This is a genomic window from Candidatus Villigracilis saccharophilus (genome assembly GCF_016711665.1).
Map to the genome: position 1 here is coordinate 1 of NZ_JADJSO010000030.1, position 57,097 is coordinate 57,097.

Annotated in this window: 59 protein-coding genes, 2 pseudogenes and 1 riboswitch (1 of these 62 cut by a window edge); of the genes and pseudogenes, 36 read left to right on the forward strand and 25 right to left on the reverse strand. The window is 50.5% G+C overall.

The window, feature by feature from the left end; all coding sequences use genetic code 11:
* Positions 1-321, forward strand: a 321-nt coding sequence (locus IPL17_RS10985) for an energy-coupling factor ABC transporter permease (RefSeq protein ID WP_345307130.1), incomplete at its 5' end; no start/stop codon positions are given.
* Positions 322-532: 211 nt separating this feature from the next.
* Here the strand turns inward: IPL17_RS10985 and IPL17_RS10990 are convergent.
* The gene (locus IPL17_RS10990; protein ID WP_345307131.1) at positions 533-748 is read right to left on the reverse strand and encodes a hypothetical protein; all 216 of its coding nucleotides are present in this window, start codon (positions 746-748) and stop codon (positions 533-535) included.
* 249 nt (positions 749-997) lie between these two features.
* Here IPL17_RS10990 and IPL17_RS10995 point away from each other — a divergent pair, with 249 nt between their 5' ends.
* From IPL17_RS10995 to IPL17_RS11015, 5 genes are read left to right on the forward strand one after another with little or no spacing between them, the layout of a single operon-like run.
* Positions 998-1,216: a hypothetical protein gene (locus IPL17_RS10995; protein ID WP_345307132.1), complete on the forward strand. Its 219-nt coding sequence runs from the start codon at positions 998-1,000 to the stop codon at positions 1,214-1,216.
* Positions 1,213-1,893 carry an energy-coupling factor transporter transmembrane component T gene (locus tag IPL17_RS11000; RefSeq protein WP_345307133.1) on the forward strand — a complete coding sequence of 227 codons (681 nt, stop codon included), beginning with the start codon at positions 1,213-1,215 and terminating at the stop codon, positions 1,891-1,893. Before IPL17_RS10995 ends, IPL17_RS11000 begins: the two co-directional genes overlap by 4 nt.
* A complete protein-coding gene (locus tag IPL17_RS11005; RefSeq protein ID WP_345307134.1) occupies positions 1,860-1,961 on the forward strand; it encodes an ATP-binding cassette domain-containing protein in 102 nt (33 codons plus the stop codon). Before IPL17_RS11000 ends, IPL17_RS11005 begins: the two co-directional genes overlap by 34 nt.
* Positions 1,958-2,326, forward strand: coding sequence for a hypothetical protein (locus IPL17_RS11010; RefSeq protein ID WP_345307210.1), 369 nt, complete (start codon positions 1,958-1,960; stop codon positions 2,324-2,326). Before IPL17_RS11005 ends, IPL17_RS11010 begins: the two co-directional genes overlap by 4 nt.
* Positions 2,208-2,459: an energy-coupling factor ABC transporter ATP-binding protein gene (locus IPL17_RS11015; RefSeq protein ID WP_345307135.1), complete on the forward strand. Its 252-nt coding sequence runs from the start codon at positions 2,208-2,210 to the stop codon at positions 2,457-2,459. The genes IPL17_RS11010 and IPL17_RS11015 overlap by 119 nt, the downstream gene beginning before the upstream one ends.
* A gap of 85 nt (positions 2,460-2,544) precedes the next feature.
* Here the strand turns inward: IPL17_RS11015 and IPL17_RS11020 are convergent, their stop codons facing one another.
* Positions 2,545-5,154, reverse strand: a complete 2,610-nt coding sequence (locus IPL17_RS11020; protein WP_345307136.1) for a tetratricopeptide repeat protein — start codon at positions 5,152-5,154, stop codon at positions 2,545-2,547.
* 129 nt (positions 5,155-5,283) lie between these two features.
* Between IPL17_RS11020 and IPL17_RS11025 the strand changes: the two genes are divergently transcribed.
* From IPL17_RS11025 to IPL17_RS11040, 4 genes are all read left to right on the forward strand, one after another.
* Positions 5,284-5,559 carry a hypothetical protein gene (locus IPL17_RS11025; protein WP_345307137.1) on the forward strand — a complete coding sequence of 92 codons (276 nt, stop codon included), beginning with the start codon at positions 5,284-5,286 and terminating at the stop codon, positions 5,557-5,559.
* A 97-nt stretch (positions 5,560-5,656) separates the two neighbouring features.
* On the forward strand, positions 5,657-6,181 hold the full coding sequence (locus tag IPL17_RS11030) for a c-type cytochrome (RefSeq protein WP_345307138.1): 525 nt from the start codon (positions 5,657-5,659) through the stop codon (positions 6,179-6,181).
* Positions 6,182-6,241: 60 nt separating this feature from the next.
* Positions 6,242-7,765, forward strand: coding sequence for a choice-of-anchor Q domain-containing protein (locus IPL17_RS11035; RefSeq protein ID WP_345307139.1), 1,524 nt, complete (start codon positions 6,242-6,244; stop codon positions 7,763-7,765).
* A gap of 158 nt (positions 7,766-7,923) precedes the next feature.
* A complete protein-coding gene (locus tag IPL17_RS11040; RefSeq protein ID WP_345307140.1) occupies positions 7,924-8,337 on the forward strand; it encodes a hypothetical protein in 414 nt (137 codons plus the stop codon).
* 40 nt (positions 8,338-8,377) lie between these two features.
* On the opposite strand, the gene IPL17_RS11045 is transcribed toward IPL17_RS11040, so the two are convergent.
* On the reverse strand, positions 8,378-9,688 hold the full coding sequence (locus IPL17_RS11045) for a tetratricopeptide repeat protein (protein ID WP_345307141.1): 1,311 nt from the start codon (positions 9,686-9,688) through the stop codon (positions 8,378-8,380).
* A gap of 2 nt (positions 9,689-9,690) precedes the next feature.
* Positions 9,691-10,917, reverse strand: a complete 1,227-nt coding sequence (locus IPL17_RS11050) for a helix-turn-helix domain-containing protein (protein WP_345307142.1) — start codon at positions 10,915-10,917, stop codon at positions 9,691-9,693.
* 219 nt (positions 10,918-11,136) lie between these two features.
* On the opposite strand from IPL17_RS11050, the gene IPL17_RS11055 reads away from it, so the two are divergent.
* The 8 genes from IPL17_RS11055 to IPL17_RS11090 all read left to right on the forward strand — a co-directional run bounded on the left by IPL17_RS11055 (position 11,137) and on the right by IPL17_RS11090 (position 23,795).
* Positions 11,137-11,355, forward strand: a complete 219-nt coding sequence (locus tag IPL17_RS11055) for a hypothetical protein (protein ID WP_345307143.1) — start codon at positions 11,137-11,139, stop codon at positions 11,353-11,355.
* Between the two features lie 151 nt (positions 11,356-11,506).
* Positions 11,507-12,340: a hypothetical protein gene (locus tag IPL17_RS11060; RefSeq protein ID WP_345307144.1), complete on the forward strand. Its 834-nt coding sequence runs from the start codon at positions 11,507-11,509 to the stop codon at positions 12,338-12,340.
* The gene (locus IPL17_RS11065; protein ID WP_345307145.1) at positions 12,243-14,216 is read left to right on the forward strand and encodes a choice-of-anchor Q domain-containing protein; all 1,974 of its coding nucleotides are present in this window, start codon (positions 12,243-12,245) and stop codon (positions 14,214-14,216) included. Before IPL17_RS11060 ends, IPL17_RS11065 begins: the two co-directional genes overlap by 98 nt.
* A gap of 389 nt (positions 14,217-14,605) precedes the next feature.
* Complete coding sequence (locus tag IPL17_RS11070) at positions 14,606-17,185, forward strand: choice-of-anchor Q domain-containing protein (protein ID WP_345307146.1); 2,580 nt, start codon at positions 14,606-14,608, stop codon at positions 17,183-17,185.
* Between the two features lie 236 nt (positions 17,186-17,421).
* On the forward strand, positions 17,422-18,906 hold the full coding sequence (locus tag IPL17_RS11075) for an ice-binding family protein (protein ID WP_345307147.1): 1,485 nt from the start codon (positions 17,422-17,424) through the stop codon (positions 18,904-18,906).
* 438 nt (positions 18,907-19,344) lie between these two features.
* Positions 19,345-21,825, forward strand: a complete 2,481-nt coding sequence (locus tag IPL17_RS11080; protein WP_345307148.1) for a hypothetical protein — start codon at positions 19,345-19,347, stop codon at positions 21,823-21,825.
* 57 nt (positions 21,826-21,882) lie between these two features.
* A complete protein-coding gene (locus tag IPL17_RS11085) occupies positions 21,883-22,050 on the forward strand; it encodes a hypothetical protein (protein ID WP_345307149.1) in 168 nt (55 codons plus the stop codon).
* A gap of 50 nt (positions 22,051-22,100) precedes the next feature.
* Positions 22,101-23,795 carry a hypothetical protein gene (locus IPL17_RS11090; protein ID WP_345307150.1) on the forward strand — a complete coding sequence of 565 codons (1,695 nt, stop codon included), beginning with the start codon at positions 22,101-22,103 and terminating at the stop codon, positions 23,793-23,795.
* 116 nt (positions 23,796-23,911) lie between these two features.
* Here IPL17_RS11090 and metK read toward each other — a convergent pair whose 3' ends face one another.
* The 4 genes and pseudogenes from metK to IPL17_RS11110 all read right to left on the reverse strand — a co-directional run bounded on the left by metK (position 23,912) and on the right by IPL17_RS11110 (position 27,594).
* Positions 23,912-25,123, reverse strand: coding sequence for a methionine adenosyltransferase (metK, locus tag IPL17_RS11095; protein WP_345307151.1), 1,212 nt, complete (start codon positions 25,121-25,123; stop codon positions 23,912-23,914).
* A 71-nt stretch (positions 25,124-25,194) separates the two neighbouring features.
* Positions 25,195-25,302: riboswitch (SAM riboswitch) on the reverse strand.
* Positions 25,303-25,430: 128 nt separating this feature from the next.
* Positions 25,431-25,913, reverse strand: coding sequence for an SUMF1/EgtB/PvdO family nonheme iron enzyme (locus tag IPL17_RS11100; protein ID WP_345307152.1), 483 nt, complete (start codon positions 25,911-25,913; stop codon positions 25,431-25,433).
* 101 nt (positions 25,914-26,014) lie between these two features.
* A pseudogene (locus IPL17_RS11105) lies at positions 26,015-26,365 on the reverse strand (SUMF1/EgtB/PvdO family nonheme iron enzyme); the annotation flags it as partial.
* Positions 26,366-26,376: 11 nt separating this feature from the next.
* Positions 26,377-27,594 carry a C39 family peptidase gene (locus tag IPL17_RS11110; RefSeq protein WP_345307153.1) on the reverse strand — a complete coding sequence of 406 codons (1,218 nt, stop codon included), beginning with the start codon at positions 27,592-27,594 and terminating at the stop codon, positions 26,377-26,379.
* A gap of 135 nt (positions 27,595-27,729) precedes the next feature.
* On the opposite strand from IPL17_RS11110, the gene IPL17_RS11115 reads away from it, so the two are divergent.
* Genes IPL17_RS11115 through IPL17_RS11130 form a run of 4 tightly spaced genes read left to right on the forward strand, consistent with a single transcriptional unit; the run spans position 27,730 to position 30,697 of the window.
* Entirely contained in the window at positions 27,730-28,215 is a 486-nt protein-coding gene (locus tag IPL17_RS11115; RefSeq protein WP_345307154.1) for a flavin reductase family protein, read from the forward strand.
* Positions 28,216-28,270: 55 nt separating this feature from the next.
* The gene (gene amrA / locus IPL17_RS11120; protein ID WP_345307155.1) at positions 28,271-28,849 is read left to right on the forward strand and encodes an AmmeMemoRadiSam system protein A; all 579 of its coding nucleotides are present in this window, start codon (positions 28,271-28,273) and stop codon (positions 28,847-28,849) included.
* A 29-nt stretch (positions 28,850-28,878) separates the two neighbouring features.
* Positions 28,879-30,078 carry a tetratricopeptide repeat protein gene (locus IPL17_RS11125; RefSeq protein WP_345307156.1) on the forward strand — a complete coding sequence of 400 codons (1,200 nt, stop codon included), beginning with the start codon at positions 28,879-28,881 and terminating at the stop codon, positions 30,076-30,078.
* The gene (locus IPL17_RS11130; protein ID WP_345307157.1) at positions 29,981-30,697 is read left to right on the forward strand and encodes a tetratricopeptide repeat protein; all 717 of its coding nucleotides are present in this window, start codon (positions 29,981-29,983) and stop codon (positions 30,695-30,697) included. Before IPL17_RS11125 ends, IPL17_RS11130 begins: the two co-directional genes overlap by 98 nt.
* Before the next feature lie 73 nt (positions 30,698-30,770).
* On the opposite strand, the gene IPL17_RS11135 is transcribed toward IPL17_RS11130, so the two are convergent.
* The 4 genes from IPL17_RS11135 to rplI all read right to left on the reverse strand — a co-directional run bounded on the left by IPL17_RS11135 (position 30,771) and on the right by rplI (position 34,763).
* The gene (locus IPL17_RS11135; RefSeq protein WP_345307158.1) at positions 30,771-31,121 is read right to left on the reverse strand and encodes a DUF971 domain-containing protein; all 351 of its coding nucleotides are present in this window, start codon (positions 31,119-31,121) and stop codon (positions 30,771-30,773) included.
* A gap of 35 nt (positions 31,122-31,156) precedes the next feature.
* Positions 31,157-32,503, reverse strand: a complete 1,347-nt coding sequence (rimO, locus tag IPL17_RS11140) for a 30S ribosomal protein S12 methylthiotransferase RimO (RefSeq protein ID WP_345307159.1) — start codon at positions 32,501-32,503, stop codon at positions 31,157-31,159.
* 75 nt (positions 32,504-32,578) lie between these two features.
* Positions 32,579-34,156 carry a RodZ domain-containing protein gene (locus IPL17_RS11145; RefSeq protein WP_345307160.1) on the reverse strand — a complete coding sequence of 526 codons (1,578 nt, stop codon included), beginning with the start codon at positions 34,154-34,156 and terminating at the stop codon, positions 32,579-32,581.
* 52 nt (positions 34,157-34,208) lie between these two features.
* Entirely contained in the window at positions 34,209-34,763 is a 555-nt protein-coding gene (gene rplI / locus IPL17_RS11150; RefSeq protein WP_345307161.1) for a 50S ribosomal protein L9, read from the reverse strand.
* Positions 34,764-34,883: 120 nt separating this feature from the next.
* Here rplI and IPL17_RS11155 point away from each other — a divergent pair, with 120 nt between their 5' ends.
* From IPL17_RS11155 to IPL17_RS11190, 8 genes are all read left to right on the forward strand, one after another.
* Positions 34,884-35,261 carry a hypothetical protein gene (locus IPL17_RS11155; RefSeq protein WP_345307162.1) on the forward strand — a complete coding sequence of 126 codons (378 nt, stop codon included), beginning with the start codon at positions 34,884-34,886 and terminating at the stop codon, positions 35,259-35,261.
* A gap of 52 nt (positions 35,262-35,313) precedes the next feature.
* Positions 35,314-36,636 (forward strand): diaminopimelate decarboxylase, encoded by a 1,323-nt coding sequence (gene lysA / locus IPL17_RS11160; protein WP_345307163.1) that lies wholly within the window; start codon positions 35,314-35,316, stop codon positions 36,634-36,636.
* A 115-nt stretch (positions 36,637-36,751) separates the two neighbouring features.
* Entirely contained in the window at positions 36,752-37,465 is a 714-nt protein-coding gene (locus IPL17_RS11165) for a hypothetical protein (protein ID WP_345307164.1), read from the forward strand.
* Positions 37,411-38,886 carry a hypothetical protein gene (locus IPL17_RS11170; protein ID WP_345307165.1) on the forward strand — a complete coding sequence of 492 codons (1,476 nt, stop codon included), beginning with the start codon at positions 37,411-37,413 and terminating at the stop codon, positions 38,884-38,886. Before IPL17_RS11165 ends, IPL17_RS11170 begins: the two co-directional genes overlap by 55 nt.
* Positions 38,883-39,779, forward strand: a complete 897-nt coding sequence (locus IPL17_RS11175) for an SUMF1/EgtB/PvdO family nonheme iron enzyme (protein WP_345307166.1) — start codon at positions 38,883-38,885, stop codon at positions 39,777-39,779. The genes IPL17_RS11170 and IPL17_RS11175 overlap by 4 nt, the downstream gene beginning before the upstream one ends.
* Positions 39,780-39,856: 77 nt before the next feature.
* Positions 39,857-40,735, forward strand: a complete 879-nt coding sequence (gene cyoE / locus IPL17_RS11180) for a heme o synthase (RefSeq protein WP_345307167.1) — start codon at positions 39,857-39,859, stop codon at positions 40,733-40,735.
* An 8-nt stretch (positions 40,736-40,743) separates the two neighbouring features.
* On the forward strand, positions 40,744-41,343 hold the full coding sequence (locus IPL17_RS11185; protein ID WP_345307168.1) for a hypothetical protein: 600 nt from the start codon (positions 40,744-40,746) through the stop codon (positions 41,341-41,343).
* Between the two features lie 58 nt (positions 41,344-41,401).
* A complete protein-coding gene (locus IPL17_RS11190; RefSeq protein WP_345307169.1) occupies positions 41,402-42,079 on the forward strand; it encodes a hypothetical protein in 678 nt (225 codons plus the stop codon).
* Positions 42,080-42,151: 72 nt separating this feature from the next.
* Here the strand turns inward: IPL17_RS11190 and IPL17_RS11195 are convergent, their stop codons facing one another.
* From IPL17_RS11195 to recG, 3 genes are read right to left on the reverse strand one after another with little or no spacing between them, the layout of a single operon-like run.
* Complete coding sequence (locus IPL17_RS11195) at positions 42,152-42,640, reverse strand: hypothetical protein (protein ID WP_345307170.1); 489 nt, start codon at positions 42,638-42,640, stop codon at positions 42,152-42,154.
* Positions 42,641-42,698: 58 nt separating this feature from the next.
* Entirely contained in the window at positions 42,699-43,214 is a 516-nt protein-coding gene (gene coaD / locus IPL17_RS11200) for a pantetheine-phosphate adenylyltransferase (RefSeq protein ID WP_345307171.1), read from the reverse strand.
* 57 nt (positions 43,215-43,271) lie between these two features.
* Entirely contained in the window at positions 43,272-45,818 is a 2,547-nt protein-coding gene (recG, locus tag IPL17_RS11205) for an ATP-dependent DNA helicase RecG (protein ID WP_345307172.1), read from the reverse strand.
* 86 nt (positions 45,819-45,904) lie between these two features.
* Here recG and IPL17_RS11210 point away from each other — a divergent pair, with 86 nt between their 5' ends.
* Positions 45,905-46,852 (forward strand): type II CAAX endopeptidase family protein, encoded by a 948-nt coding sequence (locus tag IPL17_RS11210; RefSeq protein WP_345307173.1) that lies wholly within the window; start codon positions 45,905-45,907, stop codon positions 46,850-46,852.
* Between the two features lie 25 nt (positions 46,853-46,877).
* On the opposite strand, the pseudogene IPL17_RS11215 reads toward IPL17_RS11210, so the two are convergent.
* Positions 46,878-47,712 (reverse strand): annotated as a pseudogene (locus IPL17_RS11215) (DegV family protein).
* A 195-nt stretch (positions 47,713-47,907) separates the two neighbouring features.
* Here IPL17_RS11215 and IPL17_RS11220 point away from each other — a divergent pair.
* Positions 47,908-48,237, forward strand: a complete 330-nt coding sequence (locus IPL17_RS11220; RefSeq protein ID WP_345307174.1) for a PadR family transcriptional regulator — start codon at positions 47,908-47,910, stop codon at positions 48,235-48,237.
* A gap of 14 nt (positions 48,238-48,251) precedes the next feature.
* On the forward strand, positions 48,252-49,271 hold the full coding sequence (locus IPL17_RS11225; RefSeq protein ID WP_345307175.1) for a hypothetical protein: 1,020 nt from the start codon (positions 48,252-48,254) through the stop codon (positions 49,269-49,271).
* Between the two features lie 149 nt (positions 49,272-49,420).
* Here the strand turns inward: IPL17_RS11225 and IPL17_RS11230 are convergent, their stop codons facing one another.
* From IPL17_RS11230 to IPL17_RS11240, 3 genes are read right to left on the reverse strand one after another with little or no spacing between them, the layout of a single operon-like run.
* Positions 49,421-50,797, reverse strand: coding sequence for a DAK2 domain-containing protein (locus tag IPL17_RS11230; RefSeq protein ID WP_345307176.1), 1,377 nt, complete (start codon positions 50,795-50,797; stop codon positions 49,421-49,423).
* Positions 50,697-51,080 carry a DAK2 domain-containing protein gene (locus IPL17_RS11235; RefSeq protein ID WP_345307177.1) on the reverse strand — a complete coding sequence of 128 codons (384 nt, stop codon included), beginning with the start codon at positions 51,078-51,080 and terminating at the stop codon, positions 50,697-50,699. Before IPL17_RS11235 ends, IPL17_RS11230 begins: the two co-directional genes overlap by 101 nt.
* 14 nt (positions 51,081-51,094) lie before the next feature.
* The gene (locus tag IPL17_RS11240) at positions 51,095-51,451 is read right to left on the reverse strand and encodes an Asp23/Gls24 family envelope stress response protein (protein ID WP_345307178.1); all 357 of its coding nucleotides are present in this window, start codon (positions 51,449-51,451) and stop codon (positions 51,095-51,097) included.
* 171 nt (positions 51,452-51,622) lie between these two features.
* Here IPL17_RS11240 and rpmB point away from each other — a divergent pair, with 171 nt between their 5' ends.
* Positions 51,623-51,808, forward strand: a complete 186-nt coding sequence (rpmB, locus tag IPL17_RS11245; protein WP_345307179.1) for a 50S ribosomal protein L28 — start codon at positions 51,623-51,625, stop codon at positions 51,806-51,808.
* Positions 51,809-51,939: 131 nt separating this feature from the next.
* Here the strand turns inward: rpmB and rpe are convergent, their stop codons facing one another.
* The 6 genes from rpe to IPL17_RS11275 form a co-directional block, all read right to left on the reverse strand.
* Positions 51,940-52,617: a ribulose-phosphate 3-epimerase gene (gene rpe / locus IPL17_RS11250; protein WP_345307180.1), complete on the reverse strand. Its 678-nt coding sequence runs from the start codon at positions 52,615-52,617 to the stop codon at positions 51,940-51,942.
* 56 nt (positions 52,618-52,673) lie between these two features.
* Positions 52,674-53,765: a protein kinase gene (locus IPL17_RS11255; RefSeq protein ID WP_345307181.1), complete on the reverse strand. Its 1,092-nt coding sequence runs from the start codon at positions 53,763-53,765 to the stop codon at positions 52,674-52,676.
* A gap of 292 nt (positions 53,766-54,057) precedes the next feature.
* On the reverse strand, positions 54,058-54,255 hold the full coding sequence (locus IPL17_RS11260; RefSeq protein WP_345307182.1) for a hypothetical protein: 198 nt from the start codon (positions 54,253-54,255) through the stop codon (positions 54,058-54,060).
* A gap of 13 nt (positions 54,256-54,268) precedes the next feature.
* The gene (locus IPL17_RS11265; RefSeq protein ID WP_345307183.1) at positions 54,269-54,889 is read right to left on the reverse strand and encodes a hypothetical protein; all 621 of its coding nucleotides are present in this window, start codon (positions 54,887-54,889) and stop codon (positions 54,269-54,271) included.
* A gap of 217 nt (positions 54,890-55,106) precedes the next feature.
* Entirely contained in the window at positions 55,107-55,439 is a 333-nt protein-coding gene (locus IPL17_RS11270) for a DUF86 domain-containing protein (RefSeq protein ID WP_345307184.1), read from the reverse strand.
* Positions 55,436-55,726, reverse strand: a complete 291-nt coding sequence (locus IPL17_RS11275; RefSeq protein ID WP_345307185.1) for a nucleotidyltransferase family protein — start codon at positions 55,724-55,726, stop codon at positions 55,436-55,438. The genes IPL17_RS11270 and IPL17_RS11275 overlap by 4 nt, the downstream gene beginning before the upstream one ends.
* 154 nt (positions 55,727-55,880) lie before the next feature.
* On the opposite strand from IPL17_RS11275, the gene IPL17_RS11280 reads away from it, so the two are divergent.
* Both IPL17_RS11280 and IPL17_RS11285 read left to right on the forward strand, forming a co-directional pair.
* Complete coding sequence (locus IPL17_RS11280; protein ID WP_345307186.1) at positions 55,881-56,825, forward strand: diacylglycerol kinase family protein; 945 nt, start codon at positions 55,881-55,883, stop codon at positions 56,823-56,825.
* 4 nt (positions 56,826-56,829) lie between these two features.
* A protein-coding gene (locus tag IPL17_RS11285; RefSeq protein WP_345307187.1) for a hypothetical protein crosses the window boundary here: on the forward strand, positions 56,830-57,097 show its 5' portion. Its footprint extends 53 nt past the window's final position; 268 of the gene's 321 nt are visible here — the first part of the coding sequence; it begins with the start codon at positions 56,830-56,832; its stop codon lies off the right edge, out of view.

Genomic DNA, 57,097 nt, shown 5'->3' on the forward strand with positions numbered 1-57,097 from the left:
AACTTTCTGAGCATCGCCGTTTCGCTGATCTGCTGGGCCATCACGGCTGTGACTCTTGGGATCGCCATCTCACGTACGAATAAATCACTTGGTGAAAAACAAGTCCCTTTGATGGGAGTCATGGCCGCGTTCATCTTTGCGGCGCAGATGATCAACTTCCCGGTCCTCGGCGGTACTTCGACATTTGCTCGGCGGGCGTGCTGGCGGCCATTACGCCTCGGCCCGCGGGCTGGCATGTTGGTGATGACTGCTGTTATCGCGGTGCAGGGACCGCTCTTTCAGGACGGCGGATTGATCGTGATGGGTGCGAACATCCTTTAACATGGGCATCCTGACCTGCGCGGTTGGCTGCGGTTTGTACCGTTCTGGTACTTGAAGTAATCGCACGGTCAAACACGCGGTGATCGGCGCGGCGGCCTGGTTGTCTGTGATGGCTGGTGCGCTATCCACTGCCTGCAAATTTGTTTAAGCGGAAACGCGGAAGTTCAGATCATTGTCCCCGCCATGTTGTTCGTTCATGCCTTTATTGGGCTTAAGCGGAAGCATTGATCACCGTCGCGGCTATAGTTTTCATCTTGCGGTCCCGCCCCGATCTTTTTGGGCGAGGGATCAGAATCTGCTCGGTGCAGCAAAGGCTGATATTGACCGCGTCTTGGATCACGCTGGCAGTTGTCCTGCTTTCACCATTTGCATCTGCCAGCCCTGATGGACTTGAACGTGTCGCCGAAGATCTCGGTTTTATCAACATCGCTCAATCGGCGCCGCGAAGTCATTCCCGATTATCGATCCCATTTCTGGGAACCACACCATCTCTACCATGTCGCGGGTGTGATCGGTGCTCATGCTGTTCTGGCAATCGTTTTTATTGTTGGACGTTCCATGCAATCCAAAATCAAAATCATAAATCATAAATCGCCATGCATTCAGACGCTTCGACCGTTATCATCATCACGACAGCGCGCTCCATCGCCTTGATCCACGCATTAAAGTGGTGGTGGTGATCGCTTTCATTCTTTCAAACGCATTGCTGCCCGATGGCGCATGGTCTGCTTTTGGGTTGGCCTGGCTTTTCCTGATCCTTGGCAATGCGCTGTCTGACCTTGGACTGGGATACACCTTCCAACGTTCCTTTATTTGCATTGCCCTTGCGTTGGTGGCGGTGACGGTTTTTATTTTCTGTTCCCTGGCAAATCGATCTTTCAATTTCATTTTATGATGTCTGACTTTACGATCACGGATGCCGGGTTGCTGCGCTTTGTCAGCATTGTCATTCGTTCATGGTTATCGGTGCAGGCGGCGATACTGCTGGTGGCAGTAACTCGCTTTCCAGACCTCATTCATGCATTCGAGCATTTACGCGTACCTGCCATTCTCACGACCATTATCGCGTTTTTATATCGCTACCTTTTCGTGCTGACGGATGAAGTGATGCGATTGCTGCGGGCGAGACAATCTCGTTCGGCGGCGAGAGCAGGTCAAAGGTCGGGCGGAGGCGTGCTGTGGCGCGCGCGAGTGTCTGGTCACATGGCCGGTCAACTCTTTCTGCGAAGCTATGAGCGCAGTGATCGCATCTATAATGCGATGCTGGCGCGCGGCTATGCCGGTCAACTGCGGACCTTGAATGCGCATGAACTTCACCGTCGTGATTGGGCGTATGGCGCGGCCGCTTTTCTATTTATTCTTGCCGCAACCTGTGGGACGGTTCTAATGCCAATTACACATGCTTCGAAAAATTTTCATATCCCGAATGTGAAGGCGATGCGCCGCAAGTGCGCGATTTACATTTCTCTTATCCCGATGGACATTCTGCGTTGCATGGTGTTTCATTTAAATTGTGCGAGGGCGATAAGGTTGCGCTGGTGGGTCCGAACGGTGCGGGCAAGTCCACGTTGATGCTGCACCTGAATGGGATCCTCGAAGGAAGGGGCGAGATCGAATTGAGCGGTTTGCGCCACTCGTGACAACTGCCTTGTCATCCGTTCAATGGTCGGACTCCGTGTTCCAGAACCCCGACGACCAACTCTTCTCACCGACCGTGTTCGAGGATGTGGCATTTGGTCCGCTGCACATGGGGCTGCCCGAAGCGGAAGTGCGCGCACGCGTGGACTCTGCGCTCGAAGCGGTGCGCATGACCTCCTATAAAGACCGACCGTCACATCATTTAAGTGTCGGCGAGAAAACGCATTGCCATTGCGACAGTGTTGTCGATGAATCCAAGCGTTTTGATTTTGGACGAACCGTCCGCTGGACTCGATCCGCGAGCGCGCAGGACATTGATCAACTTGTTGCGCGAACTGCCGATCACAATGCTGGTCTCGACGCATGATATGAAATTGGTGCAGGAATTATTTCCGCGCACGATCGTGATGGATGAAGGTCAAGTGGTGGCCGATGGGCTGACGATGGATATACTGGAGAACGAAGAGTTGTTGACCGCGCATGGGTTGGAGAAGCCGTAGAGAATTGATAAGATAGATTGAAGATAATAATTAGTAGCGTGAATTGAGACTTCAACTGAGGGAAGACAGGCAAATTATTGAAAATTTATAGATCTTGATTCTCAAGTGCAAATGCAATTGCTTCTTTCAAAGGCAATGCTCTGCCTCTAGCTTGTAGTATCGTAAATGTTTCAACGCCAAGTTGATCACGTGCCATTTGGATATGCCGTTCAAACTCAGTTTGGTCGAATGGTAAATAGCGTTTTCCTGTCGTATCCGGTATTGCCTGCGCTGCACCGAATAATATTGAAGCACGTTCAGGTTGGTTTGTTCCTGCTGCTACAGCCGCCAACCCGATAAAAAAGTGAGACGCCTTTTTTTCTCCATGTACCGTTCGGGCTGTTTCAAAAAAATCAATAAAGTAACGCAATGCCTCTGGATAATTGTCTTGTTGTAAAGCCAGCAATCCCAAATCATATAAATTAACTACAACATCGGCCTTCATGCCATACTCACGACTTATCGTCAGGCTTTTTTTATAGTATTGTTCCGCTTGAGCGTAATCGCCTTGAATGCGGTGTAAATCACCCAAATTAGCCAGGGCAACTGAAACTCCATCCATAAAACGAATTTTCTCATCATTAAGCAGGTGTTGATTGAAATAAAAAAGAGCTTTTTTATAATTCTCTTGTCGAAAATACAGTTCACCCAAAAACTGAGACACACGGCCTATTCCCCATAGATCCCCTAATTCCTGTAATAGCTCCAGACTTTGCTGCAAAAGAGAAAAAGCTGTCTCATTCTCAGCGCGGCCAATGGCCACACCTCCTAAAAGAAATAAATTCCAGGCTGTGCCCCATGTTTTCTTACGGATTTGGTATATAGCAAGACTCCGATTGAAATAAGATTCTGCAACATCAAGATCTGAATCTCCCCAGCGCGCCAGCAAGCCCATCCGATTCAGGGCCTCTGCCTGCCCCAAATCTTCATCGGCTCCAAGTTTCTGCCATATTGCAAGGCTTTCCTCTAAAACAGAATACGCTTCCCCATAATTTCCTGTACGCCATTCACGGAGACCAGCGCCATTAAGAACGCGCGCATAATTTTTAGGATACTCGCCAACATTCGGCATGGCGCGTAACTTATAAAACCAATTGCGCGCCTCACTCGGAAGCCAGCGCACATTCCACGTCCACGCTAAGGCTGCAAATAACTGCAAACCATATTGAGTTTGCCCTGAAGATAAGCACCAATTAAGAGCTGCGCGCAAATTATCAAGCTCATTTTCCAGAAGATCCATCCATTTGATTTGGTCTGGGCCATGAGTTTCTTTATCCGCTTGCTCTGTCAAATCAAGGAAATAGGCGAGATGCTTATTTCGCATCTCACTTTCCCCGTTAACTTGGCGCAGACGATCAAACGCGAACTTTTGAATGGTCACCAGCATGGTAAAACGCGTCTCACCTTGAGGATCCAACGTTCGCTGTAAAAGGCTTTTGTCTGAAAGCAAAGCAATCAGTTCAGGGATGGTTTTTTCTGCATGGTTGTCAAAAAAAATCGTCTCAACTGCATTCAGTGTAAAGCCCCCAGAAAAAATTGAAAGATTGGCAAACAAGATTTTTTCTGCTTCGGTAAGCGAGTTATAACTCCAGCCGATGGCATTGTTAAGCGTTTTTTGCCGTACTGTTTCTGGGCGCATTCCATCTGCAGATAATACAAACTGATCGTTCAAACGCTCCAGCAAAAGCTGGGGTGACATTAAACGAATGCGAGTTGCGATCAATTCAATCGCTAATGGCAGCCCGTCTAATTGTGTGCAAATAGAAGCGATGGTTTGAATGTTATCAGCACGAAGTGAAAAATCTGAACGCACTGCGCGGGCGCGCTCGGTAAACAGCTTTAAAGCTGGGAAATCCGAAGCTGCTTCCATATCAATCATTGCATCTTCTTTGGGAATCTGTAGCGTTGGGACGGAATAAAGCCATTCGCCTGGGATGCGTAAAGATTCACGGCTGGTGACCATGATCTTTAATTTGGAGCAGGCCGAAAGGAGTTTTGAGACGAGCGGCGCAGCGCCATCCATGAGATGCTCAAAATTATCCAGCACAAGCAGCATTTGTTTATCCCCAACCCCATCAATGATCTGTTCGATCACATATTTGTTTTTTGTTTCCACGTAACCGAGCGCTTGAAAGATGAAAGGCGCAACAAGGGACGGATCTTCAATCGTAGCCAGAGGGATAAAAAAAACTCCATCTGAAAAAGCCAGGGGCGATTGTTGCGCGGAAGCAATGCTCAAACGCGTTTTGCCGATGCCCGGAGGGCCGATCAGGGTGACGAGGCGAATATTTTCTTTGTTCAAATATTCGCAGACATCTGCGATGTCTTGTTCGCGCCCGATCAATGAAGTTGACGGGGTGGGGATGTTGGATCGACGGGATGATGGGCCGCGCCAGGGAGCCTCCTCATTAAGAAGTGCCGATGCAGACTGCCAATCGCCGCGTGCAAATTTCAGAAACGCAGAGCGTTCATTTGATGGAATCTTGAAGGCTTGCGTGAATAGTTCTGCAGTTTGTATTGAGGCGCGGCGTTGGCCTGCTTCGATCTTGCGTAATGCGCTCATTGAGCAGCTGACCTGCAATGCGAGTTGTTCCTGAGTCCACCCCAACACTTTACGCTGGCGCTTAAGCCACCCGCCAAACGATATATCAACCAACTTGTTCCCTCCAGAAACTGTGTCACTTTTGTGTCAACCATTCAAGATCAATAGCGGGTAAATTTGTATTTATAAAAGAAAGTATATCATTTGATAGTTGGCATAAGTTTCCAAAAAGGAGAACGTTATATGAAAAAAATATTTAAGTGGATCGGGATCGTATTAGGCTCACTGATCGGCCTGATCTTCATGCTGGCAGCCATCCTCTACTTCAAAGGCAGTGCGCGGCTCAACAAGATCTATGAGATTCCCGCGGACAACATCTCTATCCCAACTGATACTGCCAGCCTTGCAGCAGGCAGGCACCTTGTCGAAACATTGTGCGCCCACTGTCATACAAATGATTTGAGTGGAAAAACCTGGTTTAGCTTTCCACCTGCCGCACGGTTGATTCTGCGAACCTGACTTCGGGCGAAGGCGGGATCGGAGCGAATTCACCACAGACGAAGATTATGTACGCGCCGTCCGCCACGGGGTGAACCCCGAAGGGAAACCTATATTTATGCCGTCCGTTGTGGCATTCCAGGATATTAGCGATGAAGAACTTGGCGCACTGATAGCTTATCTGAAAACAATCCCCCCTGTGGATCACAAAACGAACGGACAGCAATTCACTCCTCTGGCAAAGATCATGGTTGGCGCGGGTATTATCAAATTGCCTGTTGAAATCGTAAATCACAAATCGCATGTGACTGCGCCCGCAGCTGGTGTGACAAACGAGTATGGTCAGTATCTGGTTACTATCAGCGGCTGTTTCGATTGTCATGCGGAAAATTTGGCGGGCGGACCCTATCCCCAACCGGGTGTCTCACTCCTCGTTCCCAACATCACACCTGGAGGTGAGCCTGGTTCATGGACGGAAGATCAATTCTTCACCACAATTCGCACGGGTATTACTCCTGATGGCCATCAAATGAATCCAGAATATATGCCTTGGCCGCAAATACGACTCTCGACTAATGATGAACTCAAAGCGATCTGGATGTACTTGCAATCTGTTCCAGCTAATGAGCAAAGCGGTAAATAGAGTCTGCGTACTTTTGCTGGACAATGGAATTATTTAATAGCTTTAGACCCAAGGAAAAAAATGAAACACACACTTATTCACCTAGTCATAATCTTTCTGATCTTGATGACACTGACTTTTAACACAGTTGGCGTCACGCCTGTCAAAGCCGACGCACTGCCTGCTCCGCTTAGTTTTATCGACTATACCTTTAATGTTAATAGCACTCTTGACCTGCCAGATGATCTGACCCAGCCCGGCACTTGTCATACGGCGGCGAATACATGCACCTTACGTGCGGCGATCATGCAGGCCAATAGAGCCGGTTTTATAGTTAGTAGTGTAACTATCAACGTGCCATCAGGCCACTATGTTCTGACTCCTCCGGCTTCGCCAGCAGATGGCGACGAAAGCGGAGACCTGAATCTGACAACCTCTACGACTTATCATATTATTGGCGCTGGTGCTGCCACAACTATCATTGACGCGAATTCCTATGCACGTGTGCTGCATGTGCATTCCGGTCGCATCGTGGATATTTCAGGAGTAACCATTCAAAATGGCTACCTGGTAACAGGCAACATTAATGGTTGTGGAATCTTTAACGAAGGTTTTTTAAGTTTGAGGGATGTGGTAATTACGAATAATCATTGCGCTGGCTATGGGGGTGGAATATTCAATGCAAATCAGTTAGGGATAAGTGACAGCACGATTAATCTAAATACCTCATCCTTGGGCGGCGGTGGTATTAACGAAAGCGGCAGTTTTCTTAGCATAATGAATAGCACAATCTCCGGGAATTCCAGCACCGGCGGCAATGGCGGCGGCATTCAGAGCGGCGGGACGGAAATAAAGGTCAGCAATAGTACGATAAGCAATAACAGCGCGTATGGCTCCGGCGGCGGGATTTACAATTCTTCTCAAAACCTGGTCTTGATCAATAGCACACTGACTGGAAATCTGGCAAATTTTAATGGCGGCGCGATCCTTAATAAGAGTACAGGACAGGTCAATGTTTACAATAGCACCATTGCCTTCAACGGTGCTGATTGGGATGCAGATATCAATGGTGGGCAGGCGGGGGGCGTGTATAACACTGGCGCTTTCAACATGCGCAATACGCTGTTAGCAGGCAATAGCGTCAGCGGCGCTCCAGTCTATGATGATTGCGGCGGGACGATCAGTTCATACGGACGGAACTTGATCGGGGCTCCTTATAACGATACGAGTGGTAGCTGTACGGTCATAACCGGCACCGGCACTTGGGCACAACTCAATGATCTCAATCTGCTTGGCATCTTGCAGGACAACGGCGGCCCAACAAAAACAATTGCACTGCTGGCAGGCAGTAATGCAATTGATGGCGCTGATCCTGTGCTTGGCTGTATAAACTCTTCTAACGTTGTCCTCCCTGCTGATCAGCGCGAAGTTGCACGTCCGCAGGGCGCGCGTTGTGATATTGGAGCATATGAGCTCCGTCCTGATGGTAACGATACAGCAGGAGTATTTCGCCCGAGTAACGGACTTTTGTACCTAAAAAATGCCAACACAACAGGTTTTGCGGATGTAGCGATCAATTATGGATTGGGGGAGATTATCCAATAGCGGGTGATTGGGATGGTAATGGCACCGCCACCATCGGCATCTACCGCAACGGTTCCTTCTACCTGCGCAACTCCAATACTGTTGGGTTTGCTGATCTTGTCATTCCATTCGGCACACTGGGCGATCAGCCGGTTGTCGGAGACTGGAATGGAGATGGGGTGGACACCATCGGGGTTTACAGCAACGGACAATTCCTGCTGCGCAACAGCAACTCTGCGGGAACGGCTGATATGAGCTTCTACCTTGGAAACCCTGGTGATGTGGGCATCGCGGGAGATTGGAATGGCGATGGCTTGGATACCACAGGCGTTTTCCGCCCGAGTAACGGGGTGATCTTCCTGAAGAACCTCAATACCACAGGCTTTGCAGACATCAATATCAATTATGGTCTATCCGGCGACATGCCTGTGATTGGCGACTGGAACAATGACGGGATAGACACGATCGGTGTCTATCGCAATGCCCAGTTCCTGCTGCGCAACAGCAACACGATCGGCTTTGCGGATATTGTCTTTGCGCTGGGGAACCCTGGTGACATGCCGATCGCGGGCAATTGGGATGGGATCCCGTAGATGATAAGAATTGTGTTTTGTGAGGGTTGAGAAAACATGGCTATGTTCCCAAAGCTCCTGCCGCTCGTTTATTGGGTTGGTGGGTTAGCCGCTGATTTAAAGCGTTTTGAAAAAGTTGATTCCTGGCTTGCTCCGCAGGAGATAAAATGCGGTTGATTTTTTCTCGCAAGGAAACAGAATCTGAAAATAGTTTGGCGGCATGTTCTGTGCCGCTGCGGGTTTTATCTTCTGTAAGTGCTATCCAGGCAAGTACATGGAGAACGTTTGAAATTCCATGTTCATCTTTCGGTTCTTGATAATGATGTAATACTTCTGCGCAGAACTGTTTCGCCTGTGAAAGATCGCCTTGTTCAATGGCGATCTGCGCCAGAATTAACTGAGCCTCAGGCAGGTAGAGCAGGTCTCCCAATTCTGTAAACAATTGCAGGCTTTGCTGCGCTAATTTTTCAGCTTGTTTGAGGTTACCCTGCCAAAATAATATTTGCGCGAGATTGACGGCAATAAAAGCTGTTTCCCAGGGGTCTTCAGTTGAGTTTACTGTTTCGAAGGCGCGCTCCAGCCAGCTTTGAGCCAGATCCAAATTATTCATTTCGCCAGCGGTAATTCCAATGTTGGCAAGGTTCATCACGATCTCATTTCGATCGCTTGTTCCCTGTATTATTGTCAATGATTCTTCCAATAATTGAATGGCTTGCTCATACTCGCCCTGACAGCGCGCCACCATTGCCATGTTATGTAGTACAGTGGCGATGCCGATCTGATCTTCCAGTTCGTGCCGCAATGCCAATCCTTCTTTGTGCCATGCCATGGCAGAGGGATAATCACATTGTTCACACGCCATGGAACCTGCGCCGTTGAGCGCAATGGCGCGTTTTCTTTTTTGTGTTTCTGTCAGTGCGGATTTTACTGGGCGATGTAAACTTGCTTCCAGCCATTGCTTTCCTTCCAATAAAAAACCTTGACGATACCAAAACCACCATAACCCGCCTGCGATCGTGACGGCAATATCTGCATCATCCTGTTCCAGCGCAAAGCGAAGCGCGGATCTGAAATTATCATGATCGAGTCGGGTTTGCGCCAGCCAGTGTGCCTGTTGCTCGCCCTGTACTTCTTTAAATATCTTTTCTGCATATTCGGCAAAGTAGACAGCGTGGGTGCGCTGGAGTGAATATAAAAGATTGGCGCTGATAAGCTGCTCCAGGGCGAAGGAACGCAAGGTCTCCAGCATCGTTACTCGCCCCTCGGGTGATTCAATTTCAAGGCGGATGAGGCTGGCCGCAGCCAATGTTTGCAGGGTGGCAAGATCTGTACCGCAAATGGCTTTCGCGGTTTGGATTGTACAGCCTCCCACAATTACTCCCAGTCGCATGAATACTGCCTGTTGGGCGGAGTCAGCAGGTGATAACTCCAGGCAACTGCATCATGAAGAGTTCGATGGCGCTCCGCAACGTTGCGCTTGGTCTGCTGCAATAATGTTGACGAAAGTTGTGAGCGGCTGCGGGCGCTGACGATCTGACGCAATAATTCATTCGGGACCATTTCATGCATACGTGCGGCTGCCAATTCCAAAGCCAGGGGCAAACCGTCCAGAGCTACACATAAAGTGGCGATGGCGATGGCGTTATCCATATTCAGCAGGAAGGCGGGATAGGTGGTACGTATTCGCGCAACAATTAATTGAATGGCTGCGATTTTATTTAATTCATCCAGGGCAGGTAAATGCGCCAGGTCGGGTAAAGCCAGCGGAGATAATTCCCATTCGTGCTCACCGTAAAGGTCAAGTGCCATGCGGCTGGTGCAGAGTAGTTTTAATTTGGGAGCGGCTGCGAGCCACTCGCCAAAAAGGTTACTCGCTTCCAATACATGTTCACAGTTATCAAGAACCAGAAGAATTTCACCGCCTGCAAGGTGTGTGCGGATCGCGGCTTCAATGGTTTGATCTGCGGTTTGGGTAATCCCTAATGCGGCAGCAATAGCACCTGGCACATCCTTTGCGCTTTGCGCTGAATCCAGCGCGGCAAAGCATACTACTTGGGCGAAGTGGGTTTTTAAAGTGTGCGCAACTTCCAGTGCCAGCCGCGTTTTACCAATGCCTGGGGTGCCGATCAGAGTTACAAGGCGCGCCTCGCTCAGCAAAAGATTGCAAATTGAATCTGTTTCAACACTGCGCCCGATCAAAGGGAAGAGCGGCGATGGAAGTGTGTAGGGAGATGAGGATTCTTGACTGACGATTTCCAGCACCCTGCGAGTTTTTGTCTGGGTGGTTCGTGTGACGGTAATCCGTTGATGCCCACTGGACGCGTTGCGCATCTGTCCGGCTAATTCAAGCAGCTGTTGAATGAGTTTAGGTTGGTGTTGAATATCCAAAGCAGGCACAAAGAGCGCTGCCACAACTGCCAGATCCGGCAGGCGGCTGCCGTTTTCAAGGCGGGCGATCTGTTCACGGCTATAGCCTACTGAACGGCCCAGTTCATCCTGTGTTAAATGGGCGCGTTTCCGTAAATACCTGAGCGCCTCACTAAATGATTTTGGAAAAAGATGGTCTGCCAATGATTGCGCGTTGGTTGATTGAACTTTCATTAGGACATCATAGCATAGTAGGAGAAGTGGAGGTAGGTTTTTTTATTTGAAACTTTCTGGATGGGGAAATTAATTGGATCGCTTCGTCGAGTTGTATATGCCTTTCGGATGGTGACAGTTTTCAGAGTCGTGTGATGCGCAGCTGGGCCATACATCCCACTGTTTTCACTTGTCACAAAATGTCACTTTTGGTCACGGCCTTGCTTGTAAGATGGGCATATGAAACATGGCACTTTCCATCGCTTGTTTATGATCAAGATGACTGAAGTGATCGAGGTGACAGAAACCATCACGGTTTTGATCGAGAATGATCTTTCAAATGGGATCAAAAATGATGTCTGTCCTGACCTTAACTTTGCCTGCCTGCCTTGTGCTGTTTACCGGCTTTGGCGACAGCAGTGTGATGCCCAAAGTGACCGAAGCTGCGGAGGTGATTAAAGCATTGCATTTTTTTATAAGCGTATACCATCCTGATGAATAAACTTAATCCACTATCACAGAGGAGCGAACCTTCTCAAGGAGAATAATAATGAAAAGAAAATTCCTATCTTTAATTTTTAGCTTGATCCTATTGGTAACATTCGTGGGCGTGCGCCCAGTTCTAGCGGATAGCGCGGTGGTGGGCACAGGCTCGCCCGTCAGCTGCACAGAGGCCGCGCTTGATGCCGCCCTCGTGGAGCTTTACCCCGGCGCAACCGCACCCGGCGGGGTTTTGAGCTTCAACTGCGGCCCCAATCCCCATACGATTGTGGTCACTAGCGAAAAATTCCTGAACGATGGTACGGTGATTGACGGCGGCGGCCTGATCACGCTCTCGGGCGGCAACAGCACGCGCATTTTCTTCGTCAGCCAGCAGGCGCGGGTTGAACTGCGTCACATACAGCTGATCAATGGCTACGCGGCGGGCGGCGGCGCGATCTACATGGAACCGAATCTCAACGGCGACTACACCTATCTGACGCTCAATGATGTCACGCTCCGTGATAATAATTCCACCAGCTTTGGCGGGGCGATTGACGCACGACATGCTTCCCTGAGCGTCACCAACAGCCATTTGACCGGAAACAGTTCAGACAGTGACGGCGGGGCGATCAGTCTCAATGAAGGCGTGTTGACCATGATCAACAGCGAGGTGCTGAACAATCGAACCATATCGCCTGGTGCCAATGGTGGTGGGCTGAATGTTTTGAGTGCCACGCTGGATATCCAAACCACCACGTTCCGAAACAATCAGTCGCAGCTATCGGCAGGCGGTGCCATCACTCTGAGATTATGCAACGGAACCATCGCCAACAGCCTGATGGATCAAAACACCGCCGCAAATATTGGCGGGGGCATTTACCAGCAAGCCCGGGAATGTGACATTAAGCCAGGTGACATTCACCAACAACACGGCTCCCAGCGGCGGCGGCATTGCCAATGACAACGGCGCGCTTGTACTCAATGGCGCGACGACCATGTCGGGTAATACGGCCACTAATAATGGTGGGGGCATTTTTAACTTCAATGGTCAATTGGCGGCGCAAAATGTCCAACTGCTGAATAACCAGGCGGCTTATGGCGGCGGGCTCTACAACTCCCTGAACGGTACGCTTACACTGGCCGATGTCACGTTGTCTGGAAATTCGGCGACATCGGGCGGCGGCGGGGTCTATAACACCGGCCAGTCTATCTTGACTCGCGTGACGCTGGCACTCAATACTGCGGGCGACGGCGGTGCGGCTTTCAACACTGATACGGCGAACCTAACCTTGACCAACTCCACCCTTTCGGAGAATCAGGCCAATTTCGGCGGTGGCGTGTTCAACAATGGAACGCTGTCCTTGACCAATATCACCATTGCGAAGAATTTGGCGGGTGGCGGCGGCGGAGGCCTGCTGCACAATTCCGGCGCAGCCAGTCATTTAGCCATGACCAACACTCTGTTTTCCGCCAATACAGCCTTTGACCCAATCAGCAATCAATGCCTGTTATATGAGGCTCCCGAAAGCCAGCTTTTTAGCCTGTGGCAGGGAGTGAGCTGCGGTTCCAGCACAGCGAATGGCAATCAGCCTAACACCGATGTTTTGTTAGCTCCTCTTGGCTTTTCGAGTGTGGTTTTGCCAACCGAGCTGACCATGACACACGCGTTCCTGCCGCTCAGCCCGGCCAAGGATGCTGGAACTTGCGGCAACGCCGCGCCAACGACAGATCAGCGCGGCGTTGCACGTCCGCAGGGGGCAGGCTGTGATATTGGTTCGTATGAAAGTGATGCTACTGTCCCCGTGGTTTCTTCGAGTGTAAGAGGAAGTATCAACCCAACCAGCGCGGCCAGCGTCAACTTCACAGTCACGTTTTCAGAATCTGTAACGGGGGTCGATATCGTTGCGCCATTCAATGATTTTACATTGACGAAAACTGGAAGCGTATCTGGTGCGTCTGTAACTGGTGTTAGCGGAGCAGGCACCATCTACACGGTTACAGTCAATACCGGTTTGGGCAACGGCACGCTCCGTCTGAATGTGGCCGACAACAATTCCATCATAGACGTTGATTCAAATCCCCTGGGCGGGGTCGCGGTGGGAGATGGGAATTTCACCAGCGGAGAAACCTATTCGATAAACAAAGGCGGAGATACAACGGGAGTATTCCGTCCGGGTAACGGGCTTTTATACCTGAAGAATGCCAACACGAGCGGCTTTGCGGATGTAGCGATCAATTATGGATTGGGCGGGGATTATCCTGTAGCAGGTGACTGGGATGGCAACGGCACCGCCACCATCGGCATCTACCGCAATGGTGTCTTCTATCTGCGGAACTCCAACACACTGGGCTATGCTGATCTTGTCGTTCCATTCGGCACGCCCGGCGATCAGCCGGTTGTCGGCGACTGGAATGGAGACGGAGTGGACACCATCGGTGTCTACAGCAACGGACAATTCCTGCTGCGCAACACCAACACGGCCGGCACGGCTGATATGAGCTTCTACCTTGGAAATCCCGGTGATGTGGGCATCGCGGGAGATTGGAACGGCGATGGCTCGGATACGACGGGCGTTTTCCGCCCGAGTAACGGGGTGATCTTCCTGAAGAACCTCAACACCTCAGGTTTCGCGGACATTGCGATCAACTATGGCCTATCCGGCGACATGCCTGTAACGGGTGACTGGAACAATGACGGGATCGACACGATCGGTGTCTATCGCAATGCCCAGTTCCTTCTGAGGAACAGCAACACGATCGGCTTTGCGGATTTGACATTCGCATTGGGCAATCCTGGCGACATGCCCATCTCGGGCAATTGGGATGGGATCCCGTAAATAAAAATTGATTGCGTTTGAAAAAAGAAGATATGGCTATGCTGTTGGAGAGCATAGCCATATCTTCTTTTTAAGTTTGGTTTTGCAGTAAAAACTTTGTTGCTGATTTAATTTCATTGGCAGAGCGATTTGCCGACCACGATGCATGATATGCGACGGTGCAAGAATTACTTCTGCGCACGATTGTGATGGATGAAGGTCAAGTGGTGGACGATGGGTTGGGGAAGCCGTAAAAATAAAACTGGAAAAGGTTGTAACAACAGGAGCCACGAGAGAAAACTCTAGGCACTTAAAAAAACAAATGACATTTGTCCCTTGATTCCATGTTTTACAGGGTATAGACTTGTCTCAAGTTAATAACTGAATCAATAGCCAAAAAAGGAGCGGTCATGGATACTAAAAAATCATATTCCCGAATGTGCTCTGTTTTATTCATTATTGCAATGCTTGTCGGCGTTTTAGCTTTTCCCTATTCCGCGCGTGCGGCAGGAATTCTCTATGTAACACCAAGCGGGGCTGGCAACTGTGCCAGTTGGGCTGCTGCGTGCGGATTGCAAACCGCGCTGACAACTGCAGTTATCGGTGACGAGATCTGGGTCGCGGCTGGAACGTACAAGCCGACAACAAATACAGACCGCACTGTTTCTTTCGTGCTCAAGAATGGTGTGGCGGTTTATGGCGGTTTTGCCGGTACCGAGACGTTACGCACTCAACGTAACTTCACTGCGAATGTCACTATTTTGAGCGGCGATATTGATAATAATGACAGCCAGACACCGATCATTACCAACCTCACGACTGTGACCGGTAATGCAACCAATAGCTATAATCTAGTAACTGGCAGCGGGACGAATAATACTGCCATCTTGGATGGCTGCACAATAACGGGCGGGAACGCCAATGCCTTGCCCAGGGAGCGGGGCGGCGGGATGTATAACAACAGCGGCAGCCCCGCATTGGCGAATGTTATCTTTATCGGTAACAACGCGTCCCAAGAAGGCGGCGGGATATATAACTATCATAGCACCCCATTATTGGCGAATGTGACCATCAACGGTAACGCAGCTGGTAATAGCGGCGGAGGAATGTACAGTGATGGTAGCAGCACGCTTTTAATAAATAGTACTTTCAGTAATAATACCGCTGGAATTAGTGGTGGAGCGATGCTTAATAATCTCGGAAGCAGCCCAACTCTGACTAATGTTACTTTCAGCGGGAACTCAGCCCCTCACGGCGGCGGGATACATAACAGATATGCGAGTAACCCGACCTTGACACACGTCACGTTTAGCGCCAATATCGCTTCTCTATATGGTGGTGGCATGTACAACTATCAAAGCAGCCCTATTTTGACAGACGTGGCTTATAGCAATAATACTGCTACAAGCATATTTGGCGGAGGGATGTACAACGAGTATGGCAGCAGCCCGAATCTGACAAATGTGACTTTCACTGGCAACTCAGCTTTCAGGGGCGGTGGAATATATAATCATCAAGATAGCAATCCACAATTAATGAACGTGACTTTTAACGGGAACAACGCGCTCAATGAGGGAGGTGGAATATTCAACTCATCAAGTATCTTGATGATCACTAACAGCTTTTTCGATCAAAATCATGCTGTCACAGATGGAGGTGCGATCTATAACGCTATCGGTGATGTGACCATATTAAATAGCACATTTTCCAGAAATTGGGCACTCAATGAAGGCGGCAGTATTTTTAACTCAACTACGTTCATTGGAAAAATGACTGTGACAAACAGCACGTTTTTTGGAAATGACGCCTCCACTAATGGCGGTGGCATTCTAAATCTGGGTCCAATGACGATCACCAACAGTACTCTGTCAGAAAATACAGCCGGTATTAATGGGGGCGGTCTTAATAATGCTGATGGTACTGTGACGATATTAAATAGCACGTTTTCTGGAAATAGTGCAATTATGGCGGGAGGTGGTATTCGAAATGATGGGACTATGTCGTATACAAACACGATCGTAGCCAATTCCACCTCTGGGGGCGACTGCTCCAATTTTTGGACAATATCGAAAAATACCAATAATCTGGTGGAAGATGGAAGTTGTAGTGCACCGCTCAACGGTGACCCAAAACTCGGGCAGCTAGGGAACAATGGCGGCTCTACCCAAACCATGGCTCTCAGCACGGAAAGTCCTGCTGTCAATGCTGGTACGGACACCGGTTGCCCTGCCACCGATCAGCGCGGCGTGACACGTCCGCAGAGCAGTCATTGTGACATCGGCGCATACGAATCCAAAGGCGGAGATACAGCAGGAGTATTTCGCCCGAGTAACGGACTTTTGTACCTAAAAAATGCCAACACAACAGGTTTTGCCGATGTAGCGATCAATTATGGATTGGGGGGAGATTACCCAATAGCGGGTGATTGGGATGGCAACGGTACAGCCACCATTGGTATCTACCGCAACGGGTCCTTCTACCTGCGCAACTCCAACACACTGGGCTATGCTGATCTTGTCGTTCCATTCGGCACGCCTGGCGATCAGCCGGTTGTCGGGGACTGGAATGGGGACGGTGTGGACACCATCGGTGTCTACAGCAACGGACAATTCCTGCTGCGCAACACCAACACGGCCGGCACGGCTGATATGAGCTTCTACCTTGGAAATCCCGGTGATGTGGGCATCGCGGGAGATTGGAACGGAGACGGGTTGGATACGACGGGCGTTTTTCGCCCGAGTAACGGGGTGATCTTCCTGAAGAACCTCAACACCTCAGGTTTCGCGGACATTGCGATCAACTATGGTCTATCCGGCGACATGCCTGTGATTGGTGACTGGAACAATGATGGGGTCGACACGATCGGTGTATACCGCAATGCCCAGTTCCTGCTAAGGAACAGCAACACGATTGGCTTTGCAGATATTGTCTTTGCGTTGGGGAACCCTGGTGACATGCCCATCGCGGGCAATTGGGATGGGCTCCCGTAAATAAAAATTGATTGCGTTTGCAAAAAAGAAGATATGGCTATGCTGTTGGGGAGCATAGCCATGTTTTATTAACATCATATTGTTCTCCTCCCCCAAGTGGCGTAGACAAGCACTCCCCAATCGATGGATGTGGACGGGGGTTGCTTGTTGTATGATGAATTAATGAATGAAGCTGTGACTTGATTCATTAATTCGTGCGCCAATTATGGCGCGCAATTAATTAAGGAGAATGCATTATGAAGAATTCGAAATATGGTCCGCTCAGCAATACTATCCGCCTTTTGTTACTGGCGACGTTAGTTATGGGACTCACTTTGGGTACAGGGCAAAAGGCGCGTGCTTTTGCAAGCCCTGCGCCAGTGGATCTTGGCGCTGCCGCGCCTTTTGTGATCTTATCAAAAACGGGGGTAACGAATGTGCCTGTTTCCAACATTACTGGAAACATCGGAACGAGTCCAATTGACTCGACTGCCATTACCGGATTTTCATTGGTGACTCACAGTACGAATACATATTCCACTTCAGCGCAGGTTACCGGGAAAATTTACGCGGCTAACAATGCGAGCCCTACTCCTGCCAACCTTACTACTGCCGTGAGTAATATGGAAACTGCCTTTGCAAACGCCGCCGGTCGTTCACTGCCAGATGCCACTGAACTGTATTCAGGAAATCTAAGCGGCCAGACCATTGCTCCGGGGCTTTATAAATGGAGCACTGATGTTTTAATAACAACGAACGTAACGCTCGCTGGGCCGGCGGATGCTGTCTGGATATTCCAGATAGCGGGAGATCTCATTATGGGCTCAGGCGCGCAAGTTTTATTGAGCGGCGGCGCACAAGCTGGGACGATTTTCTGGCAGGTTGGCGGTGGCACTGGCGTCGAGATCGGTACCACGGCGCATGTTGAGGGAACCATCCTGGCTGCAAAGGCGATCCACTTGCGAACCGGTGCTTCGTTGAACGGCAGGGCTTTGTCGCAAACTGCGGTTACTTTGGATAAAAATGTGCTTGTGATCCCGTCTGCAAATGGCGGCGATACGGTTGGCGTATTTCGTCCGGGCAGCGGGCTTATCTACCTGAAGAATACGAACACAGCTGGTTTTGCAGATATAGCGATAAACTATGGAAATCCGGGAGATTATCCACTGGCGGGTGACTGGGATGGCAATGGAACAGACACTATCGGAGTAGTTCGAAATGGTGTTTTCTATCTTCGAAACTCCAATACGGCTGGATTCGCTGACATCATGTTCACTTTCGGCCTGCCAGGCGATCAGCCCATCGCCGGGGACTGGAATGGAGATGGTATTGTCACAGTTGGTGTTTATCGTAATGGTGTATTTTTACTGCGCAACAGCAACTCTGCTGGAGCCCCTGACGTAACCTTCTCCATGGGGAATCCTGGCGATGTGGGAATTTCAGGCGATTGGAACGGGGACGGTCTGGATACGACTGGTGTCTTTCGACCGAGTAATGGAGCGCTCTATCTTAAGAATTCCAATACAAGCGGCTTTGCCGACATCGCAGTTAATTATGGGCTGGCGGGCGATAAACCTGTGACTGGTGATTGGGATAATGATGGGATAGACACCATCGGCGTCTATCGCAACGCCCAGTTTTTGCTGCGCAACAGCAACACGGTCGGCTTTGCGGATATTGTCTTCGCATTCGGTAATCCTGGTGACATGCCGATCGCGGGTAATTGGGATGGTCTTCCGTAAAATGGAGACAAGCTCATGAAGTTGTGATCTTTGGATCATAAAATATATTTTATAAAGATGGAGCCACAAGAGTAATCTTGTGGCTCCATCTTTATTTAACAATCTTCTTAAGATGTTACAACCGGTATTAATGTGAAAATTTTTGTAAGTTAGCCCGCATCCGCTTTCTTAGTAATTATTAATGTTATCAGAAATGAAAGGCAATTTCATCCATTTTGTTTGTGCCGCAGATATTCGTATGATAGCCTATATGTAGTGATGTGACATTTGTCCATTATGAACACTGACATCGTATTCGAAAAAGCACATCTGTCCAAGGACAGGCTGCAAAACCAAGGAGCCCAAGTAGTTCATTTGCCATCATCGCCAGGCCGCTGAAAACATCACATAAAACTGCCTGGCATCGTCGGGCAGTTTTATTATTAGAAGGAGATAGTTGTGAACAAAAAATTCTACCAATTAATGAGTGTCTTCGTGGCGTTTATTCTGATGGTTGCAAGCACGAATAACGCAGGCGCGCTCTCTATAGTTGGCGCTTCCATGCCGCAGAGTCAGGTTTTGGCGCCTCTGGCGTTTCCTGGAGCGGAGGGGTTTGGAGCGAATACAATTGGCGGGCGGGGCGGAGTCATATATGAAGTTACGAATCTGAATGACACAGGCACGGGAAGTCTTAGGGCATGTGTTGAAGCCAGCGGAGCGCGGACCTGCGTTTTTCGCACTGGCGGACTGATCGTATTGCAATCAGCGCTTAGGATCGTTAATCCATATATCACCATCGCGGGTCAAACAGCACCCGGTGGCGGAATTACCCTTAAAAAAGCATCCGGTGGAGATGTGTTCTTAACACAGACCCATGATGTGATCATCCGATACATCACCAGCAGGCCCGGTCCTGGTGGAGAAAACCATGCCAACCAGATCGCAAAAAATGGGACCGAGCTGTATAACATAATCATCGATCATAACTCCCTGAGTTGGGGTGTTGATTCGAACATTGAGACCTGGTACAGGGTTCGCGATGCTTCGATTCAATGGTCACTGATCTCTGAAGCATTAAATAATAGCACGCACTCAAAAGGCGCTCACAGCAAAGGGCTGATGATCGGCGGATATCAGGGCAGTGAATCTGGCGGCAAGGGATCGGAAAACATATCTGTCCTCAATAACCTGATGGCTCATAACGCTGAACGTAATCCGCTTATGCAGTTATGCGGTATCGCGCAAGTCATTAATAACACCACTTACAATCCGCAATGGACATTTTCACATCAACAGCTCAATTGTATTGCGGGTGAAAGCTATGTTAACTGGATCAATAATTACCATAAGAAGGGTCCGTCCAGTACATCCAACAGTGACCTGAAAATTATTCCGGCCGACGATGGTACCTGGTCGCCTGGAAAAGCTTATTTGCAGGGGAACATCGGCCCCGGCAGACCCAATGATAGTTTGTCCGAATCCAGTTGGGTTACGGTCAAGTCTGGTGCCCCAGCCGGCGTGGTGGTGACATCTCCGGCGCCGGCGCCCGCCGTGTATTCGACCAATGCCATGCAGGCATACAATAGTGTGGTTGCAGATGGCGGTGTTGGAAATAGCCGCGGCCTTAATTGCGATGGAAGCTGGGTTAACCGTAGAGATTCGATCGATGTGAGGGTGATTAATGAAGTAAAGACCGGTACTGGCAAGATCATTGACGATCCTTCACAAGTGGGTGGATGGATCATCCCCGCCGCCGGAGTCCCCTGCGTAGACAGTGACCATGATGGGATGCCGAATGTATGGGAGCAGATGTATAGTTTTAATCCAAATATTGCCGATGGTTCTGGAGATAAGGATGGAGATGGATACACAAACGTTGAAGAATATTTCAACGGTACCGATACCCAGGCAACGGTCTTTCCAGTCGTAACAGGTATTACTTCGATTTCCAATTCTGCAACCAGCGTGAACTTTACCGTGGCATTTTCCGCGAATGTTACAGGAGTGGATATCAATGATTTTAGCCTGACAACGACTGGCGGCGTTTCAGGCGCAGCCGTGAGCGGGGTCAGCGGCTCGGGCAGCAGCTACACTGTCGCAGTCAACACGGGCAGTGGCAGCGGTACGATCCGATTGAATGTCATCGATAATAATTCGATCCTGGATGCGGCATCCAATCCGCTGGGGGGCGCTGCTGTGGGGGATGGCAACTTCACAACAGGGGAAATTTATACAATAGATTCGTTAGGCGGCGATAAAACGGGCGTCTTTCGCCCGAGTAATGGGCTTCTTTATCTGAAGAACTCAAATACAAGCGGCTTCGCAAATGTAGCGATCAACTACGGTGCTGCGGGAGATTATCCTGTGGCAGGTGATTGGGACGGCAACGGTACGGATACGATCGGTGTCTATCGCAGCGGCGTTTTTTACCTGCGGAACTCAAATACAGTTGGCTTTGCCGATCTTGTCTTCGCGTTTGGCGCGCCGGGTGATCAACCAGTGGCTGGGGACTGGAATGGAGACGGCATTGACACGATCGGTGTCTATCGCAACGGCCTGTTTTTACTGCGCAACAGCAATTCCGCTGGCACGGTTGATACGAGTTTTTCCCTCGGCAATCCCGGCGATATAGGCATCGCAGGCGATTGGAACGGCGATACCCTTGACACCACGGGTGTCTTCCGCCCCGGGAATGGCGTGATCTTCTTGAAGAACGCGAATACAAGCGGATTTGCCGATATTGCGCTTAACTATGGTCTTTCAGGCGATTTGCCGGTGACCGGTGATTGGAATAATGATGGGATCGATACGATCGGGGTCTATCGTAATTCACAATTCATGCTTAGGAACAGCAATACGATCGGCTTCGCGGATATCGTGTTTGCCTTGGGCATCTCCGGCGATATACCGATCGCTGGGAATTGGAATGGGATTCCGTAGACAGTATTGATGATGTTTTTTTAAGCATTACGACCATGGCCATGTTGTATGTTTTACATGACCATGGTTTTTTCTTATATGGTCGTGATGGAAGATGGTATTTTGAAACAAGGTGATGCTTTGCCTTCATTTATGGCAGAAATACTTCAGCCGCAAGGATTGTGGAAAACCTCGCGGCATCTTGTTGTCTTTAAGTTCAAAACCGTAAAGTTTTCAGGAAAATAATCCCTGCTTTTTATGTAAGCATTGGGTGCACGTGGATTAAAATTCAATGTATGAAAAATAAACGGATGCGTCATAACATTTCTCTTGGATTGGCATTGGGCTTGATCTTGTTTACTTCTGTAAACGCCGCTCACATGAGTGGCGTGGATCGAAATTCGAAACATATAAAAATATTCCCCTCATTTATTCGGACTGCCGCTCCTGTGGTTGGGGGCTGCCAGATCTTCCCGCAAAATAATTTCTGGAATACGCCGGTGAACGCTTTGCCGGTCCATAGCTTGTCTTCAGCATGGATTAATTCCATTGGCGCAACCCAGGGGTTCCACATGGATTTTGGATCGGGCACCTGGAATGGAGGTCCGATCGGAATTCCGTTTAATGTTATTTCAGGCTCGCAAACGCCTAAATATGTTGTGGATTTTTATTATCCTGGAGAATCAGATGCCGGCCCTTACCCCATTCCGCTCAACCCTGCAATTGAATATGGCTCCGATCATCATATTCTCAGTATTGATACCGATGACTGCAAACTTTATGAAATTTACGATGCCTGGCAGAGTTCCGGTAATTGGTTCGGAGGCTCAGGCGCAATTTGGGATCTGAATTCCAATGCGTTACGTCCGGATGGCTGGACCTCGGCGGATGCGGCCGGTCTTCCGATCTTCCCCGGCCTTGTAAGATATGAAGAAATCGCTGCGGGGGAAATTACTCACGCGCTGCGATTTACCACGAATTGCACCGCCAATTATTACCTTTGGCCGGCAAGGCATGTGGCACAATCTGGAAGCTGTGCCAGCCCTGTCCCGTTTGGTGCGCGCTTTCGTCTAAAGGCTGATTACAATATCAGCGGATTCTCCCCGCAAGCGCGGATTATTTTGCAGGCCATGAAAACTTATGGGATCGTCCTGGCAGATAATGGCTCTCCCTGGTATGTAAGCGGCGCGCCAAGCGAAAGCTGGAACAATGATATGCTGCACGAGTTGGATGTGGTCACTGGGAATAATTTTGAAGCGGTGGACACAGCAGGGCTGGTGACAAGCGAGGGGCCTCTCATGCGGGATACGACCGGGGTCTTCCGCCCGGGTAACGGACTCTTGTATTTGAAGAATTCAAACACGACAGGGTTTGCAGATGTCGCCATCAACTATGGACTGGGTGGGGATTACCCCGTCACTGGTGATTGGAACGGCGATGGCATAGATACGATCGGTATCTATCGCAACGGCTCCTTCTACCTGCGGAATTCCAATACCCTCGGCTTTGCCGATATCGTGTTCGCTTTCGGGCAGCCTGGGGATCAGCCGGTCGCCGGAGACTGGGATGGAAATGGGGTGGACACCATCGGTGTTTATCGCAATGGTTTGTTCCTGCTGCGCAATAGTAATTCCGCGGGAGCAGAGGATATTAGTTTTTACCTTGGAAATCCTGGCGATGTGGGCATTGCAGGAGATTGGAATGGCGACGGCGCAGACACCACCGGGGTATTCCGTCCAAGCAATGGCGTGATCTTCCTGAAGAACCTCAATACCTCAGGCTTTGCAGACATCAATATCAACTATGGCTTGTCTGGCGATATGCCGGTCACCGGTGATTGGAATAATGATGGGATCGATACGATCGGCGTCTATCGTAACGCGCAGTTCCTGCTGCGCAACAGCAACACGATCGGCTTCGCGGATATTGTCTTCGCATTGGGGAATCCCGGTGATATGCCCATCGCGGGCAATTGGGATGCGCTTCCATGATGAATGTCGGGCGTGTTTATGATGGTAAGTTTTAAACAGGTACCTTAAGTTGAATTAGATCAAAAAGCGTCTCTGATTTCTCGGAGACGCTTTTTATATCCATGTTTGTTACAAAATTACAACCCTGCGGCTTTTCTTAACACTTCAGCCTTGTCCGTCTTTTCCCAGGGGAATTCAATATCGTCGCGGCCAAAGTGACCATAAGCGGCGGTCTTGCGATAGATCGGTCGGCGCAGGTCAAGGTCGCGGATGATCGCGCCGGGGCGCAAATCGAAATATTCACTGACGAGTGCTGAGATCTTTTCGTCTGCGATCCTGGCTGTGCCAAAAGTCTCAACATTAACTGAAAGCGGGTGAGCTACGCCGATCGCGTAAGCCACCTGTACTTCCACGCGGTCGGCAAGACCGGCGGCGACAATGTTCTTGGCTACATAGCGCGCAGCATACGCGGCAGAGCGGTCCACCTTCGTGGGATCTTTTCCGGAGAATGCGCCGCCGCCATGACGCCCCATGCCGCCATAAGTATCCACAATGATCTTGCGTCCTGTCACACCGGCGTCCCCCATGGGTCCGCCGATGACGAAACGCCCGGTAGGATTTACGAATATCTTCAAATTCTTGTCAACCAAACCTTCCGGCAGGGTTGGGTAAATGATATGCTCGCTTACCATTTCAACGATCTCGGCGTGAGAGATTTCAGGCGCGTGTTGTGTTGAGATAAGAACAGTATCAATGCGCTTTGGTTTGCCCTGGGAATATTCCACAGTGACCTGACTCTTGCCATCGGGGCGCAGCCAGGGGAGTGTGCCGTCTTTGCGGAGTTCGCTCAGGCGGCGGGATAATTTGTGCGCCATATAGATGGGCATGGGCATGAGGGTGCTTGTCTCATTGCATGCGAAACCGAACATCATACCCTGGTCGCCTGCGCCGACATGTTCAATGCCAACATCTTTCATTTCGCCGCTTTTATCTTCCATTGCGTGGTCAACACCCAGCGCAATATCCGCGCTCTGGCTCGCCACGGCTGAAAGAACCGCGCAGGTGTTGCCGTCAAAACCTTTGTCGCTGCTGTCGTAGCCGATCTCGTTTACAACTTTGCGAACAAGTTCGTCGAAATTAACATACGCATTGGTTGTGATCTCGCCCAATAATGCCACGAAACCTGTCTTGACTGCTGTCTCGCAAGCAACGCGGGACATGTTGTCCTGTTCGAGGCAGGCATCCAAAACGGCATCCGAGATCTGATCGCAGATCTTGTCAGGATGCCCTTCCGTCACCGATTCTGATGTGAACATCAGGCTGGGTGAAGACATAAAAGTATTGCTCATTTTTTGTTCTCCTTATAAATAGAATTGCCCTTTCAACGTGAAAGGGCAATTGATCAAGAAATGTGTATACCCTCTCATCTCCCAGAAAACTATCTGTCGGATTTGGCACCATATTCAACTTTCGCTGACTGGTTGTCGAGACATCGCAGGGCCGTTCCCTCCGTCTCTCTGGATAAGAGCGCCGTATTAGGGCTATTGATTTGTGTTGGGATAATACCATAGCTAAGTTATTGAGTAAAGTTAAACAGGGAAAAAATCAAGATGATTAAATGTTTCGCTTCACTCCTTAACAGTTGGTTGCCCCCGCTCAATGAGCATCCGCGCATCTGAATCCGATCTTCGCCGAACTGCGGCCGTAATAGGTTTCATTCGGAGGTAATGCGAATGGATCTGGCCCCACTTCATAGCCACGGTTTGAGAGGCGTAAATTTAAGTGCGTATCCTGGAACGCTCCGCCGCGGATCACGCGGAAATTAGTGCCAGAGGTATTCTCTGGTCCAACGGGATTTGCACTCGGCGACACTTCGTAATATGTGGGTTTGTAATAATCTGCGACCCACTCCCAAACATTGCCAGCCATATCCAGCGCGCCGAAGGGGCTCGCCCCATCGGCATAGGAACCTACACGGGTGGTATCTCCAACTGAATTCTCTGAATTGGTTAAATTTGCATTTGGGGGCTCATCGCCCCACGGATATGTCCGCATATCATCGCCGCGCGCGGCCCGTTCCCATTCCGCTTCGGTGGGGAGATGCCGCTCCGCCCATTGACAATATAAATTTGCATCCATCCAGCTGATGTGCACAACTGGGTAATCTCGAAATTCAGGATTGCCAAAATAATCGAGGCGATTGTCCGAGCTGTTTTTGACTGGCGGTCTGCAATCGCCCGCCTCACACACAGGTTATACATGCCGTTGGTCACTTCCACTTGATCGATCCAGTACGCGTCGATCATTACCTCGTGGGCTGGGATTTCATCACTGTCACGTAAAACATCCAGTCCGCCCATGTAAACCGTCCCAGTTGGGATAAAGATCTGTGTCATGCCATCCATGGATGATATCTTCACCGTTTCAGATGTGGCTGCAGGCTGTGGTGTTTGTGTTGAGACTGGCGTGGCTGTTATGGGAACTTCAGTTGGAATCAATGTTTCTGGAAGTGTAATTGTTGCAACAGGCTCGTTTGCACTCTGACAAGCCGCCAGCATAAAAACGGAAAGAGCAAGGATCATTTTTTTCATATTTTATTGGATCAAATTGATGGCGTTTTTAGCCTGATCTTCAAAAAATTGGGGTTGATGCTGTCTGCTTTTTGCCACGCTTTGAGCGCGCCGGCATTATCCCCCTTGCGATAGAGTCCATAGCCGTACCATAGCCAGGTCTCCTCGGACATTTCAGTAACACCGCGCGCATAATCTGTCAGCACCAGCAGATCATCGTTTCTGCCCGAATGGAAGTATGCCAGAAATGGGCCGAATTGATAACGGAACATTCGCAATGGGACACCGATCTCACGCGCCTGGTCGTAAGCCAGCGCGGCTTCCTCGTAACGGTCAAAATAAACAAGATTACTGCCGACGTTGAACCAGGCGAATGCATCGGTTGGGTTTTTGGCTGAGTCTGCCTGGGAGGCGGCTAATGTGTTTTTCCGATTCAGGTTTGGGTCCCAGTTGGATGCGAGCAGGGCCTTCATCTCCTCTTCAAATTCTGGGAAATACATCACCAGATATAAATTATTGAACGGCTTCCATTCCTCTTCGAGTTGGGAGTATGTGATCTTCAGATCTGCGCCATGATATGAATCTTGAATGGTAAAAGATTGAGCGCTGTCGTCATAACCTGTCAGCAAAAGGTAATGCGCCGCCCACAGGTCATCGGTGGGACCAAGCGCGTCGTTGGGGTCAAGAGAGGTGACACTTTCCACAATGACCGGATAATTTGCGGCGATCAAACGCTTGAGCGTCTCGATATTTCCGCCCACGCGATATTCAAGATTCAACCAACCTGCCTGGGTGCGGACATAATAGCGCAGTTCTTCGGGGTTGACATTGCGGTCGCCTGTGACTGGTTTGATGAAAGCGGCAATATCCGCCTGCGTTCCCTCCCAACCGTACATGTGCAGCGCCATCGAGAGTGTGGCGGGACCGCAATTATTGGGAGTTTGCTTTTCATATTCAGGCGATGGGATGGATGCCTGCTCAGGCAGGGGCGGGAGTGTTGCGGTTGCAGTCGCTGAAATATCTGCAACGACGGTTGATGTGGGGATCGTTAATGATGCTGTCGGCTGCGGGGTGACAGGCAGCGCAGTTGGTACAGGACCAGGCGGGTTGATGGTGTTCTTTGCGTAGAGTGAAAATTTTTCAATGCGCCACACGATGGCTTCATTCACTCTGGGGATCTGATAGATCCCAAAGGCGAGAACAAGCATCCCTGTCAGCGCAATGATGATGGTTTTGGTGCGTTTTGACATGTTTAAGAGTCTACCATGCGATTATGAAATGGATTTAAGACTGCAAAAAATATTTACACACCTCTTACGCATTTTTGACTTGACGCTTGCCATTCTGACAATTATCATGAATTCATTATGGAGAACCAATTGGTTATGACCCTTGATCCTGAAAACTTACGCGCGGCCATGCGTGCCTGGTCTGCCGGCGTTACTATTGTGACCGCTGTACACGAAGGCGTTCGGCACGGAATGACCGTGAACTCATTCACATCCATTTCACTTGACCCGGCTCTGGTCACGATCTCTTTGCAAAAAACAGCTCGCACGCATGAATTTATCAGCAGTTCGCGCGCGTTCGGGTTGACTATGCTTTCTACCGAGCAAGCTAAAATTTCCGATCTATTTGCGGGGCGCATGGAAATCGAAGACCGGTTTGCGGGGCTTCAGACCGAAACTCTGGTCACAGGATCGCCCCTGATCGTTGGCGGGGCGGCGTGGCTGGATTGCCGTGTCGTTGATACATTTGACGCGGGTATGAATACGCTCTTCATCGCAGAAGTGCTCGCGGCTCGCGGTTACGACCATGCATTGCCGTTGATATATCACAACCGAAAATATTGGGGATTGTCTGAGTTATAGTTTATAAGAGCCTAAAGGTTTTCAAAACCTTTAGGCTCTACTTTTGGAGGACGTCATGACTGACCCATTGACTGATCAGGAAAAAAATATCCTTTTACGTCTCGCACGCGAAGCGATGGAAGTTCGGGTCAAGGGAAAAAAACTTCCTGCATTGGATAACAATTCGCTCACCCCGCAATTGCATGAGAATGGCGCGTCCTTTGTGACGCTTACCATCAACGCTGAACTACGCGGATGCATCGGCGCGCTCGAAGCCTACCAGCCGCTGGCGGAGGATGTGCGTGAACATGCCATCGCCGCCGCGCTGCAGGATCCGCGCTTCCCACCCGTGGATAAAAGCGAATTGGGCAGGATCAGGCTTGAGGTGTCGCGTCTGACCGCTCCGTGTTTGTTGGAATATTCAACAGGTGAAGAACTGCTGGTTAAGTTGAATCCGCATGTGGATGGCGTCATCCTCAAAGATGGTTTTCGCCGCGCGACATTCCTGCCTCAGGTCTGGTCGCAGATCCCCAACCCGGTAGATTTTCTCGATCACCTGTGTGCCAAGATGGGCGCGCGCAAAAATTTATGGCGGGATACAAAATTGCAGGTGTTCGTTTATCAGGTAGAGGAATTCCACGAACCCAACAACTAAATTACTGCGACAAGCGGTAAAATAAAAATATGGCTGATGCTTCACCTGACGATAAGAATACCGACGCAATCTTCCAGGATGCCGTTGAGGCTTTGCGGCGCGGGGAAAAAGCGCGCGCAAAAGAACTGTTGACCCTGCTGCTGAAGACCGATCAGAATAATTCCACCTATTGGGTCTGGCTCAGCGCGGCGGTGGATAACGCCAAGGAGCGCATTTACTGCCTGCAGACAGCGCTCAAACTTAATCCTGAAAATAGTACGGCAAAACGCGGCTTGATCCTGCTCGGAGCATTGCCCCCCGACCCGAATGTTCAGCCGTTCCCGATGAATCGTCCGCGCGCGTGGGAGGAAAAACTCCTGCTCGCGAGTGAAAAGCCAAAAGAGAGGGGACTTCGCGCGATCACGAAGAGTCCCATTATCCGATTGGCTGGTGTGTTGCTGATCGGCGCGGGGCTGGTTTCAGCTGTGATCTTTGGCTTTGTTTTGCCACGCCAGAATAATATTGCCCCCACGCAAACCAATACACCGGGACCATCTCCGACATTTACCACGACGCCGACCTTGTTTGGTGTGACATCCGCCCCAACCCGTGCTTTTGCCGGCGCCACGCCGTTGTGGATGCTGCTTCCGCAGACTTATACTCCCACACCTTTGTACGTCAACACACCGCGCGCCCTGGATTCAAGGGATCAATTCCGCATTGCGATGCAAGCCTATAACGATGGCGATTGGGATACATTCATTTCCAATATGGAATTGATCATTCCGCTTGAACCTGAATCAGCCGATGTGCAGTATCTGATCGGTGAGGCATACCGATTTAAAGGTCAGTCTGGTAATGCCATAAAAGCCTATAACAATGCGCTCAAGATCAACAGTGAATTCGGGCCGGCATATCTTGGTTTGGCGCGCGCACGTTTGCTTGCAAAAGCGGACTTTAATGCCGAAGACCTCTTCAAGGAAGCCATCAAGCGCGACCCGAACTTCGGCGAAGTGTATTTGGAACGGGCTCGTTACTATATTTTCCATGAAGACCCAAAGTCTGCGCTTGTGGACCTTGAACAGGCGAGCGAGTTGATGCCTGAGTCGCCTGCCGTATACATGGCTTACGCGGATGCCTATCTCGCGCTGGATGATCAAAAGCGTGCGCTCGAGTCTGCGGAAAAAGCCTACTCGCTGGATATCACGATGCTGCCCGTCTATCAGCTTTTGGGGGAGTTTGTATCTTGAGAGCGGACAATATCAAGAGGCAGTGAATGCGCTTGAACTGTTCGTTATCTATGAAAAAGAAAATTCACTGGCGCTTGCCATGCTGGGACAAGCCTATTATGAACAAAAGGACTATCAAGCTGCGGTGGATAATTTCGATAAAGCCTTTGAGCTTAATCGTACTGGCTTGAAGCGTTATTATCTGTACAGCGGATATTCCAACCTTGAACTGGGAAATACGGATCAGGCCGTAGGTCAGCTTGAAACCGCGCTTGACGAAGACAAGACTTCGTTTGAGATCAACCTCGCTTTGGCGCGCGGATATTTTCTTCAAGAGAAATTTGGCAGTGCGTTCCAAAAAGTGGAAGTGCTCAAGTCTGTGGCCGATACGGATGAAGAGACCGCGTTGATGTTGTACTGGCGCGCGCTCGTCCAGGAAAAACGTGATGAACCGAAGGATGCCCTCAAGGCATGGAAGGAATTGGTCGCGATGGATGAAAAATCAATGACGACCGAAATGCGCGAGGAAGCGTTGCAGCATTTGAAGACGATCATCACGCCGACGAACACTCCCAAAAGCGCGACGGGGACGCCCACGCCAAAAATTAAGGTAACACCATCACGTACTCCGACGCCATAGTGATTTAGTCATTAACAAAAAAAGAGAGACTGTTTTCTGGCAGTCTCTCTTTTTTTGTTTGGATGTTTTGGTTCTACGCCTTTATTCTTTTGCCCCGGCACTCTGCGCATGGACATAACGCCCTCAAATAATGCCAGTTGAAAATTCCGTAATCATGGCCATCCTCCCAGACGATGGTCAACGCGTAGGAGCCAGTGGCGACAATATTCACCAGTCGTGTGGATTGAGAATCTTCCATGACTTTGGTGAACACTTCTTCATCGGGTTCAGACTTCATGTTCTCATGTCCGCCGCGGCAGGAGGCACACGGGCAGGCGGCGCGTAATAACCCAAAGGGATAATTGCTGACATGGCCATCGTCCCAGGTGATGGTGAATTCGCGCTTGCTTTTGCTGGCGGTTACGCCGGTAGGTTTCTCAGACATTTTTCCTCTTTCCAAATTTCTGCGGATAACTATTTTTATAGCGTGATCAATTTTTGCGCCGGCACGCCGGTCAGGTCGTAGGTCATTGCGCCGGTGATACGCACGGGCACAATATCGCCCACTTCCGCCTGCCCCTCAATCAGGACATAACCGTCCACTTCAGGAGCGTCCCGGTAGGAACGCCCAACCGCGATGCCGTCGTTAAATCCCTCGACTAATACATCCAGCGTTTTACCCACATAAGATTGATTCACTTGCAATGAGATGGGCTGCTGCAATTCCATCAGCCGCTCGAAGCGTTCCAGTTTGACAGAAGCAGGCACGGGGTCGCCCAGAGGCGCGGAAGTTGTACCCGGCTCGAAGGAAAATTCGAATGCCCCGGCGCGGTCAAAGCGGATATCTTTCACAAAGTCATACAACGCTTGAAATTCCTCATCCGTCTCACCGGGATACCCGACGATGAAGGTTGTGCGAATGGCCAATTCAGGAATGGCGGCGCGCATCTTGGCTAGCGTCTTGTGCACCCAATCAATATTGGACGGGCGTTTCATGCGGTATAAAGTTTTTGGATGCGCGTGCTGCAGCGGCATATCCAGATACGGCAGGATCTGCTTGCGGGTTGCCATCACCTCAATCAGGCGATCGGTGACGTAACCGGGGTAGGCGTACATGATGCGGATCCAATCCATATCGGGGACGGAATCTGTTAGCTGCTCAAGCAGTGTTGCCAGCCCTTCCTTCATGCCAAGGTCGTGACCGTAATCGGTCGTATCCTGTGCGATGAGAACCAGTTCGCGCACGCCGTTATCGCGCAATATCCGCGCTTCATTGATGATCGATTCAACTGGACGGGATACCGCCGTACCTTTGATCAATGGGATGGCGCAGAATGCGCACGGACGGCGGCAGCCATCCGCCACTTTGACATACGCGCTCGCGCCGGCAACGCTGACGCGCATTGCATCGTCTTCGTCTGTGCCAACGGTTGCTGTTTCAGGCAGGTGATAGACGGGTTGCGGGCGTGGTCCCTTGCGGACTTCGCGCACCACCTGAACAATGTCCATCCAGCGGCGTGTGCCGAGAATTCCGTCAATGCCCTGCACCTTTTGTGCGACTTCGACGCCGTAACGCTGGGTGAGACACCCAGCCGCGATCAAGACCTGTCCGCTGCGCTTGGATGCCGCGAGTTCGCCCAGAACTTTATAAGATTCTTCCTTTGCGGGACCGATAAATCCGCAGGTGTTGACGATCAGGACAGCCGCTTTGTCCGGGTCATCCATCGAACGATACCCGTCGCGTAAAAGCAGCTGCGCCATTGAATCAGAATCCACTGTATTCTTTGCGCAGCCCATAGAGACCAAATGAAATGTGTTTTTTGCCATGCTATGTTTCCTAAAGTTGTGAGTCGCTATATTCCAATAAAAACTTTCAGTACATTATATCTTCACGTTATGAACTTATCCGCCGCTGGTCGGTGTGGCTGATGGCGTGACCGTCGGTGTGGTGGTGGGTGTAGGCGTGTTTGTGACCGGCGGCGTATTGGTCGCTGTCGGTGCGATGGTCGGGGTAGGCGTCACGATGCCAGAGATCAAATAAACTCTTGTGATCACTTCACCAACATTACCCATCAACCCCATATCTGTGTTGTTGTAGTTAACTCTGAGCGCTGCGCCATTGCCTGTCAAGATCACCACCTGATCCTGCGCTTCGAAAATTTTTGTCTCACGCGGCGAAAGGCGTCCTTCAAAAGCCACTTCTCCGTCTACTGAGATTCGCACAAAGACGCGTTCCACTGCAAAAACATTCACAGTTACATTTGCCGCGATGCCCGGCGTGGGTGACTCTGCTGCCAATAATGGATCCAATGTTGCTGTGTTTTCACCGACTACCAGCGTTTCGTCCACAGGCACAAAAGTGGATTGCAGGGAAGGGGTTGCCAAAGGTGTACTGCCGAGCCCGCTAAGAATTGGAAGAGCGGTTGCCGTAGTGTCTGGTTCCGAAGTTTTTAGCACCCGTCCCACGCCCCAGATCCCCAGACCGATCAGAATCACGATCATCAATATGCCGAAGACCACGTCACCGGCGATGAAACTGCGCAGGAGCGGCATGGATGTTTTTACTTCTGTCTGTATTTTCTCGCGGGGTGTCTCTGAATATTTTTCATGACGCCGCGCCTGCAGACCGTCGGCAAAACGCAGCAGGACAGCATCCACATCCAGGTCAAGGAAGGTCGCATAATTTGCCAGCATCCCGCGCATCTGCACAGGGGATGGCAAGTTGTCATACGCGCCTTCTTCGAGCGCCTTCAGGTTCGCCGCGCGTAATTTTGTATGGCGTTCCACTTCATTTAATGTCAAGCTGATCATCTCGCGGCGCGACCGCAATTGTTGACCGATCTCCGCAAAGATCATGTCTGCGGGGAGGGTCGGAATGAATTGCGGAGTTACCGGTTCAATGATTGGAGCAGGTACTGGTTTGGATTCTGGTTTCGTAAGGCGGGATCGGAACAGCGTCTCAAACTTTGAGAACAAGCCTGCCTGCGCCTCTTCCTTAACTTCAAGTTGATCAGCTTCAATCGGCAGTCCCGACTCTTGGGTTGTGATCTCCGTCGCTTCATCCTGTGCCGATTTATCAGCAACGGGTTCGATGGATTCTGCTTCAGTCGCTGACTCTGCTTTCGGACGGCGGACAAGCCATCTGTTCCAAAAACGAGGCGCTGGCGTTTCGTCCTGTGTAACTAAAGGGGGGATTTCTGTCTCGACGAGATTGACCTGCGGCAGCGGTCCGCTTACTTCGTTGGATGGCGCGTTCTTCTGCATCTCCGCGATCATCTCGTCAATGTTTAGTTCAAGATACACAGCGTAATTGCGTAAAAATCCACGCCCCTGTGCCGCCGACGGCATGACCGAATAATCGTCCGACTCCAACGCCTGTAAAAAGACCTTGCGGATGCGCGTGTCTTCTGACGCTTTTTCAAGCGTCAGATAACGCCCCTCGCGTTCCTGCTTTAAGCGTTGACCTATCGTTTCGGACATGGGTTGATTGTATTACAAACATCACCGACTTTCGCCGGTGATGTGGTTTACTTTATTCGGCTGTAGCAGCGGGTTCTTCGGCTGCGACTTCTTCTTTCGCCTTACGGGCACTCTTCTTTGGTTTTTCAGCTTCGGCGGGTTCTGCGTTACCGTCAGCACTTTCACCTTCGCGATGGACAATGATCTTGATCTCAGGCACCAAGTCCATGGTCAGGCGGATGTGAGCTGTGAAATCGCCCAGCGCGCGGATGGGTTGAATATCCACCTGCTGTCGTTTCACTTCAAAACGGACCTGCTCGCTCAACGCGGTGGCAATGTCCTGTGTGGTGATTGAGCCGTACAGTTTACCGGTGTCGCCAGCTTTGGCGGCAAAGGTCAGGGTTACAGCTTTGATCTGTTCGGCGAGACCAGCCAGTTCGTTGTTCTGTGAGGAGCGGCGAACTTCAGCCTGCGACTTGATCTTTTGGATCTGCTTTAGCGCACCTTCAGTGGCAAGAACAGCAAATCCCTGGGGGATGAGGAAGTTGCGGCCAAAGCCATCGGCAACTTTTTTTATGTCCCCCGCGCGGCCAAGTTTGTATACATCTTTTACAAGCAATACTTTCATCTTATAAGCCCTTTCTAACGTGTGGAGTCAAGACGAAGGGTACTACGTCCTGCGGGGGCAGATTGTACCACAACCGAGTCGTTTCTTGCCAACTTTGGGAAATGCGATTAAGATAAGGTCATGCCAAACATAAGTATCAATTTTCGCCGTATTGCAATCCTTGCAGGGATATTTATCCTCTTCCTGATGGTGATCGAATTCAATTCGCGGCTCACTGCTTTAAATGAATTGAATGAACGGCTCGATGAAGTCCGCGCGATCGCGACCCAAAGTACACAAACTCAAATAGCCCAGCAAACCCAGGTGGCGTATGCTGGCTCTGATGCGGCTGTGGAAGAGTGGGCGCGTACTGAAGGACATTACATGAAGGATGGCGAACAGGTGGTTATTCCTGTCGGTGAACCGGGCAGCGAACCGGCTGTTGTCTCAACACCCATTCCCATTCCCACCCCCATGCAAAATTGGGAAGTCTGGTGGGGTTTATTTTTCGATAAATAATTTTGTAAGTCGGGATCCTGAATCCCGACTTATTTTATATGAGGGTATCCACTTGGATCGTCTTGAACTTTTTCCCCTAACAACAAGAACTCAAAAAGACTTCCTGACCATTGCGGGACACGACCTCCCTCTTTTGGCGGAAGAATATGGAACGCCTTTGTATCTCTATGACCGGGCCACGATGGATCATGCGGCAGTGGGGTATAAATCTGCGCTCGCTTCGCACTACCCCGCGCCTGCTTCTGTGACCTATGCAGGCAAAGCCTTTTTGAATCTCGCCGTTGCCCAGTGGACTCAATTCCACAACCTGTTTGTGGACTGCACCGGAGAAGGCGAGATCGCCATCGCGATGGCGGGCGGTGTGCCGCGTGAACATATTCTTGTGCATGGAGTCAATAAATCACGCGCAGATCTAAAATCCGCGCTTCAAAATGCAGGCACGATCGTTGTGGATAATATGACAGAATTAAAAACTCTGGCGTCTGACAGCTTGCTGTCGGTAATGCTGAAGCAAGATTCAGCACTCCAGAAGATTCAACTTTGGTTGCGCCTCTTGCCCGGAGTGGCAGTTGAGACGCATCACGCGCACACGCAGACTGGCCAGCACGACAGCAAGTTCGGCATGACCCCCGCAGAGATACTGGAAGCGGCGGCATTTTGTAAAAGTCATAATTTACCTTTGAACGGGATCCACTTTCATCAAGGCTCGAATTTCCGTGATGCGAGTCCGCTGCAAGCTGCGATCGAATTGGGATTGGATATTGCCAGGGATATTGATTTTGATGGCGGCTGGCATTTTAGCCCCGGCGGCGGGTGGGGCGTGGCATATCATGAGGATGAACTTCCTCAGCCGGACATCAACGAATATGTGCGCATGATTGCAGAGCATGTGATCCACGGCTGCCAGGCGCGCGGCCTTGCTCTCCCGCATTTGCATTTGGAACCCGGCCGAAGTTTGGTGGCACGCGCTGGTGTTGCCGTCTATCGAGTCGGCGCGATCAAAAGGCGCGGCGATAAAGTTTGGATATTAACCGATGGCGGCATGACAGATAATCCGCGCCATGCGATGTACGGGGCGAGATACTCTTGTTTAACGGTATCAGGACCGGGCCGCGAAAGATGCGAGAAGGTTTCCATTGCGGGACCGTATTGCGAATCCGGTGATGTCGTTATCGAAGATCTCTCCATGCCTAAGATCGAAGAAGGGGAGTTGATCGCGATCCCTGCTTCTGGCGCGTATCATTTGAGTATGTCCTCTAATTACAATGGGTCAAGAAAGCCCGCTGTAGTTTTGCTGGAAGAAGGCCGCGCAAAGATCATCATGCGGCGCGAAACGACCGATGATTTATTAAAAAGAGATTTTGATATTTCATGATCCCGCCTTTGGCGGGATTTTCTTTTGTCATAAATATGTGACAAAAGTTACAGCGTTCCCTCAATGCTTGTGAGATAATTCACATACAAGCACCGCAAATCAAAAGGAGAGTGAAATGAAAGACATAATCTTCCTGTTACTAACAGGTTTGATCGCAGCTTATCTTTGCTGGTATTTCTGGCAACGATACAATCTGAACAAGGCACTGCACAACATCTACTATCTGATGGGGTTTGCAGTGCTTTTGATTTCAGGACTTTTGCTGATCTTCCTGGGCATGGGAATTTTGAAATCGCCCTATGTGCTGACCGTCGCCAGCCTGATCCCGCTCGGCATTTCAATGGGACTTGCCGAAGAATACTTCCCTGCCTGGAAAAAATATTTCAAATGGTTCGCGGTGGTCGGTTTTCTGGCGATCGCCATCACCAGCATTGGAGGTATGGACTCGTTGAAGAAGATCGCGGTTCCGCTTTTTCATGGCGTGGCGGGACTTGTGATTTTCATCGGCCCATTCTTTGCAAAAGGCACACCGAAAGGATTTTGGTGGGTCGGCATCGGCGGACTGTTGATCGGCCTTGGCGGAATCGCGCTGGCCTTGATTACCATGGGCAAACAATTACTTTTCTTCAGCCCTGACTTTGTCATGCTCATCCTGACTCCGCTGCTCTTCCTGATGACAGGCGCGTACGTGCTGGGGTTTGCGAAGAAGGGCTATTATCTTCCTAAAACCCATCCCAAAATGGGAAAGGTTTTGTGGATTCATCGGAGACCATTATGCAATTTATCAAAACCCGTTTCAACTATCTTTTCAACTCCACCAAGGGACTGATCCTTGTGGCGATTGCCATGGTGGGAATTGTCACCGCTGTGTGGGGCATGCTCTCAGGCCCGATGGCAGAGATGGGCGTGCGCGAGATCGTTGTCAAAGCTCTCGGCATGAAGATCGTGCAAGCGGAGCGTGAAGGACGCATCGTCATTTTGTATCACTCGATCGCCATGGCCATCATCGCCATTGAAACCTACATGGTGACCGGCCTGATCAAGATGAAAGCCTTTTTCAAAACAGCGATCAACGCCACCATAACCTTTGGCTATATCCTGACCATGGTCTTCGGAATGGGCTTTGCCTACTTCGGGCGTAACTGGGCTTTTCATGGACTCTACATCACTGGGCTTTCATTAATTTTCTTTGCCGGCTTGATGTTGATCGTCGCGCTCTGGCCGTGGGACAAGGAATACTTCATAACCGATAAAGAATACTCCCACACCAAAAGCGGACTCGACCTGGAGCGCACCGCATTTTTCGCAACTGCGGTCACAACCGTGATCTCATCACTTTTTGGCGCGGTACCGGGTTCGTATTATGGCCACGGATTTGAAACATTCCTTGCCGAGAACATCATCCGTATTCCAGAAAAAACAGTGATGGAATTTGCGGTCATCGGTCACTTACATATTATGCTGGCGTTGATCGGCATCATGATCACACTCATCATCGGGCGCTGGTTGAACTTCAAGGGCATTCTTCATAAATTCGCCATGCCGCTCATGATCCTGGGGACCATCGTGCTTAATCTCGGCGTGTGGGGTGTGGTCACTCCGCTCGAACCTGTTGCACACATGGTGATCTATGTCGGCGCGACTCCGTCCATGTTTGCGGCATTGCTCCTACTGATTTGGGATTGGAATAAACTCATCAAGGACGGCACAGCCAATATCCAAAAGCCAACCTTCGGTCAAAAGCTCGGGGCGCTTCTGCGTGACCCGCTCAAGTTCGGCCCCACCTGGCAAATGCTTTTTATGAATTTCACCACCAGCGGCATCGGCATTTTTATGGCGATCAAACTCGATGAAATTTTCCGCGTCTGGCCTGCCCGCGAAGAGCGCATCGAACTCACAGGACACTGGCACGTGCTTTCCGCCATCATCGCCACGATCATTCCTGCTTTACTTCGGCGACATGAACGGCTTCAAAGGCAAACTGCGTCAGTGGTATGGCTGGAGCATCATCATCTTTTCGGATATCGCTTTTGGCGCAGTCACCATTTTGAAATGAAACGGCTCTTCGTCACCGAAGCCGCACAGCAGCCGCTTGTCAACGGATTGATGTATGCCATTGATTTTGGCCTCGGCATGCTGCTGGTCATTCTCGCCGCGATGATGATCTATCGTTTGGCTGACCTCTTTAAAAATAAAGGACGCTGGATCGAAGAACTGGATCACGAACTCGCGCAGGAGGTGGATAAATGAAACGCATCATTCTAACCCTTTGCCTGTGTGCGGCGTTACTGGCATCCTGCTCCCCCGTAGATTTGAACGCTCCGATCCCCGCCTTCGACACAGGCATTGACCCGAATACCTGGGCGCAAGTCCCAGCGGGTGAATTCCACCACGGGCAGTTCGATGAAATCGCATCCACCGAAGCCTACGAGATCATGGTCACCGATGTCACCACCGCGCAATATGCGGACTTCCTCAACGCGGCGCTCGCGGATGGGAGCGTAAAAATGGACGGCGAAAAAATCGTCGGGTTCTACCCAGGCGACAAGTTTCACGGGATCAAGCACGAGGAAAAGATAGAAGCGGGCGATTGGCTCTTCATCCCGCTCGATGACCCATCTCAAAGAATCAAATTCGATGGCTCAACTTTTGCTGTCCAATCTGGTTATGAGAATCACCCAATGACGGATGTCACCTGGTTCGGCGCGTGGGGCTATTGCAAATATTTCGAAACCCGCCTCCCCACTGAATTGGAATGGGAAAAAGCCGCACGCGGCGCCGATGAACGTCCATTCCCGTGGGGTGATGAAATTCAACGCGGCAATGCCAACTTCTACTCCAGCCGCGACCCGTTCGAAGATATGCCTTCCTTCGGCTCACGTACCAGTCCCGTTGGTTTTTATAACGGACAAACGTACGACGGTTTTCAAACCGTCGATTCTGCTTCACCCTACGGACTCTACGATATGGCGGGCAATGTCTGGCAATGGACAGGTGACGTGTACGAAGGGATGCACTACCGCTTCATGCGCGGCGGCTCGAAAGATACTTATGATATGGATTTGCGCATCTGGGTCCGCAACAACGCCACACCAACCTACTTTAGTCCCGGTGTTGGCTTCCGATGTGTGAGAGATAAGTAAGAAAATAGACAGGGTCACAAGTAGACAGGTATACTTGCGATCACAATTTATTTACTCGTATATCTTTCAGGAGTTCCATGACCACCCAATCATCAATCGTAAATCGTAAATCCAAGATCGCCCTCTACTGGCCGCTCATCAAAAGCACCCAAACTGGTCTGCTTCTCGCCACAGGCATTGCGGGCTATCTCAGCGCGGGCACGCCCATCGGCTTGCTGACCTTGCTCGGCATGTCATTCAGCCTCTTCTTCGCCATCAGCGGATCCACCATCATGAACATGTGGTACGACCGCGATATTGACGCCAAGATGAAGCGCACACACAAACGTTCCGCCGCATCGGGCGAATTGAATCACAATGAAGTCTTTTGGGTTGGTACTGCGATATCAATTCTTGGAGTTGGTTGGGCTCTTCTCATTGCGCCTTTTTACGGCCTTGTCGTTTTTGCGGGCTGGTTCTTTGATGTGGTCATTTACACCCTTTGGCTCAAACGCCGCACCGCGTGGAGTATTGTCTGGGGCGGAATTTCCGGCGCCATGCCCATTCTCGCAGGCCGTGTACTCGCGACAGGCCAGATTGACCTGGTTGGCATTCTGCTGGCACTCGCCATTCTTTTCTGGATCCCCACCCACACGCTGACCTTCTCGATCAAATTCCGCGACGACTATGCCAACGCTGGCGTTCCCACATTTCCATCCACATACGGTGATACATTCACACGCGCCACGATTGCCGTTTCATCGGTTCTCGCTGCGCTCGCGATTGGTTGGGCAAGCGTTCTGATCGGCATCAGCGCGGGTTATTTGCGTTTGATCGCCGTGCTAACTGCGGGGCTGCTTTTATTGGCATTCGCCACCTTCCGCGTTGAATCAGAACGAGTGAATTTTGGGCTGTTCAAATACGCGTCGCTTTACATGCTGTCTTCCATGATCATCCTCGCCATGAAAGCATTTTGAACATGAAAATGTCCACGCTTGACCGCGTGCTTCTGCTCATCACCGTGCTGCTCTCCGCCTATCAGATCGTGGTCGGCATTGATGATCTTTCCACCGCCCCAATTATCGCGTACACCATCGCATTCGGCGTGCTGCTCGTTGCAGGATTACTGCTCATCATTCTGGGTTTTGATGTTTTGGAATCGCCCATCGTGATCATTGTCTCGACGATCATCCCTCTGACTCTTTCGCTTGGTCTCGTCTGGCAGCATCTCGCATCCTATCGGACCGTTTACCTGGTCTTCACCATCATCGGTTTCGCCGCTGTGACATTAACCCGCTCGATCCCCATGCAAAATAAATTGCCTGTCATTACGATTGCCATCACACACGGAATCGCGGGTGTAACGATTTTTCTGCTCCCCATCATCCTTTCGGCTCAGGGACGAATGGACCCGCTATTCTCACTCGTCGGGGTCGGCGGCGCATTGATCGGCATTGGCGGATTACTGCTCTCCTTCCTAAAGACAGGCAAGCCGATATTATCAAGGAATACGATCATGAGATTGTTCCCGATATTGCTCCTGCTGACAACAGCGTTTTTTGTAACAGGTTTCAAGTTTGGATAAACACACCAGCCCTAAAGGTTTATAAACCTTTAGGGCATTTTTTGAAAAGGAGACTCACATGTCCACAAATAGTTTCTTCGCAAAGTTCCTGCGTTTCATTGGGATCGTTTTGATGGCGCTCACAGGCGGGTTTACCTTCCTGGGCGGAGTTGGCACATTTTGTGCCGCTGTTTTTCCGCAAAAATATGAAAGCATGGCAGGATTGATTCCCTTCCAATGGCTGTACATCCTTTTTATGCTCGGCACAATTGCCATTGGCATTTGGGGAATCTGGGCCGCCATTAAACTCATCAAAGGTACAACAGATTCGTATTGGATGAGCTTGTACGCATTGATCACAGGTGTTCTGGTCGGCGGATTCCACATTTACATGTCGCGCATGTTACGCGGCAAATCCATGCCGGTGGACGCGGTGGTCTACACCACGATCCTCACGCTGGTCATCTTCCTGCTCTTCAAAATTCCCGCCATCTGGCAGGGCGTGGATTTTTCCAAAGCGAAAGCCAGCGACAATAAAAAAGCGGGCGGCGCGGCGGCCATCGTGGTCGGCTTATTTACACTCACTGTTCAATATACAATGGGTCCCACTCATACCTGGGGCAGCGTGAATTATGCGGATGCGTTCAATACATCCATGACTGTGATAGGGATGGGATTGTTAGTTTTAGGCGCGGGGCTGTTTGTCAGCTTGAGAACTGTGAAAGAAACAGTGCTCAGGCTTCAGGTTCAGCAGTGAAGCGGAACCATATCATATAAATAAAAACAACCCCGCTAAATTTGGCGGGGTTGTTGGATCTTACTTATCTTTCTAGCCTTCGATTTTCTCAGACACATTCCCAGTTTCTTTTCGCATCTGTTCTTCCTGTACCATGAGGATGCCGTTGCTGACCTGATTGCTTAACTTTGCGATCTGCTCCTGCAATTGCATCAGTGTGTCAACTACATAATTATCCGCGTCGGCGCGGGTGGCGTCGGCTTCGGATCGAGCCTGGCTGATGATCTGGTCGGCGCGACGCTGGGCTTCCTGCGCGATCATATCCTTTTGAACCAGCTGATCGGCCTTTTCGCGTGATAATTGCAAAGTGCGGTTGGCTTCTTCCTGCGCCTGCGCCATGACTCGATCTCGTTGCGCCATGACCTGTTGCGCCTTTTTCACTTCTTCAGGGATGGCAATGCGCATTTGGTCAATGAGTTCCAACATTTTGTCTTCATCCACAACAACATTATGGGTGAAAGGCAAAGCCTTTGCATCATTGAAGAGTTCTTCCAATCGGTCAATCAGTTGAAGTATGTCCATGTTGTGCCTCGCGGGCAATATCCTATTAACAATAGATTGTTTCCAATTCTAGCACAAATTAATCACGAAGTGAATTTGGCGGAGAGTGCTCGCCCATATTAAGCACCTTGGCTTGCAGCGCCTTCTTGACATGCGCAGGCACCATGCTGGAGACATCTCCATTCAAAGTGGCGATCTCGCGGACCGTGCTTGAGGACAAGAATGTGTGCTGTTCAGCTGTGATCAACGCGATCGTTTCAATATCTTTTGCCAGTCGTTGGTTGGCCAATGCCATGCGGAACTCGAATTCAAAATCGGAAAACACGCGCAGGCCGCGCACAATGACCTGCGCATCCATTTTGTGAGCAAAGTCAATTGTCAGACCGCTATAGCCTGTGACCCTGATCTTGGGGTTATCTTGAAAAGCCTCCCGCACAAGCGAGATACGTTCTTCCGGTGAGAACAGCAGGCTCTTAAGCGGTTTGTCGTAGACAGCCATCACCACTTCATCAAAGAGGCGCGCCGCGCGTGATGCGATATCCATGTGACCGAGGTGGATCGGGTCAAACGTACCGGGGAAGATTGCTCTAACCATGATTCTCCATTGTTCCGTAGGGGTAGGCTAAACCCGCCCCTGCGGGTGTAATTCAAATTATGAAACGTCCCCTTTACCTTCGCCCCAGAATCTTTCAAAGGCTTCGGCAAGCAAGGCATGTTCGGTTTGTTGAAGATATGGGTCGCGTTCAAATAATAATTGCGCTTGAGTGCGCGCCTTCTCGATCAATGTGACATCGGTGATGCTTGCCATCTTCAATGTGGTGGCAAAGCCTGCCTGACGTGTTCCCAAAAATTCGCCGGGGCCGCGTGTCTTGAGGTCGAGGTCAGCTAATTCAAAACCGCTGTTCGTGCGAGACATGGCTTGCAGGCGTTCATTCTCTGTCGCATCTTCATGTGTTGGGATAAGCAAACAATAAGATTGCGCCCCGCCGCGTCCTACACGCCCGCGGAGTTGGTGCAGCTGTGCGAGACCAAAACGGTCTGCGCCTTCGATCAGCATCACGGTCGAGTTCGGTACATCCACGCCCACTTCGACAACGGTCGTTGAAACGAGAATGTCATATTGCCTGTCGCGGAATTTCATCATCACTTCATCTTTTTCACTCGGCTTCATGCGCCCGTGTAAAAGACCAAGTTTGAGGTCTGGGAAAATTTCCTTTGATAGAGTTGAAAAATCATCCACTGCGGCACGGGCTTCGATCTTCTCGCTTTCATCAATGAGCGGATATACAATGAAAGCCTGTCTGCCTTCTTTGATCTGCCCGCGGATCAGGCTGAACGCGCGCTCACGTTCCTGCGGACGAAGCACATAGGTATTAATGGGCTGTCGTCCTTCGGGCATTTGATCGATCACGGAAATATCGAGGTCGCCGAACACGGTCAACGCCAGAGAGCGCGGAATGGGCGTAGCCGTCATTACCAGCAAATGCGGGTTCGTGCCTTTGCTGCGCAGTTCCTTGCGCTGTTCAACGCCAAAACGGTGTTGTTCGTCGATCACAATAAATTGCAAATCTTTGAATAGGATGTCAGGCTCAATGACCGCGTGCGTGCCGATGACCATTTTCACAGAACCCTCTGCCAGTCCCTGACGGATCGCTTCTTTCTCAGTCTCGGGCGTGCTCCCCACCAACAAGCGGATCTCACTCTCTTGCATCATCCCGCCATCCCGCGTCAGCATATTCGTGAAGTTGCGATAATGTTGTTCCGCCAGGATGGATGTCGGTGCCATGATCGCGGCTTGCGCTCCGGTATTGACAACGATTGCCGCGCCCAATGCTGCAACGACGGTCTTGCCTGAACCGACATCGCCTTGAATGAGCCTGTTCATCGGCTGACCAGAGTCCAGATCGGCGCGAATGTCTTCGAGCGATTTTTTCTGGGCATCTGTCAATGTGAAGGGCAAACTGCTTAATCGTGAATCCACCCACTCGGTCGGGACGGGGAAGCGGCGGCCTTCCACAGATTTCCAATCCCGTTTCTGGCGCAACACTCCCATTTGCAAATAAAATATCTCGTCGAAGCCGAGCCGCTCCCGCGCCGCTTTAAGCCTTGCTTGTGAATTCGGGAAGTGAATTTGCTGTAAGGCTTCACTTAACGACACAAGCCGCGCGGCAAGTTTTATCTTATCCGGCAGCGCGTCCACGACCGCAGGCGCCCAATGCGAGATGACCTGATTCATCATTCCGCGCAGCCACTTTTGAGTCACTTTTTCGGTAAGCGCATAAATGGGAACGATGCGCGCTGTGTGCAGGTTTTCAACTTCAACGGGTTCCCAGTCGGGGCTGTTCATCACGAGGCGGCCAAGGTACTGATCCACCTTGCCGGAGACGGCGATCGCATCGCCATTTTTTGTCTTATTTGCCAACCACGGCTGATTAAAGAATGAAAGACGAAGAGAACCTGTACCATCGCTGATAACGATTTCAACTATGGATTTACTGCCGCCTTTAATGGGGCGGGTGTGTACGCTTTGAACGGTCCCGAGAACTGTGACAACATCTCCATAAAAAAGTGATTTGATGGGTTTAAGCTGGCTGTAATCTTCATAACGTCGCGGGAAGTAATACAGCATGTCGCCGAGTGTCTGCATTCCAAGGTTGGCGAGGTCGCCGGCGTGTTTTGGCCCAACACCCTGGAGCACGGTCAGGCTGGCGTTCAACGCGGCTGGAGTCTGGCTGGTCTTTGCTCCTGGCACTGCCTCAGACCGTGGTTGCGGAGCCGGACGCGGCTTTTGCTGAACCTGTTGCTTCGGTTGATTTGGCTGCTGTCGCTGCTGAGCAGGCGATACGTCAGGCGGCGCTTCGGTATTTTGATTTTGCGGCGCTTCCTGCTCGGGGCGCGGTGGACGGGGAGTCTGGCTCGCCTGAGTCTTCGGCTTTTGCCCGGCTTCAGGGTAGGTTTCGGAAATGCGTTTCCACAGACCCTTAAGAGACTCTGCCCTTCCATCCGGACTGAGCTTTTCATAGGAACGTAAGCGCGCTACAACCGCCTGTATCACTTCCTCTGCGATCCCATCAACGCGGGCCTCGCCTTCCCAATAATCAAGCATCTGAGCCAGTCCGCCAATGATGGCGGTATTCGGATATTTATTTTCGTGTTCGAGACGAAAGAATTTTCTAAGTTTTTCCAGAGATGGTTGCATAAATTCAATTTTATCATGAGGGAGGTTGCGAAAGGCGAAACTATTTGCCTTCTGCGGCGTATTATCCCCACAGGAGACATAGAATTATGAAATGGTTTACAGAAAGCAAATTATTCGATTTCGCAAGGCAGGGACAGAGATTAACTCATATCGGACTGGTGATTCCGCTTTCATTCGTTTTCGCACTCATCAGCCAGCTTGGGGCAATTCCCTTATTCATCTTGATGGGTTCGATCTATGGGATGTCTGCGACGGGGCTTTCCATGGAGGGTATCCCCGTGTTAGAAGCCGGGTTTTGGATGAGCCTGCAATTGATATTTTCTTTCACCCTGATCTATGTGATCTTGTGGGCATGGCTTAAATTCTTTGAAAAACGATCCTTCTGGACCTTGGGATATGAAGCTAAAAACGCTTTAATGAAGTACGGGCGCGGCTTCTTGTTTGGGATGCTCATGTTCGGTGGTTCTGTGGGTATCCTGGCAATGTTTGGCAGTGTGTCCTTTGAAATAGGCGACCCAACACAGCAGGGACTTGCCGCCTTGGGCGGGGTAGCTTTGGTCCTGATTGGCTGGGTGGTGCAGGGAGCTGCGGAGGAAGTGCTTATCCGCGGGTGGGCATTGCCTGTGATTGGCGCCCGCTCCAAGCCCTGGATCGGCTTGCTGTTTTCGTCCTTAATCTTTGCGCTGCTGCATGGACTTAACCCGGGCTTGAGCGCAATCGCACTCGTCAACCTGGCTTTGTTTGGCGTGTTCGCAGGTTTATACGCCATGCGTGAGGGGTCCCTGTGGGGTATCAGCGCATTGCACAGCGTTTGGAATTGGGTACAGGGAAATTTCTTTGGCTTTGAAGTCAGTGGAACTAATGCGGGTGGAGGCACATTATTCAACCTGATGGAAACCGGTGCGGATTGGCTGACAGGTGGGACGTTTGGGCCTGAAGGCGGCTTGGCGGTGACAATTGTTCTACTGATCGCAACTGCAATTACTTTATTTTGGAAATCAAAAGAAACAACGCAGGCAATAACTTCACAATAAAAAATAGAAGCGGCTAAAACCGCTTCTATTTTTTCACCGCCGCAAATCCCAATCCATTCGGCCCCAGATGTGTGCCAATGACCGCTGTGACATTTACGAACAAAATATCGCGTGGAATTGATTTTCGCGCGCGGTTCATTAATTCATTCAGCAATTGTCTCGCGCGCGGTTCAGCGTTGGTATGTAAAATAGCGAGACGCTCCATATCTCCGAGACCAAGCAGGAAATTTAAAATGCGCTCATCCGCCTGTTTGGTAGTGCGGATTGCTCCAATGGCTTTTACTTCGCCATCGACTAACTCGATCATTGGCTTGATGGATAATAATCCGCCCAGGGTTGCCACCGCGCCGGGGACTCGTCCGCTGCGTTTGAGGTATTCCATCGTATCCAGCGCGGCGGAGACTTGAAGCCGCTTGCGGGTGGAAGCGATCGCATCCAGGGCGGATTTCAAATCTGTTTCAGATTCTTCAGCGGCGGCGAGGACTTGAAACCCAAGTCCCAATGAAAGCGAACCGCTGTCAATGCAGGTGACTTTATCGGGGAATTCTTTTGCGGCCTGACGCTACATTGATGATGGTTGTCAATTGGCTGGCGGCGTGAATTGAAATGATATGGTCACAGCCTTGCGTGAGCAGAGTCTCATACGGTGTGGTGAAATCTCCGATCGAAGGCGCGGCAGTTGTCGGCGGGGTGTGAAGCGCGGGCAATCGATTATAGAATTCCTCACGCGTGATGCCAATTCCGTCCGCGTATTCTTTTCCCTCCAGGATCAAGATCGTGGGGACAACTTGAATATGATGTTCTTCAACAAGATACGCGGGGATGTCGGATGTTGAGTCTGTGACGATTCCGATTTTCATAGCGGAAGTTTAACATAAAAGATTCATGTCGTTGCGAGGGGCCGCTTTTTGGCAACGGCACTTGCGCCGTACGCCAGTTCGGTGAGCAACCTCAACAGGTCAGGAGCTTGCTTCGGCCAATGCCCCCGCAATGACATAAAACTTCCCCCTTGACATACTGTGTGAAACACAGTATCATGCGATAAAGGTTGATATATGGCAAACACTGAATCGCTCGATAATGTTGTCCTTGAACTACGGCGCGGCGTGATCGTGCTGGCAGTGCTCAGTCAATTGAGTGACGAGCAATATGGCTACTCCCTGTTGAAGTTGCTTTCAGATCAAGGGCTGGAAGTTGATCAGGGAACGTTGTATCCACTTCTCCGGCGATTGGAGACTCAAGGATTATTAGAATCCGTTTGGAAACTTGAAGAGGCGCGTCCGCGCAGGTATTACGTGATCAGCGCGGAAGGAAAAAAACTGCTGCCGAAGTTGAAAAAGGAATGGGCTGGCATTGTTTCTGTGATGAACGGGATGCTGGCGTAAGGAAAGGAAAAAACATGAACCTCATAGACCGTTATGTATCTGAAGTTGGAAAGCATCTGCCGCTCCTCAAGGGGCGCGAGGATATTGAAAAGGAATTACGTTCCACGCTGGAGGATATGTTGGAAGATCGCGTCTCCACTACGGGACACATGCGCGATGAAGCGATGGAGATCGAGCTGCTGAAAGAGTACGGCTCGCCTCAGAAAATAGCGGCGACCTATAACCCGCATCCGTATTTGATCGGTCCGCGCTTATTCCCATTCTTCCTGTTCGTTTTGAAGATCGTGATCACAGTAGTTGTATTTGTGATGTTGGGATTGGCAGGCGTGCGCGCCGTAACCGACACTCCCATGATGGGTATGGATTTTGTAAACATCATTGGCGGCGGATTAGGCAACGCGGTTTCCGCAGCCATCGCGGCATTCGGTAATGTGGTGCTGGTCTTTGCGATTCTTGAACGGGTGCTTCCCGACAAGGAGATCGGCGGTTTCAACGATGAAAAGGATTGGGATCCAACGTCTCTTACAAAAGAACCAGATCCGGACACAGTCAAACGCGGAGAGATCATCGTTGAAATTGTATTTACCTTCATTGGGCTTGCTATTCTAAATTTATATTTTGAGATATTCGGCGCGTATTTCTTTACGGAAGATAAGCTGTTCTTTATCCCCATATTCTCGGATGTGTTCTTGAAATTCATCCCGTGGATCAACGCCATCTTCCTCGCCGAGATCGTTCTGGATGTCTACCTCCTGCGCAACGCAATCTGGACACCGTTCACGCGCATCGCCAAGGTATTCATCGAAGCTGCCGGCATCGTGTTGACATTCCTGATCCTGAGCACACCAAATATCATTGGCTTCACAGCCGAATCGTTTGCCAATATTCCTGAAAGCTCGGTTGACGCACAGACATTGATGACCGTATTCAACCTGTCTTTCCCGATCACCATGATCATCATAATCATCATTCAGGGAGTTGAATTGGCAAAAGCAATTTACGGGTTGTTCAAAACCACATATAAGACAAAATAAACCCATTCTTTCAAAATCAAAACGGACGCAGAGATCTGCGTCCGTTTTGATTTATATTTTATGTCATTGCTAGGAGTACGATTTCCCGGCGAAGCGATCCACACGATCTGAGGGTTGCTTGGCAGCTTCGCTTCTGCAGCGGCATGAAACTATTCGATCGAAATAATGAATTGATAATGCGGCTGTCCGCCTTCCTGTACTTCAATTTCATGGGATTTATATTTTTCACGCACCACGTCTGCAATACGATTTGCCTCGCCGTGAGGCATTTCTTCGCCATAAAAGAACGTGATCAACTCGTGTTCGCCGGCATTGGCTTTTTCAAGCAGTTCCATGACACCCTGCTCGACGGACTCTGCCGAGACGACCAGTTTGCCGTCCAACAGAGCGATCACCTGACCGTCTTTTACGCTGACGCCGTCAATTTCAACGGTGCGGGTTGCAATTGTGATCTCGCCTGTTTTGACATGCGCCATGGCTTTTGCCATTTTATCTGCCACCGCTTGCAGCTCGCCTTCCGGGGCGAGAGAGAGCATGGCGGCGAGTCCCTGCGGAACGGTGCGTGTTGGCACGACCGCCACATGCTTCACCGTGACTTCCTTGGCCTGGTTTGCCGCCAGAACAATATTCTTATTGTTCGGCAAAATGATGACTTTATCGGTTGGCAGGTTTTCAAAGGAATTCAAAATATCCTGGGTGGACGGATTCATGCTCTGCCCGCCTGCCACAATGGCGGCCACACCCAGGCTCGCAAAGATGCGGCTCAGCCCCTGTCCCGGTGAAACCACCACAACTGCGATACTGCCCGGTTCCACAGGCGTGAACTGAAGCTGTTTGCTCTTTTGGATATCATCCATTTGGGCGAGCAGGTTCTCGATCGCGACCTTTGTCACCGTGCCGATTTCCATAATGTAATCGATCGGCTCATAACGTTTTTCAAGCGGTACATGGATGTGCATGCGGTACATGCCTTCGCCTTCGCCCACCTGAATGGATGTTCCCATTTCTTCGAGCCGCGCATAGAATGACGCTAAATTCAATTCGTTGGTTGGAACAAAATCCACGACGATCTCGTAATCCTGACCCTCTTCCACTTCATCCAGCGCGCCTTGCAAGTCCATCGCGGAAAGCGAATGCACCATCGTGGTTGGTGTTTCAAGCGATTCGCCGTACACGTGACGCAGCATGCCTTCCAAAATAAAAAACAAGCCTTTGCCGCCCGAATCAACCACGCCCGCCTGTTTGAGGACTGGGAGCAGGTCCGGCGTCTTTTTGACTGCTTCGTCCGCGGCCCTGACTGCCACTTCGAGCATCTCTATCGGATCTTTAACCGACCCCAGAGCTGCTTCTGTCGCAATGGCAACTTCTTTGATGACGGTTAAGATCGTCCCCTCCACCGGGCGGACGACTCCTTTATAAGCGGTGTCACGCGCTTCGCCAAATGCTTTGGCTATGGTGGCCACATCCAATGTCGCCTTGTCGTGACAGCCGCGTGAAAACCCGCGCAGGATCTGGCTGGTGATCACACCGGAATTTCCGCGCGCCCATTAGGCCGCCCTTGGAGACGAGCGCCGCCATCTCACCGAGGTGAGACGTCCCGGAATCCTTGATCTCATTCCATGCGGCTTGCAGGGTGAGGGTCATGTTCGTGCCGGTGTCACCGTCCGGAACCGGGAACACATTCAAGGCGTTGACCATATCCTTGTTCGTGCGGAGCCAGGTCAGTCCCGCGTCAATGAGGCGTTTGAGAGACTGGCCGTCGATCGGCAGCCGGCGGAATTTATCAATGCGTGCGGGGTCCACAGCCATAAGGTTCTATTCTCCTAATCCGAATTGCTGATGCGCAAGCCCGCTACATGCACATTGACTGAATTAACTTGCAGACCCAGCGCCTTTTCCACATGGAAACGGACTGTGTTTGCCACGCTTTGAGCCACAGAGTTAATGCGCGTACCGTACTCAATGATGATGTGGATGTCAATATCAATATCATCACCTTTATACGAGACAGAGACCCCGCGCGATGGTTCGCGCGTGATGGATGCTACGATTCCGTCGGTCAGGTTTTTTGGCGCAAGTCCCACCACGCCATATGATTCCAAAGTGGCATGATATGCGATCGTTGCCACCGCGTCCGGCGAGATTTGTATCCCGCCCAATGAAGTTGTTTCTTCGCCCATAATTATCCTCGTTTGCTCTAAAGACCGCGGGAATTTCCGAAGTCCGGGTAATATTCTTTCATGTTCCTATTTTAACATCTAATCTTGAATATGGTTGCGTTCTATGGTAGAATGCCCTGCCCCTAAGAAGGGCGGATCATCTGGAATCATTGTATTGAAAGGATAAATATCATGGCAAAGTGTAACTCCTGCGGAAAAGCAACCACCTTCGGTCACAGCCGTTCATTCTCTCAACGCGCAACCAATCGCACGTTCAAGCCGAACCTGCAAAAGGTCTCGGTGATGGAGAAGGGTCGCATGATCAAGAAAATCTTGTGCGCGAAGTGCATCAAGACGCTCGGCAAATCTGCGGCATAAGGTTCGTTTTTTCATACGCAACAAAAATCACGGCTCAACGCCGTGATTTTTGTTTTTAATTAATTTGTCGTTGTAAGGGGGCACTGCCCGAGACCCTTATTGCAGGAGGCAATGCTCCTTCATTTTTTAAATCACCACCGTTCTATCCTCGCAACCGCATCTCTTAGCGCCTTAATGCCTGCTCCGGCACCCTGTGGATGCTTGAAGACTGCGTTGCCAGCCACGAAAACATCCGCGCCGGCTCGATACATGAGAGGCAGGGTTTCAACTGTGATCCCGCCGTCCACTTCAAGGCGGGCTTTGGAACGCAGGGCATTTAATTTATTACGGATCTCTTCCACCTTGACGATCATTTCAGGTATAAAGGATTGACCTGAAAAACCCGGCTTGACGCTCATCACCAAGACCAGGTCAATCAATGGGAGAGCCGCATCCAATGCAGAGGCGGGAGTGGCGGGATTCAATGTGACACCCGCATTACATCCCAAAGATCTTATTTTTTTTATTGTTTGCGGCAGGTCGGGACAGGTTTCTACATGAACGGTTATATTGTTTGCGCCGGCTTTGGCAAATGCTTCCAAATACTGATCTGGGTTGGAGATCATCAAATGCGCGTCAATGGGAAGTTTTGTGACGCGTTTGCAGGCTTCTACGAACAGCGGACCTACCGTGATGGTGGGGACGAAATGTCCGTCCATGATGTCCATGTGCAGCCAATCTGCGCCGGCGGATTCAATTGCAGAAATCTCGTCGGCTAAACGTGTGAAATCTGATGCGATGATGGATGGGGCAATTAGGAAGTTATTCATAAATGTGACAAAAGACCTGACAGGTTTTTGAAAACCTGTCAGGTCTGAACCTTTAATTACGGAAGCGGCGGATTATAGGCGAAATAGACCATCATCCAAAATGGGATCAGTCCGCCGACAGCTATGACTGCCAGGAGGCCGAGTCCAACAGAGACCCAGTCAATTTCATCGAAGGCGGAAGCAAGCTCGGGTTCGTCAGCGGGAGGCGTCGGCTCGGGCGGAATGTACCTTGGTTTGGCAGGTTCAAGCCGCGGCGGAGGTGGAGGCGGCATTTCTTTGGTCGGAACCCTCTCCGCAGTTTCCTGTTCGGGCGCAGGCAGATCGGGTTGCGTCCCGAATTTTTGCAGAACCCGCCCGAGTTGATCTGCGGTGCGATAACGCGCGGCAGGTTCCTTGGACAATACTTTTGTGATGATCTCTTCGAGCGCTGTTGGAATTTCTGGAATGTATTCGCGGATGGGGATCGGGCGCGCAGACACATGCAGTCGCGCAAGTTCATCGGCGGTGGTGGCTGTGAACGGTGTTGTGCCGCTCAAGAGCTCGTACATGACCACGCCGAGGGAGTACACATCGGCGGCGGGCGCGGGCGCTTCTCCGCGGGCCTGCTCCGGCGAAAAGTACAATGGCGACCCCCAGACCACATCGGCTTTCTCGTCGGGCATCATGGTGGCAAGGGCGCGCGCAATGCCAAAGTCGGTGACCTTGAGACGTCCGTCGGGTGAGACAAGCATGTTATGCGGCTTGACGTCACAATGGACAAGTCCCGCGCGGTGGGCATATCCCAGCCCGGCACAGGCTTGAATGATGAGCGGGATGCCCGCTTCGACCGTAAAGCGTCCACGCTGGCGGATCAGCTGTTTCAGGTCTTTGCCGGGGATATATTCCATGACGATGAAGAGCAGATTTTCCGCAAAGCCAAAATCATGCACGGTGACAATGTTTGGGTGTGAAAGATTCGCAGCGGCGCGCGCTTCGGTGCGGAAGTGTTCCTGAAACTCCGGATTATTTGAATAATCCTGACGCAGGACTTTAATGGCGACAATGCGATCCAAAATGGGATCGCGCGCGCGAAAAACTTCAGCCATGCCGCCAGAGCCGAGTTTTTCAAGCAGTTGATAACGACCGTTAAGTAGAGTCCCTTCGTTCATTGGGTCGGATTATATCATCGGGGTGAGGATGGTCGGGAGGCCAACGTCAAACGAGACACTCAGGTGACAGCCACCTTGTGAGGTCGGGAGTGGCATGAGCGCATCAAGCTGTGCATACGCCGGAGCTTTTAATACCGGCAGGGGTAAGCTCAATAATAGGACAAAAAGGATCAATCGCCACCGCATAGTACAAGAGTATCATATCCATACATTGAAAAAAGTGCATGTTATGAGATTCGATATAGGGACACTATACGAGGAAAACGTTCTTGTTTGATCCTAAAAAAACCAATTAAGGTTGCACTTTAAACGGGAGAGCTTCTACAAATGCACGCTCTCGCACATCGGGCGGGCGTATTGCAAAACCATAAAACACACCGCCCTGCATGTCAGAGGTGAATCCATGACCAGCAAGGAGTGGTTGCAATAGTTCATCGCTTTGTAATTTAAGCATGTTTTGCCCATCAGGCGCATCGAAGTTTGCATGCAATGCATACCATATATCATATATATATGAGTGCTGGTTGGCGTTGTATATCCGGTTCAGGTCCTGATTTGAGCACTTCAGGATCTACCAAGATACTTGACAAAGCAAATTGAAATCTTCCGCTAACTATTGAAGTTATGACATCAACATTCTCGGGTAAAGGAGCGTACGAGTATCCGCTCTCCATAATCCAGTAGGTGATAAAGGCTTTACCACCATTTTGTTTGAGCTGCTCGGGATCAGTCAGCGGTGAACGCATATAAAAAAATGCGAACGGCCGACCTTCAATCGTCGTCGTGCGGACACAAAGCGGTTCACCTGGCGAAATGGTTTCTGCGAAATCGTCAGATATGATATACGTTTGATAGAGTGTCTGTTGCTGGTCATCGTCAGGTATAGCACCCCATCGCACAAGTGTATATGCATCTGGTTTGTACGATGTAGGCTCTGGAAATTCTTCATCACACTCTACTGCAGCTGCAGCTAAGTCAGCGCCAAGTCTTGCTGGGGCTACTGTTTGGATCTCTTCTGGATTTGTGTATATCTTCATAAAATCAAACTGCAATTCGCCATTTGGCTTTACGATATAAGGGATCTTGTGAGCTTCGAGGTATGCCTTTTGCTGTTCCACTGTCATACCCGCTTCGAGGGTGGGTGTTTCAGAAGGAGCAGGCGTGTTGGTCGCCGTTGCTGTTCCCGTTGGCTTGATAATTTGAGTAGCTGTCGGTGGTGGTGTTGGTTCAACAGTGGGTTGTGCTCCGCAAGCGGTTTATAGGATTAAAGAAATTAAGAACAATTCCGCTTTTAAGGATTGAGCAATTGTCATCTTTTCCTCCCAAGCAAACAGAACTTATCTAAATATTCTTCACGATCACTTGGATGTTTAGTTTTAATTCGGGTATATCACGTACCACCACTGACCAGACGGCTTCTGTGTCAATTCCAAAATAGTGGTGGACAAGAATGTTTCGCATCCCAATAATATCCGCCCAGGGGACATTGGCATAGCGCGCTTGAAAGTCATCCGGCAAAGAACGGCAGGCTTCGCCAATGATCGTAATATGATGGACTATCCATGTTTGGATAAGTTCATCCGCATTAAAAGCATCTTTTCCCTCTTCCGCATATTTCTCGATACGCTCAATGGCTTCGAGAATATCCAGCAATCGTTCGCGTTCACTTCTCATAACGGACGCGCATCCTTTAATACTTGCGGCTTGATCCGCGAACGTAACCCCGCTTCTGTCATTACATCCACAGGATAACCAAGCAGGGTATGCAATTCACGCAAGAGCCGTGCCAAATCCATTAAACTGCGTCCCGGTTCCAAGTTGACAAGGAAGTCAATATCGCTGTCAGGTCTGTTATCTCCGCGCGCCACCGACCCAAACACGCGCACATTGACCGCGCCATTACGAGCGGCAATTTCAAGGATTTCTTTTCGGCGGGTTGCGAGCAAGGTTTTTACATCCATAATTTACCTGTTTTCATCATTTTATCATAGCAGATAAAGAGCACTAAGTTCTCTCTGGAAGATCAATCCAGAAATTACTGGAGATTGTTTCGGCAAAGAGAAAGAGCGCCTCGTAATGACATGATAAAGAATCCCCTCAGGTATAATCCTCGCCATGCGAAAGGGACTGCTACTCTACAATCCAACTGCGGGGCGATATCCTGTGGGACGTTTTGTGCATGGAATTATTCATCCACTAAAGAACGCGGGTTGGAGCATGGAGATCGCCGAGACCTTAAGCGGAACTCATGCCACGCAGACCGCGCATCAAGCCGCCAGTGAAAAATATGACGCGGTCTTCGCCATCGGCGGCGACGGGACGGTTGGTCAGGTGGCGAGCGGATTGATCAACACCGAAACCGCGCTGGCCGTGCTCCCGGCCGGCACGACCAATGTCTGGGCGCTGGAGCAGGGACAAAAACCCTTTAGCTGGTTCCAATGGCGTGCCTTGCGCGAAAATGCAGAACTGCTGGCGAATGTCGAGCCGCAGTATGTGGATATTGGTCTCTGTAACGACCGGCCATTTTTGTTGTGGGCTGGTGTTGGGTTGGATGCGCAGACCATCCACAAGATCGAACCGCGTCCCCGGTACTTTAAACATTTGTCCGTTCCGCATTTTTTTGCAACCACAGTTTGGGAAGCCACCTTCTGGCATGGGCTTGACCTGCGCGTGTGGACCGATGGCGAATTTATAGAAGGGCATTATCTTGTTGTGGTCGCGACTAACATCCGCCATTACGCGGGCGGCATGTCGTTGATCTCACCGAATGCGCTGCTCGATGACGGCGAAATGGATATGTGGCTCTTAAGTGGTGACAGCCTCGCCGATGCGCTGCGTCATTTCTTTGATCTCGTGGCTGGCCGTCATCTCACATCCGATCAGGCGCGCTGCCTGCCATTCCACACTGCGCGGGTTGAATCGGACGCGGCTTTCAATATTCAAGTGGATGGCGACCCTGTGCTTGGCGGCAATAAAGCCGAGATCAAAACTTTGCACCGCGCGTTGAAAGTGCTCATGCCAAAAGATGCTTTACAATTGTTGAAAGACCCAAAGAGATAGATCAATGGACTTACGCCCTTATTTAAACCGCTATGTGATTCTCGGCATTCTGGCAGTTGCCGGGCTGTTGCTGATCATCACCCTGATCTTTATCGGCTGGACATCTCCGCGCTTCTCTCCTGAGGTTGGGTTTGCCCCCGCCGACCTGACCATGATTCCCGCCCCGACGCATACTCCCAATGTCACGGTCGTGCCCACCAATGATCCGTTAATTGCCACACCCACGCTCGCGGCGAATACCATCGGCATTGGCGGCTATGCACAGATCACCG

Excerpts from the sequence above, each read along its gene's own strand:
- IPL17_RS10990 (WP_345307131.1), bottom strand. The coding sequence starts at position 748 with ATGTTGATAAAACCGAGATCTTCGGCGACACGTTCAAGTCCATCAGGG.
- IPL17_RS11000 (WP_345307133.1), top strand. The coding sequence starts at position 1,213 with ATGATGTCTGACTTTACGATCACGGATGCCGGGTTGCTGCGCTTTGTC.
- IPL17_RS11015 (WP_345307135.1), top strand. The coding sequence starts at position 2,208 with ATGAATCCAAGCGTTTTGATTTTGGACGAACCGTCCGCTGGACTCGAT.
- IPL17_RS11025 (WP_345307137.1), top strand. The coding sequence starts at position 5,284 with ATGAAAAAAATATTTAAGTGGATCGGGATCGTATTAGGCTCACTGATC.
- IPL17_RS11030 (WP_345307138.1), top strand. The coding sequence starts at position 5,657 with ATGCCGTCCGTTGTGGCATTCCAGGATATTAGCGATGAAGAACTTGGC.
- IPL17_RS11035 (WP_345307139.1), top strand. The coding sequence starts at position 6,242 with ATGAAACACACACTTATTCACCTAGTCATAATCTTTCTGATCTTGATG.
- IPL17_RS11050 (WP_345307142.1), bottom strand. The coding sequence starts at position 10,917 with ATGAAAGTTCAATCAACCAACGCGCAATCATTGGCAGACCATCTTTTT.
- IPL17_RS11055 (WP_345307143.1), top strand. The coding sequence starts at position 11,137 with ATGAAACATGGCACTTTCCATCGCTTGTTTATGATCAAGATGACTGAA.
- IPL17_RS11070 (WP_345307146.1), top strand. The coding sequence starts at position 14,606 with ATGGATACTAAAAAATCATATTCCCGAATGTGCTCTGTTTTATTCATT.
- IPL17_RS11075 (WP_345307147.1), top strand. The coding sequence starts at position 17,422 with ATGAAGAATTCGAAATATGGTCCGCTCAGCAATACTATCCGCCTTTTG.
- IPL17_RS11085 (WP_345307149.1), top strand. The coding sequence starts at position 21,883 with ATGACCATGGTTTTTTCTTATATGGTCGTGATGGAAGATGGTATTTTG.
- IPL17_RS11090 (WP_345307150.1), top strand. The coding sequence starts at position 22,101 with ATGAAAAATAAACGGATGCGTCATAACATTTCTCTTGGATTGGCATTG.
- metK (WP_345307151.1), bottom strand. The coding sequence starts at position 25,123 with ATGAGCAATACTTTTATGTCTTCACCCAGCCTGATGTTCACATCAGAA.
- IPL17_RS11100 (WP_345307152.1), bottom strand. The coding sequence starts at position 25,913 with ATGGATGCAAATTTATATTGTCAATGGGCGGAGCGGCATCTCCCCACC.
- IPL17_RS11110 (WP_345307153.1), bottom strand. The coding sequence starts at position 27,594 with ATGTCAAAACGCACCAAAACCATCATCATTGCGCTGACAGGGATGCTT.
- IPL17_RS11115 (WP_345307154.1), top strand. The coding sequence starts at position 27,730 with ATGACCCTTGATCCTGAAAACTTACGCGCGGCCATGCGTGCCTGGTCT.
- amrA (WP_345307155.1), top strand. The coding sequence starts at position 28,271 with ATGACTGACCCATTGACTGATCAGGAAAAAAATATCCTTTTACGTCTC.
- IPL17_RS11125 (WP_345307156.1), top strand. The coding sequence starts at position 28,879 with ATGGCTGATGCTTCACCTGACGATAAGAATACCGACGCAATCTTCCAG.
- IPL17_RS11130 (WP_345307157.1), top strand. The coding sequence starts at position 29,981 with ATGATCAAAAGCGTGCGCTCGAGTCTGCGGAAAAAGCCTACTCGCTGG.
- IPL17_RS11135 (WP_345307158.1), bottom strand. The coding sequence starts at position 31,121 with ATGTCTGAGAAACCTACCGGCGTAACCGCCAGCAAAAGCAAGCGCGAA.
- rimO (WP_345307159.1), bottom strand. The coding sequence starts at position 32,503 with ATGGCAAAAAACACATTTCATTTGGTCTCTATGGGCTGCGCAAAGAAT.
- IPL17_RS11145 (WP_345307160.1), bottom strand. The coding sequence starts at position 34,156 with ATGTCCGAAACGATAGGTCAACGCTTAAAGCAGGAACGCGAGGGGCGT.
- rplI (WP_345307161.1), bottom strand. The coding sequence starts at position 34,763 with ATGAAAGTATTGCTTGTAAAAGATGTATACAAACTTGGCCGCGCGGGG.
- IPL17_RS11155 (WP_345307162.1), top strand. The coding sequence starts at position 34,884 with ATGCCAAACATAAGTATCAATTTTCGCCGTATTGCAATCCTTGCAGGG.
- IPL17_RS11165 (WP_345307164.1), top strand. The coding sequence starts at position 36,752 with ATGAAAGACATAATCTTCCTGTTACTAACAGGTTTGATCGCAGCTTAT.
- IPL17_RS11170 (WP_345307165.1), top strand. The coding sequence starts at position 37,411 with ATGCAATTTATCAAAACCCGTTTCAACTATCTTTTCAACTCCACCAAG.
- IPL17_RS11175 (WP_345307166.1), top strand. The coding sequence starts at position 38,883 with ATGAAACGCATCATTCTAACCCTTTGCCTGTGTGCGGCGTTACTGGCA.
- cyoE (WP_345307167.1), top strand. The coding sequence starts at position 39,857 with ATGACCACCCAATCATCAATCGTAAATCGTAAATCCAAGATCGCCCTC.
- IPL17_RS11185 (WP_345307168.1), top strand. The coding sequence starts at position 40,744 with ATGTCCACGCTTGACCGCGTGCTTCTGCTCATCACCGTGCTGCTCTCC.
- IPL17_RS11190 (WP_345307169.1), top strand. The coding sequence starts at position 41,402 with ATGTCCACAAATAGTTTCTTCGCAAAGTTCCTGCGTTTCATTGGGATC.
- IPL17_RS11195 (WP_345307170.1), bottom strand. The coding sequence starts at position 42,640 with ATGGACATACTTCAACTGATTGACCGATTGGAAGAACTCTTCAATGAT.
- coaD (WP_345307171.1), bottom strand. The coding sequence starts at position 43,214 with ATGGTTAGAGCAATCTTCCCCGGTACGTTTGACCCGATCCACCTCGGT.
- recG (WP_345307172.1), bottom strand. The coding sequence starts at position 45,818 with ATGCAACCATCTCTGGAAAAACTTAGAAAATTCTTTCGTCTCGAACAC.
- IPL17_RS11210 (WP_345307173.1), top strand. The coding sequence starts at position 45,905 with ATGAAATGGTTTACAGAAAGCAAATTATTCGATTTCGCAAGGCAGGGA.
- IPL17_RS11220 (WP_345307174.1), top strand. The coding sequence starts at position 47,908 with ATGGCAAACACTGAATCGCTCGATAATGTTGTCCTTGAACTACGGCGC.
- IPL17_RS11225 (WP_345307175.1), top strand. The coding sequence starts at position 48,252 with ATGAACCTCATAGACCGTTATGTATCTGAAGTTGGAAAGCATCTGCCG.
- IPL17_RS11235 (WP_345307177.1), bottom strand. The coding sequence starts at position 51,080 with ATGGCTGTGGACCCCGCACGCATTGATAAATTCCGCCGGCTGCCGATC.
- IPL17_RS11240 (WP_345307178.1), bottom strand. The coding sequence starts at position 51,451 with ATGGGCGAAGAAACAACTTCATTGGGCGGGATACAAATCTCGCCGGAC.
- rpmB (WP_345307179.1), top strand. The coding sequence starts at position 51,623 with ATGGCAAAGTGTAACTCCTGCGGAAAAGCAACCACCTTCGGTCACAGC.
- rpe (WP_345307180.1), bottom strand. The coding sequence starts at position 52,617 with ATGAATAACTTCCTAATTGCCCCATCCATCATCGCATCAGATTTCACA.
- IPL17_RS11255 (WP_345307181.1), bottom strand. The coding sequence starts at position 53,765 with ATGAACGAAGGGACTCTACTTAACGGTCGTTATCAACTGCTTGAAAAA.
- IPL17_RS11265 (WP_345307183.1), bottom strand. The coding sequence starts at position 54,889 with ATGACAGTGGAACAGCAAAAGGCATACCTCGAAGCTCACAAGATCCCT.
- IPL17_RS11270 (WP_345307184.1), bottom strand. The coding sequence starts at position 55,439 with ATGAGAAGTGAACGCGAACGATTGCTGGATATTCTCGAAGCCATTGAG.
- IPL17_RS11275 (WP_345307185.1), bottom strand. The coding sequence starts at position 55,726 with ATGGATGTAAAAACCTTGCTCGCAACCCGCCGAAAAGAAATCCTTGAA.
- IPL17_RS11280 (WP_345307186.1), top strand. The coding sequence starts at position 55,881 with ATGCGAAAGGGACTGCTACTCTACAATCCAACTGCGGGGCGATATCCT.